36 protein-coding genes are annotated in these 40,796 nt (G+C 72.2%); 21 read left to right on the top strand and 15 right to left on the bottom strand.

Annotation, left to right across the window (positions count from 1 at the left end; translation table 11 throughout):
* Nucleotides 1-221 precede the first annotated feature (221 nt).
* Nucleotides 222-722: a GtrA family protein gene (locus ACFYMM_RS41180; RefSeq protein WP_388397187.1), complete on the bottom strand. Its 501-nt coding sequence runs from the start codon at nucleotides 720-722 to the stop codon at nucleotides 222-224.
* A 181-nt stretch (nucleotides 723-903) separates the two neighbouring features.
* Between ACFYMM_RS41180 and ACFYMM_RS41185 the strand changes: the two genes are divergently transcribed.
* The 3 genes from ACFYMM_RS41185 to ACFYMM_RS41195 are packed head-to-tail and all read left to right on the top strand — an operon-like array spanning nucleotide 904 to nucleotide 3,763.
* A complete protein-coding gene (locus ACFYMM_RS41185) occupies nucleotides 904-2,043 on the top strand; it encodes a 5-(carboxyamino)imidazole ribonucleotide synthase (RefSeq protein ID WP_388397190.1) in 1,140 nt (379 codons plus the stop codon).
* Nucleotides 2,040-2,564 carry a 5-(carboxyamino)imidazole ribonucleotide mutase gene (gene purE / locus ACFYMM_RS41190; protein WP_388397193.1) on the top strand — a complete coding sequence of 175 codons (525 nt, stop codon included), beginning with the start codon at nucleotides 2,040-2,042 and terminating at the stop codon, nucleotides 2,562-2,564. Before ACFYMM_RS41185 ends, purE begins: the two co-directional genes overlap by 4 nt.
* 5 nt (nucleotides 2,565-2,569) lie before the next feature.
* Nucleotides 2,570-3,763: a dipeptidase gene (locus ACFYMM_RS41195; RefSeq protein WP_388397195.1), complete on the top strand. Its 1,194-nt coding sequence runs from the start codon at nucleotides 2,570-2,572 to the stop codon at nucleotides 3,761-3,763.
* Between the two features lie 25 nt (nucleotides 3,764-3,788).
* On the opposite strand, the gene ACFYMM_RS41200 is transcribed toward ACFYMM_RS41195, so the two are convergent.
* Together ACFYMM_RS41200 and ACFYMM_RS41205 are read right to left on the bottom strand one after the other, a co-directional pair.
* Nucleotides 3,789-4,181 carry a VOC family protein gene (locus tag ACFYMM_RS41200; protein ID WP_388397198.1) on the bottom strand — a complete coding sequence of 131 codons (393 nt, stop codon included), beginning with the start codon at nucleotides 4,179-4,181 and terminating at the stop codon, nucleotides 3,789-3,791.
* Nucleotides 4,182-4,222: 41 nt separating this feature from the next.
* Nucleotides 4,223-4,585, bottom strand: a complete 363-nt coding sequence (locus ACFYMM_RS41205; RefSeq protein WP_388397200.1) for a VOC family protein — start codon at nucleotides 4,583-4,585, stop codon at nucleotides 4,223-4,225.
* Between the two features lie 110 nt (nucleotides 4,586-4,695).
* On the opposite strand from ACFYMM_RS41205, the gene ACFYMM_RS41210 reads away from it, so the two are divergent.
* Nucleotides 4,696-5,202: a CGNR zinc finger domain-containing protein gene (locus tag ACFYMM_RS41210; RefSeq protein WP_388397203.1), complete on the top strand. Its 507-nt coding sequence runs from the start codon at nucleotides 4,696-4,698 to the stop codon at nucleotides 5,200-5,202.
* Nucleotides 5,203-5,283: 81 nt separating this feature from the next.
* Here the strand turns inward: ACFYMM_RS41210 and ACFYMM_RS41215 are convergent, their stop codons facing one another.
* Nucleotides 5,284-6,627 carry a UDP-glucose dehydrogenase family protein gene (locus ACFYMM_RS41215; protein ID WP_388397206.1) on the bottom strand — a complete coding sequence of 448 codons (1,344 nt, stop codon included), beginning with the start codon at nucleotides 6,625-6,627 and terminating at the stop codon, nucleotides 5,284-5,286.
* Between the two features lie 177 nt (nucleotides 6,628-6,804).
* Here ACFYMM_RS41215 and ACFYMM_RS41220 point away from each other — a divergent pair, with 177 nt between their 5' ends.
* From ACFYMM_RS41220 to ACFYMM_RS41230, 3 genes are all read left to right on the top strand, one after another.
* Nucleotides 6,805-7,962 carry an acyl-CoA dehydrogenase family protein gene (locus ACFYMM_RS41220; protein ID WP_388397209.1) on the top strand — a complete coding sequence of 386 codons (1,158 nt, stop codon included), beginning with the start codon at nucleotides 6,805-6,807 and terminating at the stop codon, nucleotides 7,960-7,962.
* 84 nt (nucleotides 7,963-8,046) lie between these two features.
* Complete coding sequence (locus tag ACFYMM_RS41225) at nucleotides 8,047-8,874, top strand: SAM-dependent methyltransferase (protein WP_388397212.1); 828 nt, start codon at nucleotides 8,047-8,049, stop codon at nucleotides 8,872-8,874.
* Between the two features lie 94 nt (nucleotides 8,875-8,968).
* The gene (locus ACFYMM_RS41230) at nucleotides 8,969-9,331 is read left to right on the top strand and encodes a four-helix bundle copper-binding protein (protein WP_388397214.1); all 363 of its coding nucleotides are present in this window, start codon (nucleotides 8,969-8,971) and stop codon (nucleotides 9,329-9,331) included.
* Between the two features lie 84 nt (nucleotides 9,332-9,415).
* Here ACFYMM_RS41230 and ACFYMM_RS41235 read toward each other — a convergent pair whose 3' ends face one another.
* Nucleotides 9,416-10,750 (bottom strand): LCP family protein, encoded by a 1,335-nt coding sequence (locus ACFYMM_RS41235; RefSeq protein WP_388397216.1) that lies wholly within the window; start codon nucleotides 10,748-10,750, stop codon nucleotides 9,416-9,418.
* Nucleotides 10,751-10,869: 119 nt separating this feature from the next.
* Here ACFYMM_RS41235 and ACFYMM_RS41240 point away from each other — a divergent pair, with 119 nt between their 5' ends.
* A complete protein-coding gene (locus tag ACFYMM_RS41240) occupies nucleotides 10,870-11,418 on the top strand; it encodes an acyl-CoA thioesterase (RefSeq protein ID WP_388397219.1) in 549 nt (182 codons plus the stop codon).
* A gap of 44 nt (nucleotides 11,419-11,462) precedes the next feature.
* Here the strand turns inward: ACFYMM_RS41240 and ACFYMM_RS41245 are convergent, their stop codons facing one another.
* On the bottom strand, nucleotides 11,463-12,842 hold the full coding sequence (locus ACFYMM_RS41245; RefSeq protein ID WP_388397221.1) for an LCP family protein: 1,380 nt from the start codon (nucleotides 12,840-12,842) through the stop codon (nucleotides 11,463-11,465).
* Between the two features lie 240 nt (nucleotides 12,843-13,082).
* Here ACFYMM_RS41245 and ACFYMM_RS41250 point away from each other — a divergent pair, with 240 nt between their 5' ends.
* Entirely contained in the window at nucleotides 13,083-14,126 is a 1,044-nt protein-coding gene (locus ACFYMM_RS41250) for a glycosyltransferase family 2 protein (protein ID WP_388397223.1), read from the top strand.
* A gap of 93 nt (nucleotides 14,127-14,219) precedes the next feature.
* Here ACFYMM_RS41250 and ACFYMM_RS41255 read toward each other — a convergent pair whose 3' ends face one another.
* The 3 genes from ACFYMM_RS41255 to ACFYMM_RS41265 form a co-directional block, all read right to left on the bottom strand.
* Entirely contained in the window at nucleotides 14,220-16,004 is a 1,785-nt protein-coding gene (locus ACFYMM_RS41255) for an LCP family protein (protein ID WP_388397226.1), read from the bottom strand.
* Nucleotides 16,005-16,245: 241 nt separating this feature from the next.
* Nucleotides 16,246-17,385 carry an LCP family protein gene (locus ACFYMM_RS41260; protein ID WP_388397228.1) on the bottom strand — a complete coding sequence of 380 codons (1,140 nt, stop codon included), beginning with the start codon at nucleotides 17,383-17,385 and terminating at the stop codon, nucleotides 16,246-16,248.
* 173 nt (nucleotides 17,386-17,558) lie between these two features.
* Nucleotides 17,559-18,317 carry a TIGR03089 family protein gene (locus ACFYMM_RS41265; protein WP_388397231.1) on the bottom strand — a complete coding sequence of 253 codons (759 nt, stop codon included), beginning with the start codon at nucleotides 18,315-18,317 and terminating at the stop codon, nucleotides 17,559-17,561.
* Nucleotides 18,318-18,446: 129 nt separating this feature from the next.
* Here ACFYMM_RS41265 and ACFYMM_RS41270 point away from each other — a divergent pair, with 129 nt between their 5' ends.
* Both ACFYMM_RS41270 and ACFYMM_RS41275 read left to right on the top strand, forming a co-directional pair.
* On the top strand, nucleotides 18,447-19,820 hold the full coding sequence (locus ACFYMM_RS41270) for a peptidoglycan recognition protein (protein ID WP_388397233.1): 1,374 nt from the start codon (nucleotides 18,447-18,449) through the stop codon (nucleotides 19,818-19,820).
* A 106-nt stretch (nucleotides 19,821-19,926) separates the two neighbouring features.
* Nucleotides 19,927-21,009 carry a sugar phosphate nucleotidyltransferase gene (locus tag ACFYMM_RS41275; RefSeq protein ID WP_388397235.1) on the top strand — a complete coding sequence of 361 codons (1,083 nt, stop codon included), beginning with the start codon at nucleotides 19,927-19,929 and terminating at the stop codon, nucleotides 21,007-21,009.
* Between the two features lie 135 nt (nucleotides 21,010-21,144).
* On the opposite strand, the gene ACFYMM_RS41280 is transcribed toward ACFYMM_RS41275, so the two are convergent.
* The 4 genes from ACFYMM_RS41280 to ACFYMM_RS41295 form a co-directional block, all read right to left on the bottom strand.
* Complete coding sequence (locus tag ACFYMM_RS41280; RefSeq protein ID WP_388397238.1) at nucleotides 21,145-22,164, bottom strand: DNA-3-methyladenine glycosylase family protein; 1,020 nt, start codon at nucleotides 22,162-22,164, stop codon at nucleotides 21,145-21,147.
* 66 nt (nucleotides 22,165-22,230) lie between these two features.
* Nucleotides 22,231-23,547 (bottom strand): coenzyme F420-0:L-glutamate ligase, encoded by a 1,317-nt coding sequence (locus ACFYMM_RS41285; RefSeq protein ID WP_388397241.1) that lies wholly within the window; start codon nucleotides 23,545-23,547, stop codon nucleotides 22,231-22,233.
* Nucleotides 23,544-24,503, bottom strand: coding sequence for a 2-phospho-L-lactate transferase (gene cofD, locus ACFYMM_RS41290; protein WP_388397243.1), 960 nt, complete (start codon nucleotides 24,501-24,503; stop codon nucleotides 23,544-23,546). Before cofD ends, ACFYMM_RS41285 begins: the two co-directional genes overlap by 4 nt.
* 33 nt (nucleotides 24,504-24,536) lie before the next feature.
* Entirely contained in the window at nucleotides 24,537-25,031 is a 495-nt protein-coding gene (locus ACFYMM_RS41295; protein ID WP_388397246.1) for a cysteine dioxygenase, read from the bottom strand.
* Between the two features lie 681 nt (nucleotides 25,032-25,712).
* Between ACFYMM_RS41295 and ACFYMM_RS41300 the strand changes: the two genes are divergently transcribed.
* From ACFYMM_RS41300 to ACFYMM_RS41310, 3 genes are all read left to right on the top strand, one after another.
* Nucleotides 25,713-25,976, top strand: a complete 264-nt coding sequence (locus tag ACFYMM_RS41300) for a WhiB family transcriptional regulator (RefSeq protein ID WP_010986447.1) — start codon at nucleotides 25,713-25,715, stop codon at nucleotides 25,974-25,976.
* A 182-nt stretch (nucleotides 25,977-26,158) separates the two neighbouring features.
* A complete protein-coding gene (locus ACFYMM_RS41305; protein ID WP_388397248.1) occupies nucleotides 26,159-29,806 on the top strand; it encodes a glycosyltransferase family 2 protein in 3,648 nt (1,215 codons plus the stop codon).
* Nucleotides 29,803-31,320: a DUF5719 family protein gene (locus tag ACFYMM_RS41310; RefSeq protein ID WP_388397250.1), complete on the top strand. Its 1,518-nt coding sequence runs from the start codon at nucleotides 29,803-29,805 to the stop codon at nucleotides 31,318-31,320. The genes ACFYMM_RS41305 and ACFYMM_RS41310 overlap by 4 nt, the downstream gene beginning before the upstream one ends.
* Nucleotides 31,321-31,342: 22 nt before the next feature.
* On the opposite strand, the gene ACFYMM_RS41315 is transcribed toward ACFYMM_RS41310, so the two are convergent.
* The gene (locus ACFYMM_RS41315; RefSeq protein ID WP_388397267.1) at nucleotides 31,343-31,795 is read right to left on the bottom strand and encodes a metallopeptidase family protein; all 453 of its coding nucleotides are present in this window, start codon (nucleotides 31,793-31,795) and stop codon (nucleotides 31,343-31,345) included.
* 321 nt (nucleotides 31,796-32,116) lie between these two features.
* On the opposite strand from ACFYMM_RS41315, the gene ACFYMM_RS41320 reads away from it, so the two are divergent.
* From ACFYMM_RS41320 to ACFYMM_RS41345, 6 genes are all read left to right on the top strand, one after another.
* Nucleotides 32,117-32,494, top strand: coding sequence for a DUF3499 domain-containing protein (locus tag ACFYMM_RS41320; protein ID WP_388397252.1), 378 nt, complete (start codon nucleotides 32,117-32,119; stop codon nucleotides 32,492-32,494).
* 138 nt (nucleotides 32,495-32,632) lie between these two features.
* The gene (locus ACFYMM_RS41325; RefSeq protein WP_388397254.1) at nucleotides 32,633-34,000 is read left to right on the top strand and encodes a phosphomannomutase/phosphoglucomutase; all 1,368 of its coding nucleotides are present in this window, start codon (nucleotides 32,633-32,635) and stop codon (nucleotides 33,998-34,000) included.
* A gap of 239 nt (nucleotides 34,001-34,239) precedes the next feature.
* The gene (locus ACFYMM_RS41330; RefSeq protein ID WP_007382472.1) at nucleotides 34,240-34,410 is read left to right on the top strand and encodes a Trm112 family protein; all 171 of its coding nucleotides are present in this window, start codon (nucleotides 34,240-34,242) and stop codon (nucleotides 34,408-34,410) included.
* 86 nt (nucleotides 34,411-34,496) lie between these two features.
* A complete protein-coding gene (locus ACFYMM_RS41335; RefSeq protein WP_388397257.1) occupies nucleotides 34,497-35,666 on the top strand; it encodes an SIS domain-containing protein in 1,170 nt (389 codons plus the stop codon).
* A 162-nt stretch (nucleotides 35,667-35,828) separates the two neighbouring features.
* Nucleotides 35,829-36,980: a mannose-6-phosphate isomerase, class I gene (gene manA, locus ACFYMM_RS41340; RefSeq protein ID WP_388397259.1), complete on the top strand. Its 1,152-nt coding sequence runs from the start codon at nucleotides 35,829-35,831 to the stop codon at nucleotides 36,978-36,980.
* Between the two features lie 163 nt (nucleotides 36,981-37,143).
* Complete coding sequence (locus tag ACFYMM_RS41345) at nucleotides 37,144-38,124, top strand: cation diffusion facilitator family transporter (protein WP_388397262.1); 981 nt, start codon at nucleotides 37,144-37,146, stop codon at nucleotides 38,122-38,124.
* Between the two features lie 78 nt (nucleotides 38,125-38,202).
* On the opposite strand, the gene ACFYMM_RS41350 is transcribed toward ACFYMM_RS41345, so the two are convergent.
* Nucleotides 38,203-40,206 (bottom strand): fructose-specific PTS transporter subunit EIIC, encoded by a 2,004-nt coding sequence (locus ACFYMM_RS41350; RefSeq protein WP_388397265.1) that lies wholly within the window; start codon nucleotides 40,204-40,206, stop codon nucleotides 38,203-38,205.
* 468 nt (nucleotides 40,207-40,674) lie between these two features.
* Here ACFYMM_RS41350 and ACFYMM_RS41355 point away from each other — a divergent pair.
* Nucleotides 40,675-40,796: adenosylhomocysteinase (locus tag ACFYMM_RS41355; RefSeq protein ID WP_388397270.1), on the top strand; the 122-nt coding region annotated here is incomplete at its 3' end.

A 40,796-nucleotide genomic window follows, 5' to 3' on the forward strand; every position in this document is an offset into this window, starting at 1 on the left:
CGAGTACATCCAGTACGCGGGCGACGCTCCGCCTTGCGATGCACCGCACCGGACGCCGCGAGCTTCTCGGCAAACCTTTCCGGCCACAGCACTAGGCGGTACCGGCCGCGCGGGGCCTCGACGGCGCCTCCGCGGAGGCGCCTCGTACGGCCTCTGCGGAGGCTGGGAACGGGCTTGCGGGGCGCGCAGGCGCCCCGGTGCCCGGGACGCGCCGCTGTGGCCTAGACGCGCTGCTGTGAGCGCGGCTTCTTCGTCTCCTCCTCGAGGAGCGCCTCCGCGGTCGCGACGGTCTCCCGGGCCGGCAGCGCCTTGAACACCCAGGACCGGTACGACCAGAAGCGGAACAGGGTCGCGACGCCGATGCCGACGAACTTGAAGACGTTGCTCTGCAGCGGGCTGTCCCAGCCGAAGCTGTAGGTCGCCAGGTAGAGCACGCCGTTCTCGATCACCAGACCGATCAGGCTGAACAGCAGGAACAGCGTGAGTTCCTTGGTACGACCGGACTTGTCACGATCCCGGTACGTCCAGTAGCGGAAACCGACGTAGTTGAACACGATCGCGACCACGGTCGCGATGATGCTGGCCCGCACCACCGGAAGGTCGGACACATGTCTGACCAGGTTGAACGCACCGAGATTCACCAGTACACCGGCGCCGCCAACAGCGCCGAATTTGGCGAGTTCGCGTACGAGTCGTTGCAGCCCCGAGGAACGGCGTTCCATGGCTTGCAGCCCCCGTCCGTAGATTTCGTCAACCCCGCCATGCTAACCATCCCGAACGACCGGCGCCTGTGGACCAGGCCACAGCTTGGGAACGGCTCGGGAAGAGCGGGGGAAGCGGCGGGTAAGACAGGGTGAGAGGGACGCGATCCGGCCGCGCCGGCGCGGCCGATACCCTAGGGGCGTGACGTTCCCGGTAGTCGGCATGGTCGGCGGCGGTCAGCTCGCTCGTATGACACACGAGGCGGGCATCCCGCTCGGCATCAGGTTCAAGCTCCTCAGTGACACCCCACAGGATTCCGCGGCGCAGGTCGTCGGTGATGTCGTCGTCGGCGACTACCGCGACCTGGACACGCTGCGCGCGTTCGCGCGGGGCTGCGATGTGATCACCTTCGATCACGAACACGTACCCACCGAGCACCTGCGGGCGCTGGAGGCGGACGGCATACCCGTGCGCCCCGGCCCGGACGCGCTGGTGCACGCCCAGGACAAGGGCGTGATGCGCGCGCGGCTCGACGCGCTCGGCATCCCCTGTCCGCGTCACCGGATCGTCACCGATCCCGAGGACGTGGCCGCCTTCGCCGCCGAGGGAGACGGTTTCCCGGTCGTCCTGAAGACCGTGCGCGGCGGTTACGACGGCAAGGGCGTGTGGGTGGTCGACGGCGTGGGCGAGGCCGAGGACCCCTTCCGGGCCGGCGTCCCGGTCCTCGCCGAGGAGAAGGTCGACTACGTCCGTGAGTTGGCGGCCAACGTCGTACGCTCCCCGCACGGCCAGGCCGTCGCCTACCCGGTGGTCGAGTCCCGGCAGGTGAACGGCGTCTGCGACACGGTGATCGCGCCGGCCCCCGACCTGGACGAGGCGCTCGCGCTGCACGCCGAGGAGATGGCCCTGCGGATCGCCAAGGAACTGGACGTCGTCGGCCACCTCGCCGTCGAGCTGTTCCAGACCCGCGACGGGCGCGTCCTCGTCAACGAGCTGGCGATGCGCCCGCACAACTCGGGCCACTGGACCCAGGACGGCGCGATCACCTCGCAGTTCGCCAACCACGTCCGCGCGGTCCTCGACCTGCCGCTCGGCGACCCGCGCCCGCGCGCCAAGTGGACGGTCATGGTCAACGTGCTCGGCGGCGACTACCCGGACATGTACTCCGCGTACCTGCACTGCATGGCCCGCGACCCCCAACTGAAGATCCACATGTACGGCAAGGACGTGAAGCCGGGCCGCAAGGTCGGTCACGTCAACACCTACGGCGACGACCTGGACGACGTGCTGGAGCGCGCACGTCACGCTGCCGGCTACCTGAGAGGCACGATCACCGAATGAGCCCTGTTGTTGGCATCGTCATGGGGTCGGACTCCGACTGGCCCGTCATGGAAGCCGCCGCCAAGGCCCTCGACGAGTTCGAGATCGCCTACGAGGTCGACGTCGTCTCCGCGCACCGGATGCCGCACGAGATGATCAGCTACGGCGAGCACGCGGCCGAGCGCGGACTGAAGGTGATCATCGCGGGCGCGGGTGGCGCCGCCCACCTGCCCGGCATGCTCGCCTCGGTCACCCCGCTGCCGGTCATCGGCGTGCCCGTGCCGCTGAAGTACCTGGACGGCATGGACTCGCTGCTGTCGATCGTCCAGATGCCGGCCGGTGTCCCGGTCGCCACCGTCTCGGTCGCCGGGGCCCGCAACGCCGGTCTGCTCGCGGCCCGGATCCTCGCCGCGCACGACGAGGAACTCCTCGGCCGGATGCGGGAGTTCCAGCAGGACCTCAACGACCAGGCCACCGAGAAGGGCAAGCGGCTGCGCTCCAAGGTCGAGGGCGCGGGCAGCGGCTTCGGCTTCGGGAAGTGAGCGCGATGACCTCACCGTCGCTGGAGCGGGCCCGGGAGCTGCTGCGCGAGTTCCCGGTCGTCGACGGACACAACGACCTGCCGTACGCGCTGCGCGAGCAGGTCCGCTACGACCTCGACGCCCGCGACATCGCCGTACACCAGAACGCCCATCTGCACACCGACATCCCGCGGCTGCGCGAGGGCGGCGTCGGCGCGCAGTACTGGTCGGTGTACGTGCGCTCGGACCTGCCCGACGCGGTCCCGGCGACGCTGGAACAGATCGACTGCGTACGGCAGTTGCTGGCCCGCTATCCGGCGGACCTGGCCCCGGCCCACACCGCCGCCGACATCGAGGAGGCGCGCCGGGACGGCCGTATCGCCTCCCTCATGGGCGCCGAGGGCGGCCACTCGATCGGGGGCTCGCTCGGCACGCTGCGCGGACTGTACGCGCTCGGCGTCCGGTACCTGACCCTCACCCACAACGACAACGTGGCCTGGGCGGACTCCGCGACCGACGAGCCGAACGTGGGCGGTCTGTCCGCGTTCGGCCGTGAGGTCGTGCGGGAGATGAACCGGCTGGGCATGCTCGTCGACCTCTCGCACGTGGCGGCGACGACGATGCGGGACGCGCTGGACACGTCGTCCGCGCCGGTGATCTTCTCGCACTCCTCCTCGCGGGCCGTGTGCGACCACCCGCGCAACATCCCGGACGACGTCCTGGAGCGGCTCCCGGCCAACGGGGGCGTGGCGATGGTGACGTTCGTGCCCAAGTTCGTGCTGCAGGCGGCCGTGGACTGGACGGCCGCGGCCGACGACAACATGCGCGCGCACGGCCTGCACCACCTGGACACCACCCCCGAGGGCATGAAGGTGCACCGCGCCTTCGAGGAGCGCCACCCGCGCCCCGTCGCCACGGTGGCCACCGTCGCGGACCACCTCGACCACATGCGCGAGGTGGCGGGCGTCGACCACCTCGGTATCGGCGGCGACTACGACGGCACGGCCTTCACACCGGACGGCCTCGGGGACGTCTCCGGCTACCCGAACCTCGTCGCGGAACTCCTGGACCGCGGCTGGTCCAAGGCCGACCTCGCCAAGCTGACCTGGAAGAACGCGGTACGGGTGCTGGGCGCGGCGGAGGACGTGGCGCGCGGTATCCAGGCCACGCGGGCCCCGTCCAACGCCACCCCGGAGGAACTGGACGGCCCGGGCGACTGAACGGCCCTACGTCACGGGCGGTGCCTCACGGGCGCTCGATCCGGCACAGGCAGAAGGGATGCCCCGCCGGGTCCGCGTACACCTGGAAGTCCTTCTTCTCCCGGTCCTCCAGGTCCAGCGGACGGGCGCCCAGCGCGAGCACCTTCTCATGGGCCGCGTCGAGCTCCGCCCAGGTGCTCCCCGCGTCGAAGTCGAGGTGGAACTGCTGCCCGTTGTGGTCCGCGCGCGGCCACTCCGGGGGCCTGTACCCGGGAGCCCGCTGGAAGGCGAGCCGCGGCCCGTCCGGGACGCGCAGGACGACCCAGGCGTCGTTGTCGGCCTGCGGGGTGCCGCCGGCGACCGCCGCGTAGAAGGCGGCCAGCGCGTGCGGGTCGGGGCAGTCGAGCACGACGGAACGCAGACGGGCCAAGGCGGGCATGGTGCCTCCAGAGGTCAGCGGGTGTCGGTCATCGGCGGGTGTCAGCCGGCGCAGAGGCAGAACGGGTGCCCGGCCGGGTCCGCGTAAACCCGGAAGGTCCGCTCCCGGTCCCCGGTGTCCAGCGGCTTGGCGCCGAGCGCCAGCACGCCCCGCTCGGCCGCGTCCAGGTCGTCGACGGTCAGGTCCAGGTGGAACTGCTGGGAGTGGTCGGCCGCCGGCCACTTGGGCGGTACGTACCCGGGGGCCTCCTGGAAGGCCAGTGACGCGCCGCCGCCGGGCAGCTTCAGGTCCACCCACTCCCCTTGGTCCTCGACCGTGCCGCCCAGGATGTCGGCGTAGAAGCCGGCCAGCGCCCGCGGATCCGGGCAGTCCAGTACGACGACGTCCAGCTTGGCGAGAGCCATGACTTTCCCCTCGGTCGGATTACCGGTGCGGTCACCGGTCGGTTACCAGAGAAGGCGGCCAACCGGTAACTGTTACTGCATGATCCCGCACTGGAGGTAACGTCGCAAGCATGGATGAGAGACCGGCCGCGCCGGGGAGCCTGGAACTGGTCCAGTCCCTGGTGAACACGCTGGACATCGGGTCGGGCGCCGACTCGCTGGACACGGCCGAGGGCCGGGCGCGCTTCGGGCTGGCCCAGGACGACCTGCCCGGCGCGCGCGAGCTGCGCGAATCCCTGCGCGCCGCGCTGCTCGCCCACGCCGGCCACCCGCCGCACCGCGCGGTCACCGCGCTGGACGGCCTGCTGGCCCGCGCCCCGCTGTACGTCACGGTCGACGCCCGGGACGGCTCGGCCGCGCTCGCCCCCGCCGACGTACGCCCGCTGCCCGCCCGCGTCGCCGCGGCCGTCGCCGAGTCCCTCGTCACGGGCACCTGGACCCGTCTGAAGGCCTGCGAGGCCCAGGACTGCCACTGGGCGTACTACGACCGCAGCCCGGCCGGACGCGGCCGCTGGTGCTCGATGCGGGCGTGCGGGGCCCGCGCGAAGATGCGCCGCTACCGGGCGAAGGAGCCGTGACGCACAGGGATGTGGTGCAGAATGCGTGAAGACGCCGGTTCGGCCGACTGAGCCTCGGCCGAACCGGCGTCGCCCGTGCGGCTACGCGGTGGGACGCCCCATCGCCCGGTACGTCCACCCCGCCCGCCGCCACAGCTCCGGGTCGAGGGTGTTGCGCCCGTCGAGGAGCACCCGGGCCGCCGCGACCCCGCCCAGCCGGGCCGGGTCCAGCTCGCCGAACTCCCGCCACTCGGTGAGGTGCAGGACCACGTCGGCGCCGCGGACGGCGTCGAGCGCGGAGTCGGCGTAGCCCAGGGTCGGGAAGACCTTGCGGGCGTTGTCCATGCCCTTCGGGTCGTACACCGTGACCTGGCCGCCCTGGAGGTGGATCTGTCCCGCCACGTTGAGCGCGGGGGAGTCCCGCACGTCGTCCGAGTCCGGCTTGAAGGTGGCGCCGAGGACCGCGACCCGCTTGCCCAGGAAGGAGCCCCCGCCGAGCGCCTCGCGGGTCATCTCCACCATCTGGCCGCGCCGGCGCATGTTGATGGAGTCGATCTCGCGCAGGAAGGTCAGCGCCTGGTCGGCGCCCAGCTCACCGGCGCGCGCCATGAAGGCCCGGATGTCCTTGGGCAGACACCCCCCGCCGAAGCCGATCCCGGCCCGCAGGAACTTCTTCCCGATCCGGTCGTCGTGCCCGATGGCCTCCGCCAGCTTCGCCACGTCACCGCCCGCCGCCTCGCACACCTCCGCCATCGCGTTGATGAAGGAGATCTTGGTGGCCAGGAAGGAGTTCGCTGAGGTCTTCACCAGCTCGGCGGTCGGGAAGTCGGTGACCACGAACGGGGTGCCCTCGCCGACCGGCGTCGCGTACACCTCGCGCAGCAGCTTCTCGGCCCGCTCGCTGCGCACGCCGACCACGATCCGGTCCGGGTGCAGGGTGTCCCGCACCGCGAAGCCCTCCCGCAGGAACTCCGGGTTCCAGGCCAGTTCGGCGTCCGCGCCGGCGGGTGCGTGCCCGGCCAGGTAGGCCGCCAGGCGGTCGGCGGAGCCGACGGGCACGGTCGACTTGCCGACGACGAGGGCGGGCCCGGTCAGGTGCGGGGCGAGGGAGGCGAAGGCGGCGTCGACGTACGACATGTCGGCCGCGTACTCCCCGTGCCGCTGCGGGGTGTTCACGCAGACGAAGTGCACATCGCCGAAGGCGCCCACCTCGGCCCAGTCCTGGGTGAACCGCAGCCGCCCCGAGGACCCCTCGAAACCGGCCACATGCCGCTTCAAGAGGTCCTCGAGGCCCGGCTCGTACATCGGGGCCTCGCCGCGCTCCAGCATCGCGATCTTCTCGGGTACGACGTCCAGTCCCAGTACCTCGAAGCCCAGTTCGGCCATGGCCGCGGCGTGCGTGGCGCCGAGATAGCCGGTGCCGATCACGGTGATCTTCAAGCTCATGGATGCTCCAGCTCGGGGACGTCGGTGATGCGGTGCCTGAGCATAGTCGGGCCCCGCGACGGGCAGCTTTCCCGCTGTCGCCAAGCTCACGTAGGCGGGGTGCGGGAGGACCCTTAAGATTTGTATTACTTAACGGTAATTAGCGTCAGCAGCATCGCGTCTGGAGCGTGAGAGACCTTGGCCGGAACGGCTGACTTCGACCTGTACCGCCCGTCCGAGGAGCACGACATGCTCCGCGACGCCATCCGCTCGCTGGCCGAGGCGAAGATCGCGCCGTACGCCGCCGCGGTGGACGAGGAGGGCCGCTTCCCGCAGGAGGCCCTGGACGCCCTCGTCGCCAACGACCTGCACGCCGTGCACGTCCCCGAGGAGTACGGCGGCGCGGGCGCCGACGCGCTCGCCACGGTGATCGTGATCGAGGAGGTGGCGCGCGCCTGCGTCTCCTCCTCCCTCATCCCGGCCGTGAACAAGCTCGGCTCCCTCCCGGTGATCCTCTCCGGCTCGGAGGACCTGAAGAAGCGCTACCTCGCCCCGCTCGCCAAGGGCGACGCGATGTTCTCGTACGCGCTCTCCGAGCCCGAGGCGGGTTCGGACGCGGCCGGCATGAAGACCAAGGCGGTCCGCGACGGCGACCACTGGGTCCTCAACGGTGTCAAGCGCTGGATCACCAACGCGGGCGTCTCCGAGTACTACACGGTGATGGCCGTGACGGACCCCGCGAAGCGCTCGAAGGGCATCTCGGCCTTCGTCGTCGAGAAGTCGGACGAGGGCGTCTCCTTCGGCGCCCCGGAGAAGAAGCTGGGCATCAAGGGCTCCCCGACCCGCGAGGTCTACTTCGACAACGTCCGCATCCCCGCCGACCGCATGATCGGCGAGGAGGGCACCGGCTTCGCCACGGCGATGAAGACGCTGGACCACACCCGCATCACCATCGCCGCCCAGGCCCTCGGTGTCGCCCAGGGCGCCTTCGACTACGCCAAGGGCTACGTCCAGGAGCGCAAGCAGTTCGGCAAGGCGATCGCCGACTTCCAGGGCATCCAGTTCATGCTCGCGGACATGTCGATGAAGATCTCGGCGGCCCGCGCCCTCACCTACCAGGCCGCCGCCGCCTCCGAGCGCGGCGACGCGGACCTCACCTACCTGGGCGCCGCCGCCAAGTGCTTCGCGTCGGACACCGCGATGGAGGTCACCACGGACGCGGTCCAGCTCCTCGGCGGGTACGGCTACACGCGGGACTACCCGGTGGAGCGCATGATGCGCGATGCGAAGATCACGCAGATATACGAAGGCACGAACCAGGTCCAGCGGATCGTGATGGCCCGTAACCTGCCGTAGTCATCACGTCGTTCGTCGGTGAGCCGGCGGTCGGGTTTCGCAAGAAGGCGCCCCGCGGGGCGCCTTCTGTCTATTTTGATGACCATGTCTGACAACATCCCGGCAGCCGGGGACGAAGGCGTCGCTCGCATGACCCGGCTGCGGACCGACGTGTCCCATTCCGCCCGGATCTGGAACTACTGGCTGGGCGGCAAGGACCACTACCCGGTGGACGAGGAGGTCGGCGACCAGATCCTCGGCTTCGTACCGGCGCTGCCCCGTTCGGCCGTCGCCGACCGCGCCTTCCTGGCCCGGGCCGTACGGCACCTGGCCGGGCCGGTGGGGGTGCGGCAGTTCCTGGACATCGGGACCGGTCTGCCCACGGCCGACAACACCCACGAGGTCGCCCAGCGGGTCGCCGCCGACGCCCGGATCGTGTACGTCGACAACGACCCCCTCGTCCTCACCCACGCCCACGCGCTGCTCACCAGCACACCGGACGGCGTCACGGACTACATCGAGGCGGACGTGCACGACCCGGAGGAGGTCATCCGGGGCGCCGCCCGGACGCTGGACTTCGACCGTCCGGTCGCCATCACCATGCTGGGCATCCTCAACTTCGTCATGGACACCGACGAGGCCGTCTCCATCGTCCACCGGCTGCTGGACGCCGTGCCGTCGGGCAGCCACCTGGTCATCTCCCACCCCACCACCGAGGTGGACGGCGAGGCGATGACCCAGGCGGTGCAGTACTGGAACAGCCAGGGCTCGGCCCCCATGACCCTGCGCAGCCGCGCCGAACTGGCCCGGCTGGTCGACCGGGTGGAGCTGCTGGAGCCGGGCATCGTCTCCTGCTCGCGCTGGCGCCCCGACGCCGGCGACGGCGAACCGGTGGAGGTCACCCACTTCGCTGCGGTCGGCAGGAAGCCGTAGTCCGGACGAGTCCGGATGGCGGGGCACGGCTTCCCGGCGTAGGACGGAAGCACACGGGGCCCGCTCAGGGCCCCTCTCCCTCCCTGGAGGAGCCATGAGCCAGCCCGGAACCATGCCCGCCATGACAAAGGAGATGCAGGACTGCGTCGAGGCCTGCATGTCGTGCCACAACATCTGCGAGGAGGCCATGAGCTCCTGCATGCAGATGGGCGGCCAGGCCCAGATGCAGATCATGCGCGCGCTCATGGACTGCTCCGAGATGACCCGAATGTGCGCCGACATGATGATGCGCCGCTCGCCCATGTCGGCCGAGATGTGCGCGATGTGCGCCAGGGCCTGCGACATGTGCGCCGAGGCGTGTATGTCCATGCCGGACGACCCCATGATGACGCGCTGCGCCGAGGCGTGTCGCCGCTGCGCCCAGATGTGCCGCTCGATGGCGGGCGCGGCGATGTGACCCGCGTCTGAACCATGGCGGAGGGCACCCCCGCCCCGGTGGGTGCCCTCCGCCGCGCCGGCGTCCGCCCGGGACGCCCAACACCTAGTTCCCGGTGACCGTGACCTTCTGGTCGTTCTGCAGTTCGGACACCAGCGTCTTCATCTTCGTCTTGTCCCAGACGAGGTTGCCGCCCGTCGAGCCGGAGATCGGCATGTTCAGCGAGGTGCCGTCACCGCCGTTGACGCCCTTCATCGCCCAGAACATCGAGGCCAGGTCCCACAGGCTCATGTCCTTGTCGACGGTGAGCGAGTCCAGGCCCGCTCCCATCGTCGGGTAGAACTTGAACGGGTTGAGGATCGTCGACGGGGTGGCCACCTGGTGGGCCAGCGCCGACAGGAACTTCTGCTGGTTCTTGGTGCGCTGCAGGTCCTGCGCCGCGAAGGCGTGCCGCGTGCGGACGAATGCCAGCGCCTCCGCGCCGTTCAGCGTCTGCGTGCCCGCCTGGAAGTTCGCGCCCGAGTCCTTGTCCTTGAAGGCCTTGTCGATCGTGATCTGCACCCCGCCGACCGCGTCCACGATCTTCGCGAAGCCGCCGAAGCCGATCTCCACGTAGTGGTCGATGTGCAGGCCGGTGTTGAACTCGATCGTGCGGATCAGCAGGGTCGGGCCGTCCTCGGCGTAGGCCGCGTTCAGCTTGGTGTGGCGGCCGGTGGCCGGGTAGACCTTGCCCGAGGTCGACCCCTTGTACGACGGGATCTCCACGTTCGAGTCACGCGGCAGCGAGACCAGCGTGTCCCCGTTGTCCCCGACGTGCAGGATCATCATCGAGTCGGTGCGCTGCCCCTCGGCGGACCCGGTGTGCAACTTCTGCTTGTCCGCGGCCGTCATGCCCTTGCGGCTGTCGGAGCCGACGATCAGGTAGTTCGTGCCCTTGCCCGCGGCCGGCCGGTCGATGACCTGGGACAGGTCGACGTCCCGGTGCAGCTTGGAGTCGGCCCAGAAGTACGTCGCCACCGAGGTGACGATCAGCACGGTCGCCAGCGTGATCGCGGTCCACTTGATCCGCCGCCGCCAGTTCGGCGCGGGCCGCGGACCCCGGGTGCGCGCGCTCTGGGGGCCGCCGGGGCCGCCCCCGCCGTAGACCTGGCCCGTGTTGTAGCCGCTGTCGTAGCCGTCGGCGGCGTCCTGGCCCCGACCGTCGACGTACGACGGCTGCTGCGGAACCCCGCCGCCGTACGGGGGAGCCGCCTGGCCGGCGTCACCGTACCCGCCGCCCTGGCCGCCGTACCCGCCGTAGCCGCCCTGCGCGGGCGGAGCCGCCGGGTCGCGCCGTACCTGGCGCATCACTCGGGCACCCTCGGGCTGGGCGCCGGCACTGCCGCGTCCGTACCGGTTGCCGCGGTTGTCGTCGGACCATGCCTCGGGCCAGTCATTCATGCGCCCCAGTGTGCAGGTCCCGACGGTGCCCGTTACAAGGGTCGTCGGAAAATCAGGTCACCGCTGTTGCGAAGCTGACACAAATTCCGCGAATGTCACTTCGGCATAAGGTGGGGGTCATGACAGACCAGGCTCCCGAGGCAGACGCCGGCATACCGGGCAAGCCCACCTCGGCGTCCCGCACCACCCTCAGCCACATCATGACCCACAACGACACCAACCTGCTGGGCACCGTGCACGGCGGCGTGATCATGAAGCTGGTGGACGACGCGGCCGGCGCGGTGGCCGGACGGCACTCCGGCGGTCCCGCCGTCACCGCGTCCATGGACGAGATGGCGTTCCTGGAGCCGGTCCGCGTCGGTGACCTGGTTCACGTCAAGGCGCAGGTCAACTGGACCGGCCGGACCTCGATGGAGGTCGGCGTCCGGGTCCTGGCCGAACGCTGGAACGAGTCCGCCCCGGCCACCCAGGTCGGCTCGGCCTACCTGGTCTTCGCGGCCGTGGACGCCGACGGCAAGCCCCGCCGGGTCCCGCCGGTGCTCCCGGAGACCGACCGCGACCGGCGCCGCCACCAGGAGGCCCAGATCCGCCGCACCCACCGCCTCGCCCGCCGCCGGGCCATCCGCGAACTGCGCGAACACCGACTGGCGGAGGGCTACGAGGACTGAGGGGGCCGCGGACCGAGGGAACCGCGGACAGGGCCGGCCGGGAGTCATCCGTCCCCCGAGCACACCACCTCGTCACCCCGCTCCACCGCGGGCTCGGCCTGTCCCGGAGCGTCCAGCCGCACCTTCCGTACGGCCTTGAAGTCCGCCCCCGCGACCACCCTCAGCACGGAACCCTGCCCCGGCACCGGCCGCAGCTCGCTGCCCGGCAGGGCCGCCGCCAGCGATTGGGCCGACCGGTCCCAGCGGGGGTCGTAAGCGATCACCGTGCGCCGCACCCCGTGCTGGTCGGAGGTGATCGGCTGGCGGGTGGTGGCGAAGCCGTCCGCCGCGAGCGCCGCGTCCACGCGCTTGGCGAGCCCGCCGGTGGCAGTGCCGTTCTCGACCTGGACGCGGATCTGCCGCGGGTCCACGTCCACCGGAACGGGCGCCGAGCCGGGCCGGCGCGGCCGGCCGGCCGTCAGCTGCCTGTCGTCGCGCAGCGACCGGAAGAGCTGGTCGGCCCTGGCCCGGTCCCATTTGATCGTGGAGCCGAGCCCCTTGACCTGGTACGCCATCTGTTCGATGGGCACGGTGGTGAACTCCGACGAGGACGGCGAGAAGTTCCGCATCGCCCGGCCCAGGTCGAGCAACTCGTCCGTACCGAAGCCCTCGTCCGCCCGCACCGAACCCAGCACCGCCCGGGTCACGTCCCGGAACTTCATCGGGTTCAGCAGCACCCCGGAGGAGGTGGCCTGCTCGACCAGCGCGGCCAGGAAGCGCTGCTGGCGTTTCATCCGGCCCAGGTCGCTGTCCCCGTCGGCGTGCCGGGAGCGGACGTACTGCAGAGCCGGGCCGCCCATCAGGGTGTGCGGTCCGGCCGGCAGGTCGAGGCCGGTATAGGGGTCCTTGAGCGGCAGGGGCGTGCAGATCCGCACTCCGCCGAGCACGTCCACGGTCCGCATGAAGGTGGTGAAGTCGACCTCCAGATAGTGGTCGATCTTCACATGGGTCATGTCCTCGACCGTGCGCACGGTCAGCTGCGGTCCGCCCTCCGCATAGGCCGCGTTCAGCCTGATCGGGTGCGCCGCGTGCCGCTGTCCGGTGGTCTGGTCGACGTGTTCGGGCGCCTCGGCGTAGGAGTCGCGGGGCAGACTCACCACGGTGGCGTGCTCCCGGTCCGCCGAGATGTGCACGATCATGATCGTGTCGGTGCAGTGGCAGGGCGCCCCGCCCAGGTGGTACAGGCTGCGCTCGCGGGCGCTGATCCGGCTGCGTTCGTCGGTGCCGACCAGCAGGATGTTCATGCCGTGGCCCGCGCGCGGCCGGTTCTTCATGTCCTTGAACGGGTCGACCCGGGCGATGTCGGCGTCCAGGCTGCTGACGACCGCGTGACCGATCCCGGCCGAGGCCAGCACCACCACCGACAGCGTGGTCGCCGCCCGCATGGCCCAGCGGGGCCGTCTCGGCCGCACGGTGCGCGCGGGCGCCGGTGGCGTGGCACGGCGGGGCGGCTGCGGGCGGCGCTGCGGCCGGGCAGGGGACCGAGGCGGACTGGACAAGGAACACCTCCGGACGGCGGCCGTACGTGGGATCCGTGTCACCGTAGGCCGATACGATCTCCAGCCCGCGCCGCACACCCGGCGGCGCGCAACGGTGTCCCCCGTTCGCGGTAACGTGAGCCTCCTATGAACGCCAAGCCCGACGTGCGACACCCCGCGGTCTCTGTGATCATGCCCGTCCTGAACGAGGAGCGGCATCTGCGCGGATCCGTCCAAGCGATCCTCGCGCAGGAGTACGACGGCGAGCTGGAGGTCGTCATCGCCCTCGGCCCGTCCACGGACTGCACGGACGAGATCGCCGCTCAGCTCGTGGCCGAAACCGCGTCGAACACGAACAAACGCGTGCACACCGTCCCGAACCCGACCGGCCGCACGCCCGCCGCGCTGAACGCCGCGATCAAGGCCTCCCGCCACCCGGTCGTGGTCCGCGTCGACGGCCACGGCATGCTCTCGCCGAACTACATCGCGACGGCGGTGCGGCTCCTGGAGGAGACCGGCGCGCAGAACGTCGGCGGCATCATGCACGCCGAGGGGGAGAACGCCTGGGAGGACGCGGTCGCCGCCGCGATGACCTCGAAGATCGGCGTCGGCAACGCGGCCTTCCACACCGGTGGCCAGGCGGGCCCGGCCGAGACCGTCTACCTCGGTGTGTTCCGTCGCGAGGCGCTGGAGCAACAGGGCGGCTACAACGAGGAGTTCGTCCGCGCCCAGGACTGGGAGCTGAACTTCCGCATCCGGGAGGCCGGCGGGCTCATCTGGTTCTCGCCCGAGCTGAGGGTGTCGTACCGGCCGCGGCCGAACGTGCGGGCGCTCGCCAAGCAGTACAAGGACTACGGCCGTTGGCGGCACGTCGTCGCCCGCTACCACGAGGGCTCCATCAACCTGCGCTATCTCGCCCCGCCGACGGCGGTGTGCGCGATCGCGGCCGGGCTCGTGGCCGGCGTGGCGCTGACGCCGTGGGGCCTGGTGGTACCCGGCGGCTATCTCGCGGCGATCGCCGCGGGCTCGGTTCCGGCGGGCAGGGGCCTGTCGGTGAAGGCCCGCCTGCGGATCCCCGTGGCCCTGGCCACCATGCACATGTCGTGGGGGTGGGGCTTCCTGACCAGCCCCAAGTCCCTGGCGAAGCGGGTCATCGCCTCCCGGCGCCCCGCGGTGCTCAGCGCCGGCTAGGCGCTTCCCGCGGCCCCGCACCCGCGCCCTGAAGGACCCCGGGTCCGTCACCTGCCCGTTCGGACAGGTGGCGGACCCGTTGCGCGAGGGCGCCTAAGAGGCGCACTTCACCGTGTCCGCCGTGGACTTGTCCACCTCCGGTGCCTTGGTCGGAGCTGTGAGGGACTGGCCCGCGCTCTTGAAGTCCTTGCCCAGGGTCAGGGTCATCGCGGGCAGTCCCTGGGAGTTGGTCACGCTCTTGCCGGGCTTCATCGCGGCCCCGGACAGCCCCATGAGGGCGGCCAGCTTCCGTGCCTGGGCCGCCTGGTCGGGCGCGTACTCGAGGGTGGTTCTGCCGAGTTCGGCCGGGGCGTTGCCCGCGTTCTCCGACTTGGTCACGCCCTCGTCGTTCTGCAGCCAGTTGAGGACCGCCTGGGCGCTGCCGGCCACCGCCCCGCCGTTGAGGACGCGCACCCGCACGTCGGCGGCGGCGGACTGGGTGCCCTTCAGACGGGCGGCCACCGCCGCCTTCTCGCTCTTCTCCTTCTGCTTGACCGAGGTGAAGGAGACGTCGTCCCTGATCGCCTGGAACACCGGCGGGGCCGTCGTCCGGTTGAGGATGACGGTCACGTGGAACTTGCCGTCGGCGGGGTTGTCGAGCACCGGGACCGTGGTGAAGCTGATGTTCTTGGTGGGCACCTTCTTGAGCTCCAGTGCCACGTCCTTGAGCGTGCTGACCTTGCCGATGCCGGTGTCGACGGTCAGCGCCTTCGTGGCGGCCTCGGCCAGGCTGTACAGCTTGGTCGGGTCGGTGAGGGTGTCGCTGGAGGACATCTTGCGCATCAGGGAACTGAGGAACTGCTGCTGCACCTTGATGCGGTCCAGGTCGCCCTGGTTGCCCCAGCTGTGCCGGGTGCGGACGAACGCCAGGGCCTGCTCGCCCTGGACCGTGGAGGTCCCGGCGGGCAGCTTCAGCTTCGACTCCTTGTCGTTGACGGGGTGCGCGAGGCAGACCTTCACCCCGCCGACGGCCGTCGTGAGCGTCTTGACCGCGTTGAAGTCGGCCATCATGAAGTGGTCGACCGGGATGCCGGTCAGCTTGTTCACCGTCCGCATGGTGCAGCCCGGGTCCCGGCCGTCCTCCCCGAGGCTCCGGTTGAAGCGGACGTTCTGCTCGCCCGGAATGACCTTCGTGCTGCCGTCCGGCTGCTTCGTCGGACAGTCCGGGATGTTCACGATCAGGTCGCGCGGAATGCTCAGCGCGGTCGCGTTCGTCCGGTCCTTCGACACGTGCAGCAGGACGTTGGTGTCGGCGTGCCCGACGCTGCCCGCGTCGCCGTAGCCCTCGTTGCCCTTGCCGGTGCGCTTGTCGGTACCGATGACCAGGATGTTGAAGGCGTCGTCCTTGCTGAAGCCCTGCTTGCCGGCGCTGCCGACGTCCGTCGTCTGGACGTTGCCCTCCAGGTGCTGGAGGTAGAGGTAGGCGGCGGTGCCGGTGGCGAGCACGACGAACGCCATGCTGCCGCCGGTCCACATCAGGACCTTCTTGGCCTTCGACTTCTTCTTCACCGGCCGCCGGCCGCGCCGCCCCGGCGGGGGCTCGGGCTCGGCCCGGCGCCTGCGGGGCGGCGGAATCCGCCCGCCCGCCGTCTCCTCCGGCTGCCCCGCCGGCTCACCCGGCCGGGCCGCCGCCTCACGTCCGCGCGGCTGATCCGTCGACGTCCGGCCGGCGCCGCGCTCCCCGCCGCCCGAGCGGGGGGAGGGTCTGCGGGGTCCGGGAACCGCCGACTGCGGTGTGGAAGGGGAAAGTCGCAGTTCGTATTCGCCGGTGTCCGGATTGAGCACCCACTGGTCGGCGGGGTCGATGTTGTCCGCCCGCCCACGGCCTTGCGCGTCCACGGTTGTCCGAATCCTCCGTCGGGGCCACGCGGCGCCTTCCCCCCAAAGGCGCTCGGGTCTCGGTCGATCAGTGCACGACCCCAGGACGGTCCTCGCGGCCGTGTGCACCGGATCGCTCACACTATCCGCCCAGTTCAACGTCCAGTGACGCGGCTGACAAATCCCGCGGTCCTACAACCGGGCAATCCGCCTCATTTCCTGGACGACAGCTGGACGTCAGGTCGCCGCCCCGGCACCCGCCTCATCCACAGGTGTGCTCGGCGGCGGTGTTTCCGCGGAAGGTGGGCGCGGGGGAGGGCCCCTTCCGCGGGTTCGCCGACTCCTTCTCGGAGCCCGTGGCATGAGATTCCGGTGAGATTTCGTCCCTGACGACCACGGGCGCGTCCGCCCTCAGCCGCGCGAACAGCTTCTCGGCCTCGGGTTCCACGAGTTGATCGCGATTGGGGTCGTAGACATACGACTCCCTCGGCACCGTCAGGAACTGCACATGTTCCGTGGGGACGTTCCGCAGCCCGCGCACCAACTGGTACAAGCCGCGCAGACTCGCCAGTTCCGGATCGGCGGTCAGCGAGGAGGTCGCCGCGTCCAGCACCGGATACAGCTTCCCCGGATTCAGCAGGACGTCACTGCTCCGCACCTTGTTGACGAGCGCGCCGAGGAACCGCTGCTGCCGCTCCATCCGGTCGGTGTCACTGCCGTCCCCGAGCGACTTGCGGGCCCGCACATAGCCGAGCGCCTGCTCGCCGTCGAGCGTCACCTTCCCCGCGGGCAGCTTCAGCCGGGCCGCCTTGTCGTCGACGGGCTCCTTCAGGCACACCTGGACGCCGTCGACCGCGTCGACCATCTCCTTGAACCCGCTGAAGTCGACGACGACATGGTGGTCGACGCGGATGTTCGTGAGCTTCTCCAGGGTCCGGATGGTGCAGGCCGAACCGCCCACCTGGAAGGCGTGGTTGAGCATCGCGAACGTCGGCTCGCTGCGGCTGCCGTCCGGTCGCCGGCAGCCGGGGATGTCCACCATCAGGTCCCGGGGCAGGGACACGGCGGTGGCGCTGTGCCGGTCGGCCGCCAGGTGCAGCAGGATCGTGGTGTCGGACCGTTCGCTGCCCAGGTCCCGCCCGTACTCCCGGTTGCCGTCACCGGCCCGGGTGTCGGAGCCGATCAGCAGGATGTTCTGCGCGTCCCGCACCAGTGAGGTGGGCCGCTCCCGCTCGTACCGGGCCAGCTCGTCCGCGGCCGCGTCGTCGGCCGTGATGTTGGCGCTGAGCTTGGCGTACACGGCCCAGCCCGCCCCGGCCGCCGCGACGACCAGCACCGTCGCGGCCAGCGCCGTACCCCTGACCCACCGCCGCCTGCGGGGTCTGCCTGCGGTGTCGGTCACGGCCGGATCCACCCCTCATGGCGTGCGAGCGTCATGTCCTGGTCCTACGACGATGACCCGGAGGAGGTGGCGGAGGCGGGCGGTACTGCTCCACTCGGGTGAGCGACCCGACCGCCCCCGACTCGGTGACCCGACGTCCCCGAGGGCGCCGGGTTCCCGGTGAGCCGGTGTTCTCAGTGGCGGGACGCGGTCACCCGCTCACTCTCGATCCGCTTGGCCAGCGTGTCCTCGCTCGCCCGCTCCAGATGCCGGCACAGCACCACGGACCCCCCGACGGCGAGCGGCGCGTACAACCCCGCGCTGAGCCCCTCCCAGGTGTCGTACGGCAGCCCCGACAGCAGCCGGGAACCGGGCCCCGTCAGATCCAGCGAGGGAGCTTCCCGGAGGGCCCGCTCGACCACCTCGGCGCCGCTCAGCTCCGCCCCCGCCACGATCAGCGCCGGCTCCTCGGCGTCCACCGGCGCGAACGCGGTGAACCGGTCCCCCTGGCCCGGCACCTCCACCGCGTAGTCCAGGTAGCCCTCCGGAGGTCCCGCCGGGAACCGCCCGCCCAGCGGCCGCAGCGCCAGCGCCACCCGCTCCCCACGGCAGGCGCGCCCCGCCTCCAGGGCGTCGGGCCCGCTGACGACGACATCCGCGGCGGCCGGGTCGCCGGCGACGTCCGCGATCGCGCCCACCGAGGAACAGGCCAGCAGCCAGACCGCCGTCTGCCAGTGCGCGGGCAGCAGCAGCGCGACCCGGTCGCCGGGTCCGGCGGCGAGGTCGCCCTGGAGCAGGTTCGCGGTCTTGGCCACCCAATTGGCGAGGGTGGCCACGGAGAGTTCGACGCGTTCGCCCGTGGCGTCGTCGTAGAAGGTCACCAGGGGGCGTCCGGGATCCGCGGCGAGCGCGGAACGCAGCAGGTCGGCAGGGGTGCGATCGGTGGCGTTCACCCGGGCAAGGGTACGCGGGGGCACGGCCGGGCACCGGGCGGCGGGGCCACCGGTTCGGCGGAACGGTTGCCGACGGGCCGTCAGTTTAGCGATGGACAGATATGTATGACTATGTTCAAGATCAGGAGCATGCGTGGATTCCTCACTTCCTCCGTCGGTGCTTCCTCGGTCGGCGTCACCTGCGCGCTCGCCCTCGCCCTGCTGCCGGCCCCGCCCGCGAGCGCCCTGACCGGCCGTCATGCCGCCGAGTCCGAGTCCGCGGTCTTCGGCAGCACCCGGTCCCTGCCGCTGGTGCCGCTCTCCCACGAGCGCGTCCTGGGCGTGGCCCCGAAGCAGGGCCTGTACCGCGCCGACGTACGGCACTTCTCGCTCCTCGGCGTCAGCTGGGACGACCCGGCCGCCGAACTGCGCGGCCGGGTCCAGGTCCGCACCCGTTCCGCCGCCACCCGGACCTGGTCCGGGTGGCAGGACGTCGAGACGCGCGAGGCCGGCCACGGCGCCGACCCGGACACCGCGGAGCGCACCTCGGGACGGGTGCGCGGGGCCACCGCACCGCTGTGGGTGGGCGACTCGAAGGGCGTGGACGTCCGGGTCCTCGCGGACGGGACGCGGGAAGGAGCCCGCGACGGCCGGACCGGCGGCCACGGGCCGCCCCTGCCCCGGGGACTGCGCCTCCAGCTCGTCGACCCCGGGGACCCGCCACCCCAGGAACCGGCCGACGCGCCCCGCACCGGAGCGGACGGCGACAGCGACACCCAGGACGACGCCTCCGCCGCCAACGCCGGTCTCGCACCACCCGGCGCCACCGCGATCCCCGCACTGAACAGGGCGGACACCGTACGGGAGTTGCGCGAGCTGCGCGGCAGGGAACTGACCGCTGCGCAGCGGGCCAAGCCGTACATCGGACCACGGCCCCGCATCGTCACCCGGCGCGGCTGGAAGGCGGACGAGTCACTGCGCGAACACGGCTTCGCCTCCATGAAGAAGGTGAAGGCGGCCTTCGTGCACCACACCTCCACCGGCAACAACTACACCTGCCGCCAGGCCCCCGCCGTCATCCGCGGCATCTACCGCTACCACGTCGAGAGCCTGGGCTGGCGTGACATCGGCTACAACTTCCTCATCGACAAGTGCGGAACCATCTACGAGGGCCGGGCCGGCGGAGTGGCGAAGGCGATCCGGGGCGCGCACACCCTCGGGTTCAACAACAGCAGCATGGGCATCGCGGTGATCGGCACGTTCAACTCCGTCAAACCGTCCTCCGCGGTCGTCAAGGCCATCTCCCGGCTCACCGCGTGGAAGCTCGGGCTCTACGGCGCCAATCCGCGCGGAAAGACGTATCTGAGGTCGGGAGGTGGCAACCTCTACCCGAAGGGGAAGAACGTACGACTGCACGTGATCTCCGGCCATCGAGACGGATACGCCACCGACTGCCCGGGCAAGCGGCTCTACGCCAAGCTCGGCACGATCCGTTCGCAGGCGGCGCGCTATCAGGGGCGCTGAGGCCGGGCACCGGGCGACCCGGCGGGAACACGGTCGCACGCTCTGCCTAGACTGTCCGGCCGAACCGACATATCGGCCGGTCCCGGCAGGAAGCAGAGACATACAGGTGACAGAAGCGATCCTCCTGGTCGGGGGCAAGGGCACCCGGCTGCGCCCGCTCACGGTGCACACGCCCAAGCCCATGGTCCCGGCGGCCGGTGTGCCGTTCCTCACGCATCAACTGGCCCGTGCCAGGGCGGCGGGCGTGGACCACATCGTGCTCGCGACCAGTTATCTGGCGGAGGTCTTCGAGCCGTACTTCGGTGACGGCTCGGCACTCGGCCTGCACATCGAGTACGTCACGGAGGAGGAGCCCCTCGGCACGGGCGGCGCGATCCGCAACGTCGCCTCCCGGCTGCACTCCGGCCCCGACGACCCGGTACTGATCTTCAACGGGGACATCCTCACCGGGCTGGACATCGGGGCCCTGGTGCGCACGCACGAGTCCGCGGGCGCCGACGTCTCGCTCCACCTGACGCAGGTGAGCGACCCGCGCGCCTTCGGACTGGTCCCCACCGACGACACCGGCCGCGTCCTCGCCTTCCTGGAGAAGCCGCAGACGCCCGAGGAGATCGTCACCGACCAGATCAACGCGGGGGCGTACGTCTTCCGCCGCTCGGTGATCGACACGATCCCGGTGGGCCGCCCGGTGTCGGTGGAACGCGAGACGTTCCCGGACCTCCTCGCCGCCGGCGCCCATCTGCAGGGCATGGTCGACTCCACGTACTGGCTGGACCTCGGCACCCCGGCGGCCTTCGTCCGCGGCTCGGCCGACCTGGTCCTGGGCCGGGCGCCGTCCCCGGCCGTCCCGGGCCGCTGCGGCGACCGCCTGATCCTGCCCACGGCCACGGTCGCGCCGGACGCGAAGCTCAGCGGTGGCACGGTGGTGGGCGAGGGCGCGTACGTCGCGGAGGGGGCGCGGGTCTCCGGCAGCACCATCCTCCCCGGCGCCGTCATCGAACCCGGCGCCGTCATCACCGACTCCCTCATCGGCACCCGGGCCCGCGTCGGCGAACGCTCCGTCCTCACGGGCACGGTCATCGGTGACGGCGCGGTGATCGGTCCTGACAACGAGCTCCTGGACGGCGCCCGAGTGTGGTGCGACGCGCACATCCCGGCGGCGTCGCTGCGCTTCTCCTCGGACCAGTAAGGACACGGGTCGGACCAGTAACGACACGGGCGGGCGCCGGCGGCGCCCGCTCGGTGCCGGGCAGCGCGGCCTGCGCCTGCCCGGCACCAGTACCGCCCCCGGCAGGACCCGTCAGGAACCGGCGGGGGGCCGGTACTACAATTCCGCGATGCGTCGCACAGGCATCCGCGGCGCACGCCGCCCCGGTACCTTCCCGCTCAGCAGGATCAACCGGGCCGCCCGGTGCCGCTGCCCCGCATACGGCTCCAGCAGCCGAAGCATCTCGGAATCGTCGGCCGACCGGTTCCCGGCCAGCGCCCACCCCACGATCCCCGGCAGATGCAGATCCCCCACGGTCACCGCGTCCGCCGCCCCATGACTGCGCTGCACGGTCTCCGCCGACGTCCACGGCCCCACCCCCGGCACGACCTCCAGCCGGGCCTGCGCGGCCCCGGGCTCCATCCCCACCGCCTGCTCCAGCCGCGCGGCGACCCGCACGGCACGCAGGATCGTCGAGGCCCGCTTGTCGTCGACCCCCGCCCGATGCCACTCCCAGGACGGGATCAACGCCCACGTCCGGGCCGCCGGCATCACGAACATCCGCCCGCCCGCAGGCCCGGGCCCCGGCGCCGGCTCGCCGAACCCCCGCACCAGCAACCGCCAGGCCCGGTACGCCTCGACGGTCGTGACCTTCTGCTCCAGCACCGACGGGATCAACGACTCCAGCACCAGCCCGGTACGCGTCAGCCGCAGCCCCGGCCGCCGGTGCCGCGCCTCGGCCAGCAGCCGGTGCCGGGGCACGAAGGCGCCCGGCTCGTCCGCCGCGCCGAGCAACTCCGGCAACCGCTCCAGCAGCCACTCGGCCCCCGGCCCCCACGCCTCACCGCGCACCTCACCGCCGTACGCGCGCACCCGCAGCGTCCCGGGCCCGGCGGGTGTCCGGCTGGCCCGCCACACCGACCCGTCGGGCGTCGCCCGGAACGTCGGATCACCGGGTCCGCGCCGCAGCGGCCCGAGCACCAGCCCGAGATCGAGCGGCCCCTCGGGCACCCACCGACGCACCCGCCCCGGCGCCCCGGCCTGCCGCGGCACCCCGCCCGGAATCCCGCCGGGCACACCGGCGTGCCCGCCGCGCACGGTCGTACGCGTCGGCCGCTGCGGAAAACGTCCTGCCACGAATGCGGTCCTGTGGGTAGCTGCGGGGGAGTCGTCCTACGAGACTAGGCGGTCGAACGGCACGGGTCACCGCACTTCGACGAACCCCCCGGCGTCCCGCTCCACCCGAGGCCGCGGCGGCTCCGCCGGATGCCCGACCGCCACCGCCCCCATCGGATCCCAGTCCGCCGGCAGCCCGAGCACCTCGCGCACCACGTCCCGGCAGAACATCGTCGACGACACCCAGGCCGACCCCAGCCGCTCCCCGGCCAGCGCCACCAGGAAGTTCTGCACGCCCGCGCCCGCCGCGACGACGAACATCTCCCGCTCGGCGCCGTCGCGCCGCGCGTCCCCGTAGGTGTGCGAGCCGTCCATGACCAGGCAGGGCACGACCAGGTAGGGCGCGTGACGCAGCACGTCCCCGCGCCGCACCCGCCCGGCGATCGACTCCTCGCTCCTGCCGTCGCGCCGCAGGTCCGCGATCCAGGCGTCCCGCATCGCGTCGAGCAGCCGTACCCGGGACTCCTCCGACTCCAGCAGCACGAACCGCCACGGCGTCGTGTGGTGCGGCGCCGGCGCGGTCACCGCGGCCGCCACCGCCCGCCGTACCGCCCCCGGGTCGACCGGGTCGTCGGTGAAGGCGCGCACGGTACGGCGCTGGGTCACCGCTTCCCGGACCGCCTCGGACGTCCCGAGCCGGAACATGTCGTCGCGCGCGGCACGCACCAGCGCCCGCGCCCCCTCCCCGTCCTGCGGCGCCACCACGTCGGGCAGCCCGCGCAGCACGGCGACGGGCAGCCCGGCGGCCTTGCCCTTGACCAGGTCACCGGCGGCGGCCAGCTCGTCCGCCGTGGCGACGACGGTCGCGCTGAGCGGATTGCCGTACGCGTCCGTGCCGCCGCGCAGATCGTCCAGTACGCGCACCCCGGCGGCGCCGATCGCCACGTCCGTCAGCCCCGCCCGCCACGGGCGGCCGAAGGTGTCGGTGACGACGACACCGACGTCGACACCCAGGGCGTCGCGCAGTCCGGCGCGGATCGCGCGCGCGGAGGCGTCCGGATCGGCGGGCAGCAACAGGACCGTCCCCGAAGGGGTGTTGGAGGCGTCGACCCCGGCGGCCGCCATGACCAGGCCCTGCCGGTTCTCGACGATCCTGAGCGTCCCGCGCCGGGCCACCACCCGCACCGTCTCGGCGTCGATCGCGGCCTCCCGGTCGGCCGCCTCCATGACCCGCCCCTCGGCCTTGGACACGATCTTGGAGGTGACGAGCAGCACGTCCCCGTCGGCCAGCCCCGGCTCGGCGGCGGCGATCAGCTTGGCCAGGTCGTCGCCCGCCCGCACCTCGGGGATCCCGGCCAGGGCCCAGACCCGGTACCCGGGCCGCTCCCGCCGTTCCTCGCTCATGCCCCCCGCACCTCCTCCGCCAGCGCGAGCGCCTCGCCCGCCATCCGCGCGGCCGCGTCCAGGTCGGTCATCAGCAGCGGTACGGCCCGGCAGCGGATCCCCGCCGACTCGATCCGCTCCACCGAGCCCGCGTCCACGGTGTCGACCAGCCAGCCGTCCAGCAGCCCGGAGCCGTAGTGCTCGGCCACCGCCGCCGCCGTGGATTCCACGCCGACCGCCGCGAGCACCTTGTCCGCCATCCCGCGCACGGGCGCGTCCCCGACGATGGGGGACAGGCCCACCACCGGGACCCCGGCCTCCGCGATCGCCTCCCGGATGCCGGGCACGGCGAGGATCGTCCCCACGGAGACGACCGGGTTCGACGGCGGGAACAGCACCACGTCCGCCGCCGCGATGGCCTCCAGCACACCGGGCGCGGGCTTCGACTGCTCCGCGCCGACCGGCACGACCGCCTCGGCCGGCACCGAGGCCCGCAGCCGCACCCAGTACTCCTGGAAGTGGACGGCCCTGCGCTCGCCGTCCACGTCGACCGCCACATGCGTCTCCACGCGGTCGTCGGTCATCGGGATCAGCTTCACGCCCGGCTTCCAGCGGTCGCACAGCGCCTCGGTCACCGCGCTCAGCGGATACCCGGCGCCCAGCATCTGCGTCCGCACGATGTGCGTGGCGAAGTCCCGGTCGCCGAGCCCGAACCACTCGGGCCCGACCCCGTACGCCGCCAGCTCCTCCTTGAGGTGGAAGGTCTCCTCGGCCCGCCCCCAGCCCTGCTCCTCGTTGATGCCGCCGCCGAGCGTGTACATCACCGTGTCGAGGTCCGGGCAGACCTTCAGCCCGAAGAGGTGAATGTCGTCGCCGGTGTTGCCGATGACCGTGACGTCCGCGTCCGGCACGGCCTGCTTCAGACCGCGCAGGAACCGGGCACCGCCGATGCCGCCTGCCAGAACCACAATGCGCATGGGCCAAGTCTGGCAGGCGGGTACGACAACCGGTCAGGCGGACACCGGGCGCGCCTCGCAGTGCGGGGAGGTGTGCATCGGCATCTCCGTCAGGCCCGGGTGGTAGACGTGCAGACTGACCGCCGGCTCCAGCGTGTCGTTCACGACCTCGTGGGCGTACCCCGGCGCGAAGACCCGTTGCACCCCCGCCCCCAACGCGCGCGTGCCCCGCCCGGTGCGCTCGGTCAGCGTGCCCTCCAGGACGGTCAGCACACCGGAGGACCGTCCGTGGTCGTGCAGTCCGCTGCCCTGCCCCGGCACCCAGGACAGCAGCCACACCTCGTAGCCCGGTCCGGTGCGCAGCCGGTGGTACCAGCGCGTGGTGGCGTCGTACTCGACGAGGTGCTCCCACTGGGCGCGGTCGGCGGCGATGGCGCGGGCCAGGCCCACGAACTCGGCGACCGTCGCCGGGTGCTCGCGCGGCGGCTGGAGCAGGTGCGGGACTTCGAGGATGTCGCCGGCGATCTGGAGGTCGTTGTCGCTGTTCATCGGGTGCGGTGGTCCTCGGTGGAAGAGTGGGGGGCCGGGGTTTCGCGTACCGTCCGCCCGGGTCGCGGGCGAAGAGGGGTGACCCGGATGGGGTCGGGCGCGGGAAACACAGCCGAGTCGGGATGGACTCAGGGACAGCCGGAGCGGGTCTGGCTCAACAGCTGGAACAGCGACAACAGCTACAGCGAGCGCGGGCAGCACCGTGGGACCCGGCGGGGCGGGTCGAGGTGGATGCCGGATTCGCGAGCATGCCCACTAGGACACCGGTTCACACCTTCACTGTCAACTCGCCGCCCGGTATGTGGGACATGGTTCACCTCATCCGGTCCATCTCGCAGGTGAAAGGTTTGCTCAGCGGATTCCCGGGACACATGGCGCACATCCAGGCGCTCAAGCCCCACCGGAACGCGATCGACCGTCTGGGCGTCCTTCTCCGTACAGGCTCTGCACGGGGTCGGCGTCCCGAACGGGTGACCCTCGCGGGTCTCATCTGCCTGTCATGGTTTATGGCGATTTGAACACTTTCCGCATGGGCTTGGTTCCGCAGGGTGAATAACGGGGCCAATAGCAGATCTCGGCTTGACTCCCCCGGAGCGGCACACTTGTAATTTCACTCGTGTCGTTCAGCCGAAATCGGTAACGGCCACGCACGGGGACGCGAAAGACAGACGAGGGGCGCACATGACCGAGCTGGTGCAGCAACTGCTGGTCGACGACGCGGACGAGGAACTCGGCTGGCAGGAGCGCGCGCTGTGCGCCCAGACCGACCCCGAGTCCTTCTTCCCCGAGAAGGGCGGCTCCACCAGAGAGGCGAAGAAGGTCTGCCTCGCCTGCGAGGTCCGCTCCGAGTGCCTCGAATACGCCCTCGCCAACGACGAGCGCTTCGGTATCTGGGGCGGGCTGTCCGAACGGGAGCGCCGCAGGCTCAAGAAGGCCGCCATCTGATCGAGCGGCAAGCGGACTTTGCCGGACAAACCTCGCGAACGGCCCGTCGCCCAAGGGTTATCCACAGGCGGCGGGCCGTTGTGATGGGCAGCCGATAGTGTGGTCGCTCGTCCGAGATGCCTCGCCGCCCCCAGGGCGCACAGGCGTCCACCGCAGTCCATCGAACCGGGGCCCGTACCTCGATGTCCGTGCACAGCCAATCGGCAGCCACGCAAGCCACCGCTGCCGCCCCTGAGTTCCCGCGTCACGTGGTGACGGCGGTCCTCGTCACGCACGACGGCGCCCGCTGGCTGCCCGACGCGCTCGCCGGGCTGCTCGGCCAGGAGCGCCCCGTGCAGAACGCGGTCGCGGCCGACACCGGCAGCGCGGACGACTCCGCCCAGCTGGTCACCGACGCCCTCGGCGCCGACCGCGTGCTGCACCTGGCCCGGCGCACCGGCTTCGGCCAGGCCGTCGAGGAGGCCGGCCGCACCGCGCCCGTCCTCACCCCGGACGAACTGCCCTACCTCAAGCGCCCCAGCGGCTGGGACCCCGTCACGCGCAGCTGGCGCGACGACGCCTACGACCTGCCCGACCTGCCGCACGGCGAACCGGTGCAGTGGCTGTGGCTGCTGCACGACGACTGCGCCCCCGAGCCCGACGCCCTCGCCCACCTGCTGCGCGTGGTGGAGAACGAACGGGAGCTGGGCCGTGACGACGTGGCGGTCGTCGGCCCCAAACTGCGCGGCTGGTACGACCGCCGGCAGCTGCTGGAGGTCGGCGTCAGCATCGCCAACTCCGGCCGCCGCTGGACCGGCCTGGACCGCCGCGAACAGGACCAGGGCCAGCACGACCACGTCAAGCCCGTGCTGTCCGTCTCCACCGCCGGCATGCTGATCCGGCGCGACGTCTTCGAACAGCTCGGCGGCTTCGACCGCCGGCTGCCCCTGATGCGCGACGACGTCGACCTGTGCTGGCGCGCCACGGCGGCCGGCTACCGCGTCCTCGTCGCCCCCGAGGCGGTCGTACGACACGCCGAGGCCGCCTCCCGCGAGCGCCGCGCCGTCGACTGCGTGGGCCGCACGGCCGCCTCCCCGCACAAGGTCGACAAGGCCGGCGCCGCCTACACCCTCCTCGTCAACACCCGCGCGTCGGCGCTCTTCTGGGTGCTGCTGCGGCTGGTGCTCGGCACCGTGCTGCGGACCGTGGCCTACCTCGTCGGCAAGGTCCCCGGCCAGGCCCTGGACGAGATCCGCGGACTGCTGGGCACCCTGCTGCGGCCCGAGCGGATCATCGCCGGCCGCCGCAGGCGCGGGCCCGCCCAGATCGACAAGGGCGAACTGCGCCAGCTGTTCCCGCCGCCCGGCGCGACCATCCGGGCCACCGTCGAACAGGTCGCCGGCAATCTCGTCGGCGGCTCGGACCTCGAGGTCTCCACGGCCGGCCGGCACGGCGGCGCCGTCGAGTCCGGGCCCGGCGGGGACGACGCCGACTTCCTGGAGATCGAGCAGTTCGCCCGGCTGAAGCGGATCGCCCGCAAACCGGGCCCGGTGCTCTTCCTGGTGCTGCTGCTGGTCTCGCTCCTAGCCTGCCGCGCCCTGCTGGGCGGCGGCGCCCTCGCCGGCGGCGCACTGCTGCCCGCCCCGGGCGACTCCGGTGAGCTGTGGTCGCGCTACCTGGACGCCTGGCACCCGGTCGGCGCGGGCGGCACCCCCTCCGCACCGCCCTACCTCGCCCTCGTGGCGATGCTCGCCTCCACGCTGTTCGGCTCCACCGGCCTCGCCGTCACCGTCCTCATGGTCGGCGCGGTCCCCCTGGCCGGCTTCACCGCCTACTTCGCCTCCCGCCCGCTGGTCACCTCCCGGCTGCTGCGCGCCTGGGCGGCCGTCGCCTACGCCTTCCTGCCCGCCGCCACCGGCGCCCTGGCCGGCGGCCGCATCGGCACCGCCGTCCTCGCCGTGCTGCTGCCGCTCATCGCGCGCGCCGGCATCGCCGCCGGCGGCCTCGCGAACCGCTCCGGCGGACGCGGCAGTTGGCGCGCCACCTGGGCGTACGCGCTGCTGCTGACCATCACCACCGCGTTCACCCCGATCGTGTGGCCCATCGCACTGGTCCTCGGCCTCGGCGTCCTGGTCCTGCGCCGCGGCGACATCGTCGCCCACGGCCTGCGCTTCCTGGCCCAGCTCGGCACCCCGCTGCTGATCCTCGCCCCCTGGTCGCTGACGCTGCTCCCGTTCGGCTTCTTCAAGGAGGCGGGCCTCCAGTACGGCTCCTCGTCCGCCTCCGCGCTCGACCTGCTCGGCGCCAGCCCCGGTGGCCCCGGCACGGTGGACGGCCTGATGCTGATCGGCATCGTGCTCGCGGCGCTGGCCGCCCTGCTGCGCTCCGAGCGTCAGCTGGGAATCCGGACCGCCTGGGCGGTCGCCCTGCTGGGCCTCGTCTTCGCGGTCCTGTCCAACGGCTCCACCTGGGCCGGCCCCGCCACCCTCGTCTACGGCCTCGCCCTCCTCGCCGCCGCCGCGCTCGGCGCCGACGGGGCACGCGCGCGCGTGGCCGAGCAGAGCTTCGGCTGGCGCCAGCCGGTGGCCGCCCTGATCGCCTTCAGCTCGGCCGCCGGCCCGCTGCTGGTCGCCGCCGGCTGGATCATCGGCGGCGCCGACGGCCCGGTGGAGCGGCGCGACCCGGTGCAGGTGCCCGCGTTCGTCGCCGAGGACTCCGGCACCCGCGACCAGGCCCGCACCCTGGTCCTCGACAGCGACTCGGCCGCCCGCGTCCGCTACACCCTGGTGCGCGGCTCCGGCGCCCGCATGGGCGACGGCGAACTCGCCGCCGCCGACGGCGAGAACGGCAGGCTCGACAAGGTCGTCGCCAACCTCGTCGCCGGCTCCGGCGCCGACCAGGCCGGCCAGCTCGGCGGCTTCGCGGTGCGCTACGTCCTCGTCCACAAGGGGGCGCCCCGCGACGTCACCCGTGTCCTGGACTCCACCCCGGGCCTGACCCGGCTCAGCCAGCAGAACGGCAGCGCCCTGTGGCGCGTCGACCAGGAGGTCTCGCGCGTCGCCATCGTGCCGGCCACCGGCCAGGGCGCCGCGCAGGCCGTCGCCGCCGGACCCGTCGACGTCCACACCACGATCCCGTCCGGCGCGAACGGCCGGATCCTGCGCCTGGCCGACACCGCCGCCGAGGGCTGGACCGCCACCCTGGACGGCAAACCGCTCACCCGCACCACCGTCGACGGCTGGGCCCAGGGCTTCGAACTCCCCTCCGCCGGCGGCACGCTGGACGTCACCTACGACGACCCCATCGGTCACACCGCCTGGCTGTGGGCCCAGGGCGCGCTCGCCGTCGTCCTCGTCGTCCTCGCCCTGCCCGGCCGCCGCCGCGACATCGACGACGACCTTCCCGAGGAGCAGCCCGTCCCGGCCCAGGCCGTCGCCGGCGAGGGCCGCCGCGCCCGCCGTCTGCGCGCCCAGGCCGAGGCAGAGGAGACCGGCCCCGACGCCCCGGACGCGGTGCCGTCCCCGCCCCAGGACCCGGTCGCCGTACCCCACCAGCAGCAGTACGACGAGTGGAACCCCGCCACCTACGCGGGCGCCGGGTACGGCGGCTACGGCTCCGAGCAGTACCAGGACGCCGGGCAGTACCCGGCGGCCGGCTACGACCAGCAGGCGTACCAGGCCGACCCCTACCAGAGCGGCCAGTACGACCCCTACGCCTACGGAGGTACGGCCGAGCAGATGCCGTACGACCCGACGGCCTACCAGCAGGGCTATGACCCGGCGTACGACCCGGACCGGTCCCAGCACCCCCACGACACCGGCAGCGAGCGCCCCGACGGGAGCCAGCAGTGAAGCGCACCACCCTGTCCCTGTTCGCCGGTACGGCCGCGCTCGCCGCCGTCACCGGGTTCGCCGCGCTCAACCCGCCGGCCGCCTCCGGCGCGGCCACCGCCAAGGCGGCCGCCCAGCTGCCCGTCGAGCGCACCAGCCTGCTGTGCCCCGCGCCGAGCACCTCCGACATCGCCCAGACGTCGTACACGTCGTTCACCCCCGTCACCGGGTCGACGGCGAGCGGCGGGACGGCCGAACTCCAGGCGGCGGCCGAGCAGTCGGCGGCCGTGACGAGCGGCTCCACGTCCGGCAAGGGCGGCAAGAACACGAAGAAGAAGGCCGCCGAGCCGGTCCTGACACCCAAGGAACCCGGCACTCCCGTCACCGGTGACAGCTCCGGCGCTGACGCGCCCGCACTCCTCGGCACCGCCGAGGGCAGGTTCGCACCGGGCTGGACCGTCCAGGAGACCACCACGGTCGCCGCGGGCACCGGGCGCGGCCTCCAGGGCGTCAACTGCACCGCCCCCGACACCGAGTTCTGGTTCCCGGGCGCCAGCACGGCCGCCGGCCGCACCGACTACGTGCACCTCACCAACCCCGACGACTCCGCCGCCGTCGTCGACATCGAGCTGTACGGCAAGAACGGCGCGGTCAAGTCCCCGGTGGGGGAGGGCATCACCGTCCAGCCGCACACCAGCGAGCCGATCCTGCTGTCCACGCTCACCGACGAGCAGCAGAGCGACCTCACCGTCCACGTCAGCGTCCGCAGCGGGCGCGTGGGCGCCGCCGTACAGGCCCTGGACGACAAGCTGGGCGGCGACTGGCTGGCCGCGTCCACCGACCCGGCGGGCACCCTGGTCCTGCCCGGCATCCCCAAGGACGCCACCGACGTCCGCCTGGTCGCCTTCACCCCGGCGGACGCGGACGCGGACCTGAAGGTGCGCCTGGCCTCCCCGAACGGCCCGATCACCCCGGCCGGCAACGAGACCCTGCACGTGAAGTCCGGCGTGACGACGGCGGTCGACCTCGGCGACGTCACCCGGGGCGAGGCCGGCTCCCTGGTCCTCACCCCCAGCGACCAGTCGGTCCCGGTCGTGGCGGCCCTGAGGGTCACCCGGGGCAAGGGCTCCCAGCAGGAGACCGCCTTCATCCCGGCATCCGCGCCCGTGGGCACCCGCGCGACCTCGGCCGACAACAGCGGCAAGGGCACGACCCTCGCCCTGACCGCGCCGACCGCCACCGCCCAGGTGAAGGTCACGGCCTCGGCCGGCAGCGGGGGCGGTGCGGCGGCCACCAGGACGTACACGATCAAGTCCGGCACCACCCAGGACGTCGACGCGCCCGTCCCGTCCGGCCTGCAGGGCACGTACGCCCTCACGGTGGAGACCGTCTCCGGTGGCCCGGTGTACGCCTCCCGCACCCTCACGGCCACCGTGGAGGGCGTCCCCGGCTTCACCGTGCAGACCCTCCCGGACGACCACGGCACCGTGGCCGTACCGACGACGAAGGAGGACCTCTCGGTGCTGCAGAAGTAGCGCCGGGGCGCAGGTGCCGGGTTCAGTCCTCCCCGTACCGGGGATCCACGGTCTCCGGAGTGAGCCCCAGCAGCTCGGCCACCTGCTCCACCACCACCTCGTGGACCAGCGCGGCCCGCTCGTCCCGCCCCTTCGTGCGGATCTCCACGGGCCGCCGGTACACCACCACCCGGGCCCGCCGGCCCTCCCGCGCGGAGACCACCCCGCCCAGCGGCACGGCCTCGTCGCTCCAGACCTCCCCGGCCCGTCCCTCCAGCCGAGGCACCTCCAGGACCAGGAAATCGATGTCGGCCAGCTGCGGCCACCGCCGCTCGAGCCGCTCCACGGAGTCCTGCACCAGATCCGCGAACACCTCGGCACGGCTGGCCGCCAGCGGCACCTGCGGCGGTGCGATCGGCCCGCGCATGCCCCGCCCGTGACGATCACGGCGACGGGGCCCGGGGCCGGTGGTACGGGGCGGTACACGGTTGTCCATCACTGGTGAAGCGTAGTCCTCGCTCGCTCTCCTCGCCCCCTGTCGATCTCATGCCGGCTTCATGTCGCAGGATGACTGTTCCAGCCAAGCTTGGGCTCGTTTCCGTATCTCTCCCCGGCGGTCGGTCTCAAGGCAATTGACGGTGTTTGTACCGGCTCATGACCGGACACGGAGTCGTCCGAGATCCCGACCGCCCCTGTCCGCGCAGGTCAACAGCCCCTGTTCTGAAGGGTGTGTGGGGCGATTCACAGCACGACACGGTGGGGTGACCTGGGGCAGAGTCGTCGCGGCCCGCTCAAGAGTGCGGTACCGTCCAACGTCGTGAGCCCTGTACGTCGCTGTTCGCGCACCGCCTGCGGCCGACCCGCCGTCGCGACGCTGACGTACGTCTACGCCGACTCGACCGCGGTCCTCGGCCCGCTCGCCACCTACGCCGAACCCCACTGCTACGACCTGTGCGCCGAGCACTCCGAGCGCCTCACCGCCCCGCGCGGCTGGGAGGTCGTGCGCCTCCTCGACGGCTCCGCCCCCGCGCGGCCCAGCGGGGACGACCTGGAGGCGCTCGCCAACGCGGTGCGCGAGGCGGCCCGCCCGCAGCAGCGCGCGGCCGGGGCGGCCGGCGGCGGGGCCCGCACGGCCGACCCCATGGAGGTCGCCCGCCGCGGCCACCTGCGGGTCCTGCGCTCGCCGGACAACTGAACCGACGCCCCAACTCCGCGATGCAAAAGCTTCGTTGACCCGCGTCGGGGCGAAGTCCGCGCGTCCGGCCGACCGCCCCACACCGGACTCTCACCGAAGCCGGGTAGTTTGTGGGCACCCATAGGACTTTCAGGAGGGTTGGCCGTGGCTGATCTGTCACAGATCGTGAAGGCGTACGACGTGCGCGGAGTGGTTCCGGACCAGTGGGACGAGCCGCTGGCCGAACTCTTCGGCGCGGCCTTCGTCCAGGTCACGGGCGCCCGGGCGATCGTCGTCGGCCACGACATGCGCCCGTCGTCCCCCGGCCTGTCCCGCGCCTTCGCGCGCGGCGCCACCGCCCAGGGCGTGGACGTCACCGAGATCGGCCTGTGCTCGACGGACCAGCTGTACTACGCGTCGGGCGCGCTGGACCTGCCCGGTGCCATGTTCACCGCCTCGCACAACCCGGCCCAGTACAACGGCATCAAGATGTGCCGCGCCGGAGCGGCCCCGGTCGGCCAGGACACCGGCCTGAGCGAGATCCGTGAACTGGCCGAGCGCTGGCTGGAATCGGGCGCCCCCGAGCCGGTCGCGTCACCGGGAACCATCACCGCGCGCGACACGTTGGACGACTACGCGGCACACCTGCGCTCACTGGTCGACCTGACCTCCATCCGCCCCCTGAAGGTCGTCGTCGACGCGGGCAACGGCATGGGCGGCCACACGGTCCCCACGGTGTTCGCGGGCCTCCCGCTGACCCTCGTGCCGATGTACTTCGAACTCGACGGCACCTTCCCCAACCACGAGGCCAACCCCCTCGACCCGGCCAACATCGTCGACCTGCAGAAGCGGGTCCCCGAGGAGGGCGCCGACCTCGGCATCGCCTTCGACGGCGACGCGGACCGCTGCTTCGTGGTCGACCAGAACGGCGACCCGGTCTCCCCGTCGGCGATCACCGCCCTGGTCGCCGCGCGCGAACTGGCCCGGCACGGCGGACAGGGCACGGTCATCCACAACCTGATCACCTCCTGGACGGTCCCGGAGGTGGTGAAGGAGAACGGCGGCACCCCCGTCCGGACCCGTGTCGGCCACTCCTTCATCAAGGCCGAGATGGCCCGGTCGGGCGCCATCTTCGGCGGCGAGCACTCGGCCCACTACTACTTCAAGGACTTCTGGAACGCGGACACGGGCATGCTGGCCGCCCTCCACGTCCTCGCGGCCCTCGGCGGCCAGGACGGCCCCCTGTCCGCGCTGGTCGCCCAGTACGACCGCTACGCCGGCTCCGGCGAGATCAACTCCACCGTCGACGACCAGGCGGCCCGCCTGGCCGCGATCCGCGCCGCCTACGAGCCCCGCGAGGACGTCACCCTGGACGAACTCGACGGCCTCACGGTGTCCGCCGCCGACTGGTGGTTCAACGTCCGCCCCTCCAACACGGAGCCCCTCCTCCGCCTGAACGCGGAGGCCCGGGACGAGGCGACGATGGCCAGGGTGAGGGACGAGGCACTGGCCATCATCCGGGCCTGAGGCCGAGGCGTACGGCCCGGATACCGAGGCCGGCCGTCCAGGGGGCCCTGCCCCCTGGACGGCGCCCCGAGCGCGGCCGGCCTCGGTGACACAGGTGCGCCGCACCCACGGCGCAGTCCGCCGAGCCCATGGCACAGGTCCGCCGAACCCCGCCACGCCGCCCCCACCGGCGGTACCCTGACCAGGCACATCCGCACACACGCCGTAGGGCCACCGCCCGCCCCCGAAGGGAACCCCCCATGCCGCTCGAAGCCGGCCTCCTGGAGATCCTCGCCTGCCCGGCCTGCCACGCCCCCCTCAAGGAGCAGGACACCGAGCTGATCTGCACCGGTCAGGACTGCGGTCTGGCATACCCGGTCCGCGACGGCATCCCCGTCCTCCTCGTCGACGAGGCCCGCCGCCCGGCGTAGCCCCGAGGCGCCCGCACCCCGCGGAGGACCCCTTCCGCACAGGACCGCGTCCGCACCGGACGCCGGCGATCGGAGGCTGCCGCCGAATGTTCGACGAATCGCTGCTCGACACCCCGGAGGGGCTCGCCGCGGCCGACCACAGGGGCCTCCTGCGCGGGGCCGCCGAGGCCGGCGCCCGCGTCCGTACGGCCGCCCGGTACTCCACCGAGGCCGGCATCGCCGACCTCAAGCCGGACGGCCGCCCCCGCGCCGTACTCATCGCCGGCCCCGGCGCCGCCGCCACCCACGCCGCCGACCTCCTCGGCACCCTCGCCGGCGCCGGCAGCCCCGTCACCCGGCTGGCCCCCACCGGAGTCGCCCCCGCGGCCGGCGCCCTGCGCTGGGAGCTGCCCGGCTGGGCCGGCTCCGTGGACCTCCTCCTGATCGCCACCCCGGACGGCACGGAACCGAGCCTGTCCCTGCTCACCGACCAGGCCTACCGGCGCGGCTGCTCGGTCGCCGCCGTGGCCCCCGCCGACACCCCTCTCGCCGAGGCGGTCAGCGGCGCGCACGGCCTGTTCGTACCGATGGCGACGGCCCCGTACGACCAGGACGAGCCGCTCGCCGCGTCCTCCCCGGGCGTGCTGTGGGCGCTGCTCACGCCGCTGCTCGCGCTCCTGGACCGGGTCGGCCTGCTCACCGCCCCGCCGGACGCCCTGGAGAAGGTCGCCGACCGCCTCGACGCGATCGCCGAACGCTGCGGCCCGGCCATCGTGACCTACAGCAACCCCGCCAAGACCCTCGCCGCCGAGCTGGCCGACGCGCTCCCGGTGATCTGGACCGAGGGCACCTCGGCCGGCCCGGCGGGCCGCCGGTTCGCCGCCGCGCTCGCCGAACTCGCCGGCCGGCCCGCCCTGGTCGCCGAACTCCCCGAGGCGCTCGCCGCGCACAACGCCCTGCTGGCCGGCCCGCTCGCCGCGGGCTCCGACCCCGACGACTTCTTCCGCGACCGGGTCGAGGAGCCACCCGCGCTGCACGCGCGCGTAGTACTGCTCCGCGACCGCCCGATCGGCGGCCTCACCGCCGCCCCCGGCGCCCGTGAGCTGGCCCTCAGCCACGACACGCCGATGAGCGAGCTGGAGCCCGAGGAGGGCGCGAACGGCACGGACGGCGCAGGCGCAGACGGCGCGGAAGGCGCCGAACTGGTGGCGCTGGCGGAACTGATCGCCGTCACGGATTTCACCGCCGTTTACCTGGCGCTCGCTTCGGGCGCCTGACCTTGCTGCGGGCCGGGTCGTCCGGCCCGCGCCCATGACCGGCACCGAGCAGCACACCGGCCGACACCGAGCAGCACACCGGCCGGCACCCAGCAGTTCCACCGGCCGGCACCGGCACCGGCACCGGCCGAGCAGCGTACGTACGGAGACAGAGAAACCACCATGGACCGCCTCGACAACACCATCCGCCCCTACGCCTGGGGTTCCCCCACCGCCATTCCACAGCTCCTCGGCGTCGAGCCCACCGGCGAACCGCAGGCGGAGATGTGGATGGGCGCCCACCCCGGCGCCCCCTCGCGCACCGCGCGCGGGACGCTCGTCGAGGTCATCGAGTCCGACCCGGGGGCCGAACTGGGCGAGAAGGCCGTGGCCAGGTTCGGGCCCCGGCTGCCCTTCCTGCTCAAGATCCTCGCCGCCGGCGCCCCGCTCTCCCTCCAGGTGCACCCCGACCTGGAGCAGGCGAAGGAGGGCTACGCCGACGAGGAGCGGCGCGGCATCCCCGTCGACGCCCCGCACCGTAACTACAAGGACGCCAACCACAAGCCCGAACTGATCTGCGCCCTCACCGAGTTCGACGGCCTGTGTGGCTTCCGTGACCCGCTCCGGGCCGCCGAACTGCTCGCCGGCCTCGGCGTCGACTCCCTCAAGCCCTACGTCGATCTGCTGCACGCCCGCCCCGAGGACGCGGCCCTGCGCGAGGTCCTCACCGCGATCCTCACCGCCGACCCCGAGGACATGGCCCGCACAGTCGCCGAGGCCACCGCCGCCTGCACCGGCCTCGGCGGCGACTACGCCCCGTACGCCGGCCTCGCCCACCACTACCCGGGCGACCCCGGCGTGATCGCGGCCATGCTGCTCAACCACGTCCGTCTGCAGCCCGGCGAGGCCCTGTTCCTCGGCGCCGGCATCCCGCACGCCTACCTCAGCGGCCTCGGCGTCGAGATCATGGCCAACTCGGACAACGTGCTGCGCTGCGGCCTGACTCCCAAGCACGTCGACGTCCCCGAACTCCTGCGCGTGGTCCGCTTCGAGGCCGGCGACCCGGGCGTGCTCCGCCCCGAGGCCGCCCCGGACGGCGAGGAGGTCTACGAGACCCCGATCGACGAGTTCCGGCTCTCCCGGTACGTCCTCCCGCAGGGCACCGCCGCCCACGACCTCACCCTGGAGACCCCGCAGATCCTGCTCTGCACGGCCGGTGCCGTCCGGGCCGGCGAACACGAGCTGACCCCCGGCGGCTCGGTCTTCGTCCCGGCGGGCGAGAAGGCCGAGGTCTCGGGAGCGGGCACCCTCTTCCGGGCCACCGTGGTCGTATGAAGTGATCGTTGACCGAGGTTGTGGATACCTGACACGCCGGCACCGGACCGGGCTGCAAGAATGGCCCACCGGCAAAGGACGGGCAAAGCGGGGACTCGGCCGCGGCGCCCGTCCCGGCCGGCGCAGACGGTAGACGTACGCAGGCGAAGGGACAACGCGACTCATGAGCGCGTCAGGCGGCACCAGGGCGATCGTGGCGGCACTCGGCGCCAACCTCGCGATCGCGGCATCGAAGTTCGTGGCGTTCGCCTTCAGCGGCTCCTCGTCGATGCTCGCCGAGGGCGTCCACTCGCTCGCCGACTCGGGCAACCAGTTCCTGCTCCTCATCGGCGGCAAGCGCGCCCAGCGCGAGGCCACCCCGCAACACCCGTTCGGCTACGGCCGCGAGCGGTTCATCTACGCCTTCCTCGTCTCGATCGTCCTGTTCTCGGTCGGCGGCATGTTCGCCATCTACGAGGGCTACGAGAAGATCAGCCACCCGCACGAACTGGACAACTGGTACTGGCCGGTGGGTGTCCTGCTGTTCGCGGTCATCGCGGAGGGCTTCTCCTTCCGCACGGCCATCAAGGAGTCCAACGAGCTGCGGGGCAAGCTCTCCTGGGCCCAGTTCATCCGCCGCGCCAAGGCGCCCGAACTGCCCGTCGTCCTGCTGGAGGACTTCGGCGCGCTCATCGGTCTCGTCCTCGCCCTGCTCGGCGTCGGCCTGGCCGTGCTCACCGGCGACGGCGTCTGGGACGGCATCGGCACGGTCTGCATCGGCGTCCTGCTCGTCCTGATCGCCCTCGTCCTGGCCGCCGAGACCAAGTCGCTGCTGCTCGGCGAGGCCGCGGGCCTGGAGGACGTCAAGCGGATCGAGACCGCGATCGTCGACGGCGACACGGTCACCGGCGTCATCCACATGCGCACCCTCCACCTCGGCCCCGAGGAACTGCTCATCGCCGCGAAGATCGCCGTCCGGCACGACGACACCGCCACCGAGGTCGCGAACGCCATCAACGCGGCCGAGGCCCGCATCCGCGCGAGCGTCCCCATCGCCCGCGTCATCTACCTGGAGCCGGACATCTACAGCGACGTCGAGGCCGCCAAGGGCCCGGACCCGCAGGCCACCCCGGGCGGCCCCACCCCCCACCCGGCCGACCACTGACACTCGCGCCGGGCCCCGGGCCTGCCGACCCGGTCTGCCGGGCCCCCGGACTCGGGCCCGGCAACGCACCCGGCGGGCTCAGCCGACCTCGCCCAGAACCTCCAGCACGGCCCGCTCGTCCGGTGCCGTCAGCAGCCGCTCCCGGAACCCGGCATCCATCAGCTTCCGTGACAACAGCGCGAGAATCCGCAGATGCTCGTCGCCCGCCGCCGCCTCCGGTACGGCGATCATGAACACCAGCCTGGCCTTCGTACCGTCCGGGGAGCCCCACTCGACCCCCTCGGCCGACCGCGCGAACCCGACGACCGGCGCGCTCACCGCGTCCGTCTTGGCATGCGGGATCGCGATCTCCTCCCCGAGCCCGGTCGTGCCCTGCTCCTCGCGCCGCAGCGCGGCCGCCACCAGTTCCTCCACATCGACCACCCGGCCACTGCGCGCCAGCAACTCCGCCATCTCCCGGACCGCGTCCTCCTTGCCGGCCGCGCCGAGCGCGATCCTGACGGTCCGCCTGGTGAGATGACCGGACAGGACGCCCGGATCGTCCGGGTCGTCACCGGCACCGTCCTCGACCACCAGGGCCCCGGCCTGCGCCGGTACGACAGCCCCGGCACCGACCGGCTGCCCACGCCCCTTGCGCCCGCTCAGGTCGATCAGGGTCACCGTCGTCAGCGCGGTCACCACCGTGCCGATCGCCACGGCCACGAAGAACACCGGAACGCCACTCACCGCACCGAGCACCGCCACGATCGGCCCACCGTGCGGCACCGCGTCCTTCGCCCCGGCCACCCCGGCGACCGCACCGGCCACCGCGCCGCCCAGCATGTTGGCCGGAATGACCTGCGCCGGCCGCGCCGCGGCGAACGGGATCGCGCCCTCGGAGATGCCGAAGCAGCCCATGAACAGCGCGGCGAGCCCCGTCTCCCGCTCCTGTTCGGTGTACAGCCGCCTGCGGACCAGCGTGGCCAGGCCCTGACCCAGCGGCATGACCGGGATCGCGGCCGCGCACATGCCCATGACCGCCTGGTTGCCGGACGCGATGAGCCCCGCGCCGAACAGGAACGCCGTCTTGTTGACCGGCCCACCCATGTCGAACGCGATCATCAGACCCAGGATCGCGCCGAGCACGATCGCGCTGGTGCCGGTCATCCCGCCCAGCCAGCTGGTCAGGTGCTCGAACACCCAGGAGATCGGCCTGCCGATGACATAGATGAAGAACAGCCCGAGCGCCGTGGTCGCCACGATCGGGATCACGATGATCGGCATGACCGGCTGCACGAACTTCGGAACCCTGACCTTCTTGATCCACAGCACCAGGTACCCGGCGAGGAACCCGGTGACGATCGCCCCGATGAACCCCGCGCCCGCCTTCGAGTCGTAGAGGTCACCGGTATTGGCGATCCAGCCGCCGATCATGCCCGGCACCAGCGCGGGACGGTCGGCGATGGCGTACGCGATGTAGCCCGACAGGATCGGGATCATCAACTGGAACCCGATGACACCGACGGCGTTGACATGGGCCCAGAACGTGCCCTCCGGGATCACGTAGCCCTTCGCCGTCGCATCACCCCCGAGCGCCAGCGAGACCGCGATCAGCAGACCGCCGACGACCACGAACGGGATCATGTACGAGACACCGTTCATCAGCGCCTTGTACACCGCGCTGCGCTCCTTGCCGCCACCCGCCGACGGGCCCGGCGCGGAAGCCGCTCCACCGGGGGCGTGCACGGGCGCGGACCGCACCTGGTCGAGCAGCCGCTCGGGATGCCGGATGCCCTCGGCCACCCCGACGGTGAGCACCCGCTTGCCCACGAAACGGCTCAGGTCCACGTCCTTGTCGGCGGCGACGATGATCCCGTCAGCGCTGCTGACATCGTTGTCATCAAGAACGTTCTCGGCGCCGATGGACCCCTGCGTCTCCACCTTCATGTCGATGCCACGGCTCTCGGCGGCCTGCGCGAGCTTCTCGGCCGCCATGTACGTATGGGCGATGCCGGTCGGACACGCGGTCACCGCGAGCACCTTCAACCGTTTGGTCTCGCCACTGCCGCTGCCCGTGGGGGGAGGGCCGGCCGGACTGGTCACGTCGATCTCCTAACGCCTTCGTCACACGCGACGCCGTCCCGGCCGCCCCGCGAGATCGATCGGAACTCCCGATCTCCCCGCATCCTGCAACACCCCGACCCCGGCTCCAAGATGCGAAAATCCCCGTACATCCCCTTCTGTCGGCTCCTGTTCCACGCATTGCGGCCACCTGCTCCCAACCCCTCCACGACCCTCGACCAACCTCCACCCCCACTCGCCTATGGCTTGAACCGTTCGGACATGGACTGGGGACGGCCGGGTCTCCCGGTGTAGCTTGGGACGGAGCCAGACGTCGCTGCTGATGGCGGTCGGTCGGTCCCCAACGGGCCGGCCGAGGGAGAGAGGGCCTCCGACGGACTGCGCTGCGCGCACGCGGGCATGCCTGTGTCCTCTTTCGGGCACCCCTGTGTCCGCCGCCGCGCAGACCAGCCCTACCCACCTCGCCCCAACCCCGAGGAGCAGCTCGTAATGACGACTGTCGACAACCGGCAGGACTTCAAGGTCGCCGATCTGTCCCTGGCCGAGTTCGGCCGCAAGGAGATCACCCTCGCCGAGCACGAGATGCCGGGCCTGATGGCGATCCGCAAGGA

It is taken from the genome of Streptomyces sp. NPDC006739, from assembly GCF_042869815.1.
GTDB lineage: Bacteria > Actinomycetota > Actinomycetes > Streptomycetales > Streptomycetaceae > Streptomyces.

What these genes read in the sequence shown, in the direction of transcription:
- cofD (WP_388397243.1), bottom strand. Translation starts at nt 24,503, where the DNA reads ATGCGCATTGTGGTTCTGGCAGGCGGCATCGGCGGTGCCCGGTTCCTG.
- ACFYMM_RS41230 (WP_388397214.1), top strand. Translation starts at nt 8,969, where the DNA reads ATGAGCCAGCCCGGAACCATGCCCGCCATGACAAAGGAGATGCAGGAC.
- ACFYMM_RS41180 (WP_388397187.1), bottom strand. Translation starts at nt 722, where the DNA reads ATGGAACGCCGTTCCTCGGGGCTGCAACGACTCGTACGCGAACTCGCC.
- ACFYMM_RS41315 (WP_388397267.1), bottom strand. Translation starts at nt 31,795, where the DNA reads ATGGACAACCGTGTACCGCCCCGTACCACCGGCCCCGGGCCCCGTCGC.
- ACFYMM_RS41330 (WP_007382472.1), top strand. Translation starts at nt 34,240, where the DNA reads ATGCCGCTCGAAGCCGGCCTCCTGGAGATCCTCGCCTGCCCGGCCTGC.
- ACFYMM_RS41240 (WP_388397219.1), top strand. Translation starts at nt 10,870, where the DNA reads ATGACAGACCAGGCTCCCGAGGCAGACGCCGGCATACCGGGCAAGCCC.
- ACFYMM_RS41200 (WP_388397198.1), bottom strand. Translation starts at nt 4,181, where the DNA reads ATGCCCGCCTTGGCCCGTCTGCGTTCCGTCGTGCTCGACTGCCCCGAC.
- ACFYMM_RS41250 (WP_388397223.1), top strand. Translation starts at nt 13,083, where the DNA reads ATGAACGCCAAGCCCGACGTGCGACACCCCGCGGTCTCTGTGATCATG.
- ACFYMM_RS41345 (WP_388397262.1), top strand. Translation starts at nt 37,144, where the DNA reads ATGAGCGCGTCAGGCGGCACCAGGGCGATCGTGGCGGCACTCGGCGCC.
- ACFYMM_RS41235 (WP_388397216.1), bottom strand. Translation starts at nt 10,750, where the DNA reads ATGAATGACTGGCCCGAGGCATGGTCCGACGACAACCGCGGCAACCGG.
- ACFYMM_RS41225 (WP_388397212.1), top strand. Translation starts at nt 8,047, where the DNA reads ATGTCTGACAACATCCCGGCAGCCGGGGACGAAGGCGTCGCTCGCATG.
- manA (WP_388397259.1), top strand. Translation starts at nt 35,829, where the DNA reads ATGGACCGCCTCGACAACACCATCCGCCCCTACGCCTGGGGTTCCCCC.
- ACFYMM_RS41270 (WP_388397233.1), top strand. Translation starts at nt 18,447, where the DNA reads ATGCGTGGATTCCTCACTTCCTCCGTCGGTGCTTCCTCGGTCGGCGTC.
- ACFYMM_RS41335 (WP_388397257.1), top strand. Translation starts at nt 34,497, where the DNA reads ATGTTCGACGAATCGCTGCTCGACACCCCGGAGGGGCTCGCCGCGGCC.
- ACFYMM_RS41195 (WP_388397195.1), top strand. Translation starts at nt 2,570, where the DNA reads ATGACCTCACCGTCGCTGGAGCGGGCCCGGGAGCTGCTGCGCGAGTTC.
- ACFYMM_RS41285 (WP_388397241.1), bottom strand. Translation starts at nt 23,547, where the DNA reads ATGAGCGAGGAACGGCGGGAGCGGCCCGGGTACCGGGTCTGGGCCCTG.
- ACFYMM_RS41295 (WP_388397246.1), bottom strand. Translation starts at nt 25,031, where the DNA reads ATGAACAGCGACAACGACCTCCAGATCGCCGGCGACATCCTCGAAGTC.
- ACFYMM_RS41300 (WP_010986447.1), top strand. Translation starts at nt 25,713, where the DNA reads ATGACCGAGCTGGTGCAGCAACTGCTGGTCGACGACGCGGACGAGGAA.
- ACFYMM_RS41205 (WP_388397200.1), bottom strand. Translation starts at nt 4,585, where the DNA reads ATGGCTCTCGCCAAGCTGGACGTCGTCGTACTGGACTGCCCGGATCCG.
- ACFYMM_RS41245 (WP_388397221.1), bottom strand. Translation starts at nt 12,842, where the DNA reads ATGCGGGCGGCGACCACGCTGTCGGTGGTGGTGCTGGCCTCGGCCGGG.
- ACFYMM_RS41305 (WP_388397248.1), top strand. Translation starts at nt 26,159, where the DNA reads ATGTCCGTGCACAGCCAATCGGCAGCCACGCAAGCCACCGCTGCCGCC.
- ACFYMM_RS41215 (WP_388397206.1), bottom strand. Translation starts at nt 6,627, where the DNA reads ATGAGCTTGAAGATCACCGTGATCGGCACCGGCTATCTCGGCGCCACG.
- ACFYMM_RS41210 (WP_388397203.1), top strand. Translation starts at nt 4,696, where the DNA reads ATGGATGAGAGACCGGCCGCGCCGGGGAGCCTGGAACTGGTCCAGTCC.
- purE (WP_388397193.1), top strand. Translation starts at nt 2,040, where the DNA reads ATGAGCCCTGTTGTTGGCATCGTCATGGGGTCGGACTCCGACTGGCCC.